52 protein-coding genes (1 of these 52 cut by a window edge) are annotated in these 57,070 nt (G+C 72.9%); 22 read left to right on the top strand and 30 right to left on the bottom strand.

Going from position 1 to position 57,070, the window contains the following annotated elements; translation table 11 throughout:
* Positions 1-171, bottom strand: partial view of an aldehyde dehydrogenase family protein gene (locus MSA03_RS04045; RefSeq protein ID WP_218028798.1) — the start only. It extends 558 nt beyond the left edge of the window; only the first 171 of its 729 coding nucleotides appear in the window; the start codon lies at positions 169-171; its stop codon lies beyond the left edge, outside the window.
* Here MSA03_RS04045 and MSA03_RS04040 point away from each other — a divergent pair.
* Genes MSA03_RS04040 through MSA03_RS04030 form a run of 3 tightly spaced genes read left to right on the top strand, consistent with a single transcriptional unit; the run spans position 131 to position 2,762 of the window.
* Positions 131-496 (top strand): SDR family oxidoreductase, encoded by a 366-nt coding sequence (locus tag MSA03_RS04040; protein WP_147049741.1) that lies wholly within the window; start codon positions 131-133, stop codon positions 494-496. The genes MSA03_RS04045 and MSA03_RS04040 overlap by 41 nt on opposite strands.
* Positions 493-1,698: an acyl-CoA dehydrogenase family protein gene (locus MSA03_RS04035; protein ID WP_147049740.1), complete on the top strand. Its 1,206-nt coding sequence runs from the start codon at positions 493-495 to the stop codon at positions 1,696-1,698. The genes MSA03_RS04040 and MSA03_RS04035 overlap by 4 nt, the downstream gene beginning before the upstream one ends.
* Positions 1,695-2,762, top strand: a complete 1,068-nt coding sequence (locus MSA03_RS04030) for a phosphotransferase family protein (RefSeq protein ID WP_147049739.1) — start codon at positions 1,695-1,697, stop codon at positions 2,760-2,762. Before MSA03_RS04035 ends, MSA03_RS04030 begins: the two co-directional genes overlap by 4 nt.
* A 10-nt stretch (positions 2,763-2,772) precedes the next feature.
* Here the strand turns inward: MSA03_RS04030 and MSA03_RS04025 are convergent, their stop codons facing one another.
* Entirely contained in the window at positions 2,773-3,285 is a 513-nt protein-coding gene (locus MSA03_RS04025; protein ID WP_244946312.1) for a MarR family winged helix-turn-helix transcriptional regulator, read from the bottom strand.
* 106 nt (positions 3,286-3,391) lie between these two features.
* Between MSA03_RS04025 and MSA03_RS04020 the strand changes: the two genes are divergently transcribed.
* From MSA03_RS04020 to MSA03_RS04010, 3 genes are read left to right on the top strand one after another with little or no spacing between them, the layout of a single operon-like run.
* Entirely contained in the window at positions 3,392-4,168 is a 777-nt protein-coding gene (locus tag MSA03_RS04020) for an electron transfer flavoprotein subunit beta/FixA family protein (RefSeq protein ID WP_147049738.1), read from the top strand.
* 11 nt (positions 4,169-4,179) lie between these two features.
* Positions 4,180-5,172, top strand: coding sequence for an electron transfer flavoprotein subunit alpha/FixB family protein (locus tag MSA03_RS04015; RefSeq protein ID WP_028496408.1), 993 nt, complete (start codon positions 4,180-4,182; stop codon positions 5,170-5,172).
* Between the two features lie 2 nt (positions 5,173-5,174).
* Positions 5,175-7,184, top strand: a complete 2,010-nt coding sequence (locus MSA03_RS04010) for a cytochrome b/b6 domain-containing protein (RefSeq protein ID WP_147049737.1) — start codon at positions 5,175-5,177, stop codon at positions 7,182-7,184.
* 52 nt (positions 7,185-7,236) lie between these two features.
* On the opposite strand, the gene MSA03_RS04005 is transcribed toward MSA03_RS04010, so the two are convergent.
* Positions 7,237-7,743, bottom strand: a complete 507-nt coding sequence (locus MSA03_RS04005; RefSeq protein WP_028496410.1) for a GNAT family N-acetyltransferase — start codon at positions 7,741-7,743, stop codon at positions 7,237-7,239.
* 154 nt (positions 7,744-7,897) lie between these two features.
* On the opposite strand from MSA03_RS04005, the gene MSA03_RS04000 reads away from it, so the two are divergent.
* Together MSA03_RS04000 and MSA03_RS03995 are read left to right on the top strand one after the other, a co-directional pair.
* Positions 7,898-8,458: an acyl-CoA thioesterase gene (locus MSA03_RS04000; RefSeq protein ID WP_147049736.1), complete on the top strand. Its 561-nt coding sequence runs from the start codon at positions 7,898-7,900 to the stop codon at positions 8,456-8,458.
* 41 nt (positions 8,459-8,499) lie between these two features.
* Positions 8,500-9,726 (top strand): hypothetical protein, encoded by a 1,227-nt coding sequence (locus MSA03_RS03995; protein ID WP_147049735.1) that lies wholly within the window; start codon positions 8,500-8,502, stop codon positions 9,724-9,726.
* Between the two features lies 1 nt (position 9,727).
* Here MSA03_RS03995 and MSA03_RS03990 read toward each other — a convergent pair whose 3' ends face one another.
* From MSA03_RS03990 to MSA03_RS03980, 3 genes are read right to left on the bottom strand one after another with little or no spacing between them, the layout of a single operon-like run.
* Positions 9,728-10,243, bottom strand: a complete 516-nt coding sequence (locus tag MSA03_RS03990) for a hypothetical protein (RefSeq protein WP_147049734.1) — start codon at positions 10,241-10,243, stop codon at positions 9,728-9,730.
* Positions 10,240-10,782 carry a hypothetical protein gene (locus MSA03_RS03985; RefSeq protein ID WP_147049733.1) on the bottom strand — a complete coding sequence of 181 codons (543 nt, stop codon included), beginning with the start codon at positions 10,780-10,782 and terminating at the stop codon, positions 10,240-10,242. Before MSA03_RS03985 ends, MSA03_RS03990 begins: the two co-directional genes overlap by 4 nt.
* On the bottom strand, positions 10,779-11,411 hold the full coding sequence (locus MSA03_RS03980; protein ID WP_244946311.1) for a hypothetical protein: 633 nt from the start codon (positions 11,409-11,411) through the stop codon (positions 10,779-10,781). Before MSA03_RS03980 ends, MSA03_RS03985 begins: the two co-directional genes overlap by 4 nt.
* Positions 11,412-11,454: 43 nt before the next feature.
* Between MSA03_RS03980 and MSA03_RS03975 the strand changes: the two genes are divergently transcribed.
* Positions 11,455-15,159: a proline dehydrogenase family protein gene (locus MSA03_RS03975; protein ID WP_147049731.1), complete on the top strand. Its 3,705-nt coding sequence runs from the start codon at positions 11,455-11,457 to the stop codon at positions 15,157-15,159.
* A gap of 199 nt (positions 15,160-15,358) precedes the next feature.
* On the top strand, positions 15,359-16,603 hold the full coding sequence (locus MSA03_RS03970) for an FAD-binding protein (protein ID WP_147049730.1): 1,245 nt from the start codon (positions 15,359-15,361) through the stop codon (positions 16,601-16,603).
* Positions 16,604-16,791: 188 nt separating this feature from the next.
* On the opposite strand, the gene MSA03_RS03965 is transcribed toward MSA03_RS03970, so the two are convergent.
* Entirely contained in the window at positions 16,792-17,517 is a 726-nt protein-coding gene (locus MSA03_RS03965) for a hypothetical protein (RefSeq protein ID WP_147049729.1), read from the bottom strand.
* A gap of 142 nt (positions 17,518-17,659) precedes the next feature.
* Here MSA03_RS03965 and ddaH point away from each other — a divergent pair, with 142 nt between their 5' ends.
* From ddaH to MSA03_RS03940, 5 genes are all read left to right on the top strand, one after another.
* Positions 17,660-18,538: a dimethylargininase gene (ddaH, locus tag MSA03_RS03960; protein WP_147049728.1), complete on the top strand. Its 879-nt coding sequence runs from the start codon at positions 17,660-17,662 to the stop codon at positions 18,536-18,538.
* A complete protein-coding gene (rocD, locus tag MSA03_RS03955) occupies positions 18,535-19,755 on the top strand; it encodes an ornithine--oxo-acid transaminase (protein WP_147049727.1) in 1,221 nt (406 codons plus the stop codon). Before ddaH ends, rocD begins: the two co-directional genes overlap by 4 nt.
* Before the next feature lie 78 nt (positions 19,756-19,833).
* Positions 19,834-21,510, top strand: coding sequence for a circularly permuted type 2 ATP-grasp protein (locus tag MSA03_RS03950; protein ID WP_147049726.1), 1,677 nt, complete (start codon positions 19,834-19,836; stop codon positions 21,508-21,510).
* Positions 21,504-22,439 carry an alpha-E domain-containing protein gene (locus MSA03_RS03945; RefSeq protein ID WP_147049725.1) on the top strand — a complete coding sequence of 312 codons (936 nt, stop codon included), beginning with the start codon at positions 21,504-21,506 and terminating at the stop codon, positions 22,437-22,439. The genes MSA03_RS03950 and MSA03_RS03945 overlap by 7 nt, the downstream gene beginning before the upstream one ends.
* Entirely contained in the window at positions 22,436-23,281 is an 846-nt protein-coding gene (locus MSA03_RS03940) for a transglutaminase family protein (RefSeq protein WP_147049724.1), read from the top strand. The genes MSA03_RS03945 and MSA03_RS03940 overlap by 4 nt, the downstream gene beginning before the upstream one ends.
* A 116-nt stretch (positions 23,282-23,397) precedes the next feature.
* Here MSA03_RS03940 and MSA03_RS03935 read toward each other — a convergent pair whose 3' ends face one another.
* The 6 genes from MSA03_RS03935 to MSA03_RS03910 form a co-directional block, all read right to left on the bottom strand.
* The gene (locus MSA03_RS03935; protein WP_147049723.1) at positions 23,398-24,432 is read right to left on the bottom strand and encodes an NAD(P)H-dependent flavin oxidoreductase; all 1,035 of its coding nucleotides are present in this window, start codon (positions 24,430-24,432) and stop codon (positions 23,398-23,400) included.
* Positions 24,433-24,455: 23 nt separating this feature from the next.
* Positions 24,456-24,650, bottom strand: a complete 195-nt coding sequence (locus tag MSA03_RS03930; protein WP_147049722.1) for a hypothetical protein — start codon at positions 24,648-24,650, stop codon at positions 24,456-24,458.
* 38 nt (positions 24,651-24,688) lie between these two features.
* Positions 24,689-26,122, bottom strand: a complete 1,434-nt coding sequence (locus MSA03_RS03925; protein ID WP_147049721.1) for a rhamnulokinase — start codon at positions 26,120-26,122, stop codon at positions 24,689-24,691.
* Positions 26,119-28,155, bottom strand: coding sequence for a bifunctional aldolase/short-chain dehydrogenase (locus tag MSA03_RS03920; RefSeq protein ID WP_147049720.1), 2,037 nt, complete (start codon positions 28,153-28,155; stop codon positions 26,119-26,121). Before MSA03_RS03920 ends, MSA03_RS03925 begins: the two co-directional genes overlap by 4 nt.
* A 62-nt stretch (positions 28,156-28,217) precedes the next feature.
* Positions 28,218-29,384, bottom strand: a complete 1,167-nt coding sequence (gene rhaI, locus MSA03_RS03915) for an L-rhamnose isomerase (protein ID WP_147049719.1) — start codon at positions 29,382-29,384, stop codon at positions 28,218-28,220.
* Positions 29,381-29,761, bottom strand: a complete 381-nt coding sequence (locus MSA03_RS03910; RefSeq protein ID WP_147049718.1) for an L-rhamnose mutarotase — start codon at positions 29,759-29,761, stop codon at positions 29,381-29,383. The genes rhaI and MSA03_RS03910 overlap by 4 nt, the downstream gene beginning before the upstream one ends.
* A gap of 155 nt (positions 29,762-29,916) precedes the next feature.
* Between MSA03_RS03910 and MSA03_RS03905 the strand changes: the two genes are divergently transcribed.
* Positions 29,917-30,924, top strand: coding sequence for a LacI family DNA-binding transcriptional regulator (locus tag MSA03_RS03905; RefSeq protein ID WP_028496433.1), 1,008 nt, complete (start codon positions 29,917-29,919; stop codon positions 30,922-30,924).
* Between the two features lie 13 nt (positions 30,925-30,937).
* Here the strand turns inward: MSA03_RS03905 and MSA03_RS03900 are convergent, their stop codons facing one another.
* Both MSA03_RS03900 and MSA03_RS03895 read right to left on the bottom strand, forming a co-directional pair.
* Positions 30,938-32,263, bottom strand: coding sequence for an MFS transporter (locus tag MSA03_RS03900; RefSeq protein ID WP_028496434.1), 1,326 nt, complete (start codon positions 32,261-32,263; stop codon positions 30,938-30,940).
* A gap of 5 nt (positions 32,264-32,268) precedes the next feature.
* Positions 32,269-32,721, bottom strand: coding sequence for a MarR family winged helix-turn-helix transcriptional regulator (locus MSA03_RS03895; protein WP_147049717.1), 453 nt, complete (start codon positions 32,719-32,721; stop codon positions 32,269-32,271).
* Between the two features lie 217 nt (positions 32,722-32,938).
* Here MSA03_RS03895 and MSA03_RS03890 point away from each other — a divergent pair, with 217 nt between their 5' ends.
* The 3 genes from MSA03_RS03890 to MSA03_RS03880 are packed head-to-tail and all read left to right on the top strand — an operon-like array spanning position 32,939 to position 35,762.
* Positions 32,939-33,790: an alpha/beta fold hydrolase gene (locus tag MSA03_RS03890; RefSeq protein ID WP_147049716.1), complete on the top strand. Its 852-nt coding sequence runs from the start codon at positions 32,939-32,941 to the stop codon at positions 33,788-33,790.
* Positions 33,791-33,828: 38 nt separating this feature from the next.
* Positions 33,829-34,878: a lipoate-protein ligase LplAB gene (lplAB, locus tag MSA03_RS03885; protein WP_147049715.1), complete on the top strand. Its 1,050-nt coding sequence runs from the start codon at positions 33,829-33,831 to the stop codon at positions 34,876-34,878.
* A complete protein-coding gene (locus MSA03_RS03880) occupies positions 34,857-35,762 on the top strand; it encodes a DNA-methyltransferase (RefSeq protein ID WP_371863065.1) in 906 nt (301 codons plus the stop codon). Before lplAB ends, MSA03_RS03880 begins: the two co-directional genes overlap by 22 nt.
* Positions 35,763-35,919: 157 nt before the next feature.
* Here the strand turns inward: MSA03_RS03880 and MSA03_RS03875 are convergent, their stop codons facing one another.
* The 4 genes from MSA03_RS03875 to galT form a co-directional block, all read right to left on the bottom strand.
* Positions 35,920-36,756 carry an alpha/beta fold hydrolase gene (locus MSA03_RS03875; protein WP_147049713.1) on the bottom strand — a complete coding sequence of 279 codons (837 nt, stop codon included), beginning with the start codon at positions 36,754-36,756 and terminating at the stop codon, positions 35,920-35,922.
* A gap of 135 nt (positions 36,757-36,891) precedes the next feature.
* Entirely contained in the window at positions 36,892-37,347 is a 456-nt protein-coding gene (locus MSA03_RS03870; protein ID WP_218028797.1) for a MarR family winged helix-turn-helix transcriptional regulator, read from the bottom strand.
* Between the two features lie 114 nt (positions 37,348-37,461).
* Entirely contained in the window at positions 37,462-38,634 is a 1,173-nt protein-coding gene (gene galK, locus MSA03_RS03865; RefSeq protein WP_147049712.1) for a galactokinase, read from the bottom strand.
* Positions 38,631-39,803, bottom strand: coding sequence for a galactose-1-phosphate uridylyltransferase (gene galT, locus MSA03_RS03860; protein WP_371863064.1), 1,173 nt, complete (start codon positions 39,801-39,803; stop codon positions 38,631-38,633). The genes galK and galT overlap by 4 nt, the downstream gene beginning before the upstream one ends.
* Positions 39,804-39,896: 93 nt before the next feature.
* On the opposite strand from galT, the gene MSA03_RS03855 reads away from it, so the two are divergent.
* A complete protein-coding gene (locus MSA03_RS03855; RefSeq protein ID WP_147049948.1) occupies positions 39,897-40,862 on the top strand; it encodes a LacI family DNA-binding transcriptional regulator in 966 nt (321 codons plus the stop codon).
* Between the two features lie 233 nt (positions 40,863-41,095).
* Here the strand turns inward: MSA03_RS03855 and galE are convergent, their stop codons facing one another.
* The 10 genes from galE to MSA03_RS03805 all read right to left on the bottom strand — a co-directional run bounded on the left by galE (position 41,096) and on the right by MSA03_RS03805 (position 53,425).
* On the bottom strand, positions 41,096-42,073 hold the full coding sequence (galE, locus tag MSA03_RS03850; protein ID WP_147049711.1) for a UDP-glucose 4-epimerase GalE: 978 nt from the start codon (positions 42,071-42,073) through the stop codon (positions 41,096-41,098).
* 90 nt (positions 42,074-42,163) lie between these two features.
* Positions 42,164-42,952 carry an alpha/beta hydrolase gene (locus MSA03_RS03845; protein WP_147049710.1) on the bottom strand — a complete coding sequence of 263 codons (789 nt, stop codon included), beginning with the start codon at positions 42,950-42,952 and terminating at the stop codon, positions 42,164-42,166.
* On the bottom strand, positions 42,949-45,180 hold the full coding sequence (locus tag MSA03_RS03840) for a beta-galactosidase (RefSeq protein ID WP_147049709.1): 2,232 nt from the start codon (positions 45,178-45,180) through the stop codon (positions 42,949-42,951). The genes MSA03_RS03845 and MSA03_RS03840 overlap by 4 nt, the downstream gene beginning before the upstream one ends.
* The gene (locus MSA03_RS03835) at positions 45,180-46,148 is read right to left on the bottom strand and encodes a serine hydrolase domain-containing protein (RefSeq protein WP_147049708.1); all 969 of its coding nucleotides are present in this window, start codon (positions 46,146-46,148) and stop codon (positions 45,180-45,182) included. Before MSA03_RS03835 ends, MSA03_RS03840 begins: the two co-directional genes overlap by 1 nt.
* Before the next feature lie 19 nt (positions 46,149-46,167).
* Entirely contained in the window at positions 46,168-47,628 is a 1,461-nt protein-coding gene (locus MSA03_RS03830; RefSeq protein WP_147049707.1) for an aldehyde dehydrogenase (NADP(+)), read from the bottom strand.
* 27 nt (positions 47,629-47,655) lie between these two features.
* A complete protein-coding gene (locus tag MSA03_RS03825; protein WP_147049706.1) occupies positions 47,656-48,717 on the bottom strand; it encodes a mandelate racemase/muconate lactonizing enzyme family protein in 1,062 nt (353 codons plus the stop codon).
* Complete coding sequence (locus MSA03_RS03820) at positions 48,714-49,613, bottom strand: 5-dehydro-4-deoxyglucarate dehydratase (RefSeq protein ID WP_147049705.1); 900 nt, start codon at positions 49,611-49,613, stop codon at positions 48,714-48,716. Before MSA03_RS03820 ends, MSA03_RS03825 begins: the two co-directional genes overlap by 4 nt.
* Complete coding sequence (locus MSA03_RS03815; RefSeq protein WP_147049704.1) at positions 49,580-50,536, bottom strand: NAD-dependent epimerase/dehydratase family protein; 957 nt, start codon at positions 50,534-50,536, stop codon at positions 49,580-49,582. The genes MSA03_RS03820 and MSA03_RS03815 overlap by 34 nt, the downstream gene beginning before the upstream one ends.
* Entirely contained in the window at positions 50,533-51,870 is a 1,338-nt protein-coding gene (locus MSA03_RS03810) for a Gfo/Idh/MocA family protein (RefSeq protein WP_147049703.1), read from the bottom strand. The genes MSA03_RS03815 and MSA03_RS03810 overlap by 4 nt, the downstream gene beginning before the upstream one ends.
* A 553-nt stretch (positions 51,871-52,423) precedes the next feature.
* Positions 52,424-53,425, bottom strand: a complete 1,002-nt coding sequence (locus tag MSA03_RS03805) for a LacI family DNA-binding transcriptional regulator (RefSeq protein WP_147049702.1) — start codon at positions 53,423-53,425, stop codon at positions 52,424-52,426.
* A 145-nt stretch (positions 53,426-53,570) separates the two neighbouring features.
* On the opposite strand from MSA03_RS03805, the gene MSA03_RS03800 reads away from it, so the two are divergent.
* Positions 53,571-54,536: a M24 family metallopeptidase gene (locus tag MSA03_RS03800; RefSeq protein WP_147049947.1), complete on the top strand. Its 966-nt coding sequence runs from the start codon at positions 53,571-53,573 to the stop codon at positions 54,534-54,536.
* Positions 54,537-54,563: 27 nt separating this feature from the next.
* Here the strand turns inward: MSA03_RS03800 and MSA03_RS03795 are convergent, their stop codons facing one another.
* On the bottom strand, positions 54,564-55,241 hold the full coding sequence (locus MSA03_RS03795; RefSeq protein WP_147049701.1) for a rhamnogalacturonan acetylesterase: 678 nt from the start codon (positions 55,239-55,241) through the stop codon (positions 54,564-54,566).
* A gap of 52 nt (positions 55,242-55,293) precedes the next feature.
* On the opposite strand from MSA03_RS03795, the gene MSA03_RS03790 reads away from it, so the two are divergent.
* A complete protein-coding gene (locus MSA03_RS03790) occupies positions 55,294-57,069 on the top strand; it encodes an ABC transporter ATP-binding protein (protein WP_147049700.1) in 1,776 nt (591 codons plus the stop codon).
* Position 57,070: the final 1 nt, after the last annotated feature.

Raw genomic sequence — 57,070 nt, 5'->3', positions numbered from 1 at the left:
CGGGCCGTACGAGGCGTCGTCGCCCCCGAGGCGCAGGCGCTGCGCGCGCTCGACGACCTTCGCCACGAGCGCGTCGCGGACGGGCTTCTCGACGTAGACGCGCTCGACGCCGACGCAGGTCTGCCCGGCGTTGCCCATCGCCCCGAACACGACGAACCTGTCCTCGGTCACGGGCGACATCCCGTCGCCCGGCATCGGCTGGTACGGCGTCAGCAAGGCCGCCGTCAGCCACCTGACCCGCACCCTGTCGGTCGAGCTGGCTCCCCGCATCCGCGTCAATGCCGTCGCGCCGGCCGTCGTCAAGACCCGCTTCGCCCGCGCGCTGTACGACGGGCGTGAAGGAGAGGTCGCGGCGGCGTACCCGATGGGTCGTCTCGGGGTCCCGGAGGACGTCGCCGAGGCCGTCGCCTACCTCTGCTCCGACCGCGCCTCGTGGGTGACCGGTCAGGTGCTGACGCTCGACGGCGGCCTGCTCAACGCGGGCGGCACGGCATGACCGCGGGCCTCGTCGCCCGCACCCGCGCGTTCATCCGCGACGTCGTCATCCCGGCCGAGCCGGCGTGGGGCGAGACCCTGGCCGCCGAGGCGCTCGCCGGCCTCCGGGCCGCCGCGCGCGAGGCCGGGGTCTACGCGCCGCACGCGCCCGCCGCGTACGGCGGGCTGGGGCTCGCCCTGCCGGACTGGTCGCCGGTGTTCCAGGAGGCCGGCTACTCGCCGATCGGGCCCGCGGTGCTCAACTGCATGGCCCCGGACGAGGGGAACATGCGCCTGCTCGAGCTCGTGGCGACCGATGAGCAGAAGGAGCGGTACCTGCGTCCGCTCGTCGCCGGCGAGATCCGCTCGTCGTTCGCCATGACCGAGCCGCACCCCGGGGCGGGGTCGGACCCGGCCGCTCTGGCGACGACCGCGCGCCGGGTCGACGGTGGGTGGGTCATCGACGGCGAGAAGCGGTTCATCTCCGGCGCCGAGGGAGCGATGTTCGCGATCGTGATGGCCCGGACGGACGCCGGGGACGGGCACCCCGCGGGCGCCACGATGCTGCTGACGCCCTTGGACGCGGACGGCGTGCGCATCGGGCCGTCGATCCGCACCATCGAGGCCGCCATCGCCGGCGGGCACCCGCACGTGCGGTTCGCGGGCGTGTTCGTGCCGGATGCGGATGTGCTCGGGGCTCCCGGGGAGGGGTTCCGGTACGCGCAGGTGCGGCTCGGGCCGGCGCGGCTGACGCACTGCATGCGCTGGCTCGGCCTCGCCCGCCGCGCGTTCGACATCAGCCTCGACCGCGCGAACGCGCGGGAGCTGTTCGGCGCCCGCCTCGCCGACCTCGGCGTCGCGCAGGCGCTCATCGCCGACAGCGCGATCGACCTCGCCACCGCCGACGCCGTCATCGACGCCGCCGCCCGCGCGCTCGAAGACGACCCGCGCCGCGGGGCCGACCTGTCGGCGATCGCGAAGGTGCACTGCTCCGAGGCGGTCTACCGCGTCATCGACCGGGCCGTGCAGCTGTGCGGCGGCGACGGGGTGAGCTCGGGGCTGCCGCTCATCCAGTACCTCAACGAGGTGCGGCCGTTCCGCATCTACGACGGCTCGAGCGAGACGCACCGCTGGGCGATCGCGCGGCGGGCCGCGAAGGACCGCGCCCGCGAGGTGGCGGCCGGCGAGCCGCGCCGGGATGTCGTCGACGGCGGCGCGCGGTGAGCGCCGTGGCGGAGGTCGTCTCGACGCAGGCCGAGGCGGAGGCACTGGAGCGACCGCCGCTGCTCGTCATCGAGCCCCTCCGTGCGTTCCTCGCGGAAGCCGGCTTCGGTGACGGTGAACTGATCTGGCGCCGGATCGGCGACGGGCACTCGAACGTCACGTACCTGCTCGAGCTCGACGGGCGCCGCCTCGTGCTGCGCCGCGGACCCCGCCCGCCGCTGCCGCCGACGACCCATGACATGCTGCGCGAGGCGCGCATCCAGCGGCTCCTCGCCGCCGCCGGGGTGCCGGTTCCGCAGATCCTTGCGGTGTGCGCGGATGAGACCGTCCTCGGCGTGCCGTTCTACGTGATGGAGCACCTGGACGGGGTCGTCGTGACCGACACGATTCCCGCCGCGCTCGCCGACCCGGCCGGCCGGCGCGGCCTCGCGTTCGCCGCCGTCGACGCGCTCGCCGCCCTGCACGCCGTCGACGTCACCGCGGGCGAGCTCGCGCAGATCGGGCGACCGGACGGCTACCTGACGCGCCAGGTCGACCGGTTCGCGACGCTCTGGCCGACCGTGTCGCGGCGCGTGCTCCCCGAGGTCGACGAGGTCGCGGCGTGGCTCGCGGCGCACCTGCCGGCATCCGCAGGGTCCAGCGTCGTGCACGGCGACTTCCGGATCGGGAACCTCATGCTCGCGCGCTCCGCCCCGGCTGCCGTCGAAGCGATCCTGGACTGGGAGATGGCGACGGTCGGCGACCCGCTCGCCGACCTCGGCTACTTCGTCGCGACCTACGCGGAGCCGGGCGCCGTCGTCACCCCGCTCGAGCTCACGCCCGTGACGCGCGGGGACGGCTTCCCGCGCCGCCGTGACCTCGTCGCACGGTACGTGGACCGCACCGGCGCGGATGTGTCGGCTCTGGCGTGGTACCAGACGCTCGCGCTGTTCAAGGCCGCGGTGTTCTGCGAGGCGATCCACACGCGCTGGCTCGCCGGCGAGCGGCCGGGCGACACGTTCGTCCCGACGCTGACCGCCGGGGTGCCGGCGCTGCTGGCGGAGGCACAGCGGGTCAGAGCGTGAGGTGGGCGGATCAGTCTGCGAGGTCGCCGGATGCCGCGCGCAGCCGCGCGATGACGTCGATGAGGGTCTCCGCGTCGTCGGCGTCGAGGCCGGGACGCTCGAAGACCGCGCTGTTGAGCGCGCCCGTCGCGCGCGCCGCGAGCCGGCGTCCGTCGTCGGTGAGCGCCACGAGCGTGCCGCGTCCGTCGGAGGGATGCGGCTCGCGCCGGACGAGACCGGCCGCCTCGAGCCGGTCGACGGTGTTCGTCACGCTCGTCGGGTGCACCTGGAGGCGGCGGGCCGCGGAGGACAGCGGCATCCGGCCCTCGCGCGCGAAACTCAGCAGGGTCAGCAGCTCGTACCGCGCGAAGGTGAGTCCGAGCGGCTTGAGCGTCTCGTCCACGCGCGCGAGCATGAGCTGGTGCGCGCGCATGATGCTCGTCACGACGGTCATGCCGGCCGCGGCGTCGGTCCAGCCGTGCGCCGTCCACTGGCGCCGCGCCTCGGCGATGGGGTCGAGCGCGACGGGTTTCACGCGAGCCACGGATCACCTCCTGCGATCGGTGACAACGGTAGCCGGTTCCGCGTCGCTCGATTCGGCTGACGGGGTCCGCGCTGAATAGACTCGGCGCAGGCGTGAGGAGTTATCGATGAAGATCGTCGTGCTGGTGAAAGAGGTCCCCGACACCTACGGGGACCGCAAGCTCAACCTGGAGACCGGGCTCGCGGATCGCGAGGCGTCGGACCGCGTGCTCGACGAGATCGGCGAGCGGTCGCTCGAGGTCGCGCTGTCCTACGCGGACAAGAATGCGGGGACCGAGGTCGTCGTCCTGTCGATGGCCCCGGAGGCCTCGACCGCGACGATCCGGAAGGGCCTGGCGATGGGCGCAGCCTCCGCCGTCCACGTCGTCGACGAGGCGCTCGCCGGGGCCGACCTGGGCATCACCGCCCGCGTGCTCGCCGCCGCCCTGCAGCGCACCGGTTTCGACCTCGTCATCACCGGCAACCTCTCGACCGACGGCTCCGGCGGCGTCATCCCCGCGATGATCGCCGAGCACCTCCGGGTGCCGCACGCCACCGCGCTCTCCGCCGTGGAGATCTCCGAGACCGCGGTGTCCGGTACGCGCGCCTCCGACGCCGGCGCGGCGCAGGTGACGACGCCCCTGCCGGCCGTGATCTCGATCACGGAGGCCCTGCCGGACGCCCGGTTCCCGAACTTCAAGGGGATCATGGCGGCCAAGAAGAAGCCGCTGGAGACCGTGTCACTCGCCGACCTCGGCGTCGACATCGACCCGGCATCGACCCCGCAGACCATCGTGACGGTCGTCACGGAGAAGCCCCCGCGCGGCGCGGGCGTCAAGATCGTCGACGAGGGCGACGCGGGCGAGAAGGTCGCCGCGTTCCTCATCGAGAACCGCCTGGCGTGAGGGAGAGCATCATGACCGACTTCGCTGCAGACGCGATCCTCGTCCTCCTGGACATCACCCCCGCGGGCGAGCTCGCCAAGTCGTCCGCCGGCCTGCTGGGCGCGGCCGCGGGTGTCGGCACCCCCGTCGCGCTCGTCGTCGCCGGAGAAGAGCGGCACGCCGACCTCGCCGCCGCGGCCGGCGCCCTCGGCGCCGCGCACGTGCTCACGGCGGGACTCGGCGGCGCCGACACGGCGCTCACCGTCCCGGTCGTCGACGCCCTCGCCGCCGCGGCCGCCCTCGTCCGCCCGGATGCCGTCCTCGTCTCGAACTCGATCGAGGGTCGCGATGTCGCGGGACGGTTCGCGGCGCGCACGTCCTCGGCGCTCTCGGTGGACGCCGTCGGCGTCGCCCGCGACGAGCAGGGCGTGCTCGCGCAGCACTCCGTCTACGGCGGCGCGTACAACGTCACGAGCGCGCCGACCTTCGGCGCCCCCGTCATCACGGTCCGCCAGGGCGCCGTCGAAGCGCGCGCCGAAGCCGTCGCCGCACCGGTCGTCACGCCCCTGCAGGTCGAGGCATCCGACGCCCCCGCTGCCGTCATCGAGTCGTTCGAGGCGGCCGTCGCGGCATCCTCGCGTCCCGAGCTGCGCGGCGCCGGCAAGGTCGTATCCGGCGGCCGCGGCCTCGGGTCGGCGGAGAAGTTCGCGCTCGTCGAGCAGCTCGCCGACGCTCTGGGTGCCGCCGTCGGCGCGTCGCGCGCGGCCGTCGACGCGGGCTACGTCCCGTACTCGTACCAGGTCGGACAGACGGGCGTCTCCGTGTCGCCGCAGCTGTACATCGCGCTGGGCATCTCCGGGGCGATCCAGCACAAGGCCGGCATGCAGACGGCGAAGACCATCGTCGCGATCAACAAGGACGGCGACGCCCCGATCTTCGACGTCGCCGACTTCGGCGTCGTCGGCGACCTGTTCACCGTCGTGCCGCAGCTGATCGCGGCGCTCGAGGCGAAGAAGGCCCAGTAGTCATGGCGACGTACGCGCGGACGCTGCGCCGCGGCCTGCCCCGCCGCCCCGGCGGTGACGCGTGGCCGCCCGCCGGTGACGCGCCCGTCGGGAATGAGGTCGAGGTCGAGGCCGAGGTCGACTCGCGTCAAAGTGCGGGTGTCGGCGCGGTCGACCCGCACATCGGCGCCGGTGAAGTGGATGCCGCGGCGACGGCTGGCGCTGAGTCGCGTCAAAGTGCGGGTGCTGAGGGCCTGGACTCGCACCTCGGCGCGTGTGAAGTGGATGCCGGGGTGGATGCCGCGCCCGCGGCGCCTGCGGCGCCCGCGGCGCCCGCACTGCGTCGAGGCCTGCCGCGTGTGCCCGGCGGGGAGCCGTGGCCCCCGGCATCCGCCCGGCCTGCGGAGAGCGCCGCGGCTACGGCGCCTTCGACCGCTGCTCCGGCGGCAGCCCCCGCATCGGCGACGACGGCCGGCGGCGACGCACCGGCGCCCGCCACGTCGACCGTCGGCGACGCACCCATTCCCGTCACCTCGGCCTCCGCTGACGCGGCCCCGACAGCCCCTGCGGCGCCGTCGACAACGGCCGCGGCCGCTGTCGCCGCCACAGCCGGCGGCGCAGAGCTGCGGCGCGGACTGCCGCGTACGCCGGGCGGTGAGCCCTGGCCTCCTGCCGGCACGATCGCTTCCGCGCGGGTCGCTTCCAGCGCCGCGCCTACGCATCCCGTCGGCGCGACGGTCCTCGACTCCGGGGCGGCCGCGACGGCCGCGACCTCTCCGGTGGGTTCCGCGGCCCCCGCGCCGACGACGGCCGCAGCCGGGACCGCCTCTCCCACCGCCGCACCCACACCCGCCGCCGCCGCGCCCGCGTCGACCACCGCCGCGCCCGCAGCCGCCGCCTCGCCCGCACCCACCGCCTCGCCCGCACCCACCACCGCGCCCGCACCCGCAGCCGCCGCCGCGCCCGCGCCGACCACCGCCGCCCCCGTACCCGCCACCCCCGCACGCGCGACCCCGTCCGGGCCGCGCCCACCGCTGACCGTCCCCCGCACCGTGTGGGCCGGACGCGGCGCAAGCCGCCGCGACACCGCGACCGCCACCGAGCCGGAGCGCATCGGCCCGTTCACGAAGGCCCAATGGGCCGGTGCCGTCGTCATCGGCGGGGCCGTGCTGCTCATCCTCGCGGGCATGGCGGTCGCGGCCGTCCGCTTCGTGCTCTCGCTCGGCGCGATGCAGGACTTCCTCACGACCTACCCCGGCGAGTACCACCTGCCCGAGGGGGCGCCCGTGGGCTTCCCGGCCTGGGTCGGCTGGCAGCACTTCTTCAACGCGTTCCTGATGGTGCTCATCATCCGGACGGGCCTGCAGATCCGCACCGAGAAGCGTCCCGCGGCCTTCTGGACGCCCCGGGGCGACCCGAAGGGCAAGACGAGCCTGACGATCTGGTTCCACCAGTCGCTCGACATCCTCTGGCTCCTCAACGGCGTGATCTTCGTCGTGCTGCTGTTCGTCTCCGGGCAGTGGATGCGGATCATCCCGACGAGCTGGGAGGTGTTCCCGAACGCGCTCTCGGCGGCCCTGCAGTACGTCTCGCTGGACTGGCCCACCGAGAACGGCTGGGTCAACTACAACGCGCTCCAGCAGCTCGCGTACTTCGCGACGGTGTTCCTCGCCGCGCCGCTGGCGGCGGTCACCGGCTACCGGATGAGCGGACTGTGGCCCAAGGACAACGCCCGCCTCAACAAGGCGTATCCGATCGAGTGGGCGCGCGCCGTGCACTTCCCGACGATGCTGTACTTCGTGGCGTTCATCTTCGTCCACGTCGCGCTCGTCTTCGCGACGGGGGCGCTGCGGAACCTCAACCACATGTACGCCGCGCAGGGCTCCGTCGACGGGGTCGCCTACGCCGACAACTGGACCGGGTTCTGGATGTTCTTCGCCTCGCTCGTCGTGATCGCCGGTGCGTGGGTGGCCGCCCGTCCGCTCGTGCTCGCGCCGATCGCGCGCCTGTTCGGCACCGTCAGCGGGCGCTGAAAGAGCGGGATGCCGTCAGGGACGGCATCCCGCTCTTCGGACCCTGCACGGGTCAGCGGACGAAGCGGACCTCGGTCAACGTCTCGCCCAGGAACGGCTCGGTGTGCGTGGCGCCGTCGAGGGCGAACCCGTTGCGCGTGTAGAACCGGTGCGCGCGGGGGTTGTCGTCGGCGACCCACAGGTACAGCGGCTCGCCGGGCTCGACCGCGGCGTCGAAGAGACGCTGGCCGATGCCCGTGCCGTGGAACTTGTCGAGAAGGTAGATGAAGTAGAGCTCGCGCGTGCGCGGAGCGTCGCGGTCGCGCGCCGGACCGGAGCCGACGAAGCCGACGATCTCGCCGCCGACGAGTGCCGCGCGCATCTTGAACTCGGGTCCCTGGACCGCCCAATGGGTCCAGAGATCGGCCAGGCGCTTGTGCGAGACGTTCTCGAGCGCGGCCTTGCTGATCAGGTGGTCGTACGTCTCATGCCAGCACGCCGCGTGCACGCGCCCCAGGGCCTCGGCATCCACGTCGCGAACCGGACGGACGACGATGTCGGTCTGCTGTTCGGCTTCCATGGGGCGACTCTACGCACGGCCCCTGCAATAGGGAAATCCGCGCCGGCCGTGACAAACCCGCTCCTCGGAGCCGGCGCCGCCGTCGGCCGCGGGCTGTCGTCATCCCACAACGGATTCGCCCCCCACGTGCCGGGAACCGCTAGCATCGCGCCTCGTGAATGTATGGTGGCGGACCCTGTTGACGATCATGCGCGCGAAGACGCTGCTGCGCCGTCGCGGGCCCATCCCTCCGACGAGCGTCGGACGCGTGCGGCTGCGCACGCTCCCCACCGACATCGACCTGCTCCGGCACATGAACAACGGGCGCTACGCCTCGCTGTTCGACCTCGGGCGGTTCGACCTGCTCATCCGCACCGGCATCTGGGATGCCATGAACACGCGCGGCTGGTATGCCGTCGTCGCGAACGAGACGATCACCTTCCGGAAGTCCCTCGAGCTGTGGCAGCCGTTCACGGTCGAGTCGCGGCTGTACGGCCACGACGACAAGGCGGTCTACCAGATCCACCGCGCCGTCGTCGACGGCGAGGTGTACGCCGAGATGATCGTCCGGGCCCGCTTCCTCCGCCGCGGGGGCGGTGTCGTGCCGATGGAGGAGCTCTTCTCCGCCCTGCACCGCCCCGACGACCTCCCCCCGCTGCCGTCCTGGGTGGAGGCGTGGGCGAAGGGGGCCGCACTGCCGTCGACGAAGGCCGACGCGCCGAGCCTCTGGGACTGACGCCGCGCGGCACGCGCGGGCCAGGGCGCTAGCGTAGGGCCGTGCTGACGATGCTGCGGACCGCGGGGCGACTGGTCCTCAGTCACGGTCCCCTTCTGGTCGCCATCTATCTCGCCGGGTCTCTCCTCCAGTACGTCGCGATCGAGGCGTTCGGCTTCGTCGGCGCCTACTCGGCGGTCGTCGGCGCGCTGCTGTTCCCGCTCGTGATCGTCGTGCGCCTCGTCGCGCTCGTGACGATGCTGCTCGTGCTCCGCAGCGGCCTGCGCACGCTCGGCGTCATCGCCCCGCTGCCGGACGAGCCCGCGGCGCGCCGACGCGCCTTCACCGACGCGCTGCTCGGCTCGATCCTCGTGTTCGTCGCGTTCTACGCGGCGTGGGGGTACCTCCGCGACGACGCCAACGCGTACTACTCTCGCGTGCTGGAGATCAACACGGGCCTGATCGCGAACGAGAGCATCCTCGGCCTCGAATCCGGTGGGGACGGAGCGGCCGGCGAACTGTCGTTCTCGCCGCTGACGGTCGGCATCATCGTCGCGGCCTTCGTGCTGCGGTGGGCGTACGGGCGGTACAAGGGGCGCCTCTCGAAGAGCGTCGTCGTGCTCGCCGTGTACCTCGAGGCGCTGTGGGTCGTGTGGTCGGCGCTGCTCCTGTCGCAGGCGTTCGACGCCGTCGGCTCATGGGTCGACTCACGTCAGGCCATGGTGTGGCTTGCTGATCTGCGGAACTGGCTGGCCGCGCAGGTCGCTCCGGTGGCATGGATCTGGGATGCCGTGGAATGGCTCCTCGGGGAGGCCGGCGGCATCCTGCTGCTCCCGCTCGCCTGGCTCACGGTCGCCGGCGTCATCTTCGGCCAGGCCGTCGCGCCGCCGCCGGCTCGGCTGAAGGGTGCGCTCGTCGACCGCGCGCGCTCCGGCTTCGGCCGCCTCCCGGCGTGGACGCGGCGACGGTCGGCCGACCTGTGGGGTCAGGTCGTCGGAAGATTCCGTCCCATCGTCCAGGCGATCGTGCTGATGTGGCGCGCCGGGCCGGCGCTCATCGGCGGCTACGTGCTCCTCTTCACGCTCGTGCTCGCACTCGACGCGCTGCTCGGCATCGCTCTCACCCGCCTCGTCGGACCCCAGTCGTTCGCGGAGTTCTGGCTGCCGTACTCGACGATCGTGTTCTCCATCCCGGCGCTGCTCATCGAGCCGCTGCGGCTGATGGTCGTGGCGGCGGCGTATGACCGGGTCGTGGGGCGGCTGAGCGCACCCGCACTCGCGGAGGTCTGACTCAGGGCGCCACGCGCAGCCGGGCGAAGGCCGGCAGGGCGTCGGCCCACGTGAGGTCCACGTCGAACGGGCCGGTCGCATCCGCCGGCACGAGGTAGCTGGTGACGAGCGTGAACCAGCGTCCACCGTCCGCGGGGCACGATGTCGGCCGCTCCGCATCGAACGAGTCGAGACCGAGCTCGAGGGCGGACTCCCGCCAGCTGCGCTGCAGCCCGTCGGCCTCGCGCAGCACGGGCGGCAGGCACGACATGTCGTCGCCGTGCGTGTCCACAGGCAGGTGGACCGTGACGACGCGGGTGCCGTCGGGGGCGCCGGCCGGGCTCTCGAACTCCGCACGGGCCGGACCCACCGTGATGCCGGCGAGCTCCACGGCGCCGGCGGCGTCCGCCGTGACGGGGTCTTTCCCGGAGCCGGTGAGGGCCGTACGTTCATGCTGGGCGACGCCGATCCCGCCGACCGGCACGAGCACCGCCAGCGCGAGGAGGGCGATGCCGTTCCGCCGCCACCACGCGTTCACGGCCGAGCCCATTCCCGCGGCCGCAGCTCCGCCTCGCCGGAGCGCTCGATCTCCGACAACGGCACCGCGACCTCGACGACCGAATCCAGCCGGACGTCGCTCAGCGTCGCGAGACGCAGCACGGCTGTCTCGGCCTCGAGGTCGGCGGGCAGCTCGAACGCGATGCTGCCGCTTCGCGGAACCCCCGCCGTGAGCCCCTGCTGGTAGAGGGAACCATCGGCCCGCTCGGTCGCGGCGAAGGTGCGATCGCCGATCTGGAGCGTCGCGTGCGCCAGGGTGCGCGGGCTCACGCGCGACGAGATCGACAGGTCGACGACGAGCCAGTTCCCCTCCGCCGACCATGCCCCGTCGGTCACGGTGTCGGCGCGGCGGAGCCCCTCGACCGTCGCGACGATGTCGCGGCCGGTGGCTTCCTCGCCGACGGATGCCGTGACGGTGAACGGGGCCTCGCGGGCATCCTCCGGCGGCGTCGCGAGCGCCACGAGCCACGCCCCGACGACGAAGACGACGCCGAGTGTCCACGACAGCCACCGCTTCATTCGTCCCCCGGGCGGTACTCCACCGGCAGCGTCACCCGCGCGCTCGGCACCGGGTCGTCCCACCACTGCCCGCTCGTGACGGCCTGCCCTGTCCGCAGGGTGGGATCGCTGACGGTCACCGTCACCTCGTCGCCGCCGGCCAGGGCATCGTCCGGGACGAGCCAGGCGACGGCGAGCTCGGCGGGGACGCCGGGCTGCAGCCGCGGGTTCGTCGTCGCGTCGTCGATCCGGGCCATCGACGTCAGCTCCGCGCCGGGCACCGCGACCGACAGCGTCTCGCGCATGCCGCTGAAGCCCTCCGGGGAGGTCCAGACGTTCTCCACCGTGATCCGCAGCGCCAGGACACGCTGCCCCTCCGCCGGGTACGCGCCGGCCTCCGCGAGCTCATCGAAGAGGAACGCGCGGTCCACGGACAGCGCGTACAGCGGCCCGATGTGGGTCTCTCCGACCTCGAGTTCGGGGACCGGCTCCGCCGCGGCGGTCGCGAGACCGCCGAACGCCGCGGTCGCGGCCAGGAAGAGTCCCGTCCCGATCGCCGCGAACCACTTCGTGGGCACGCGGTCGGCCGCGGCCCGCAGCCGCGAGAACGGCGACGCGTGCCTTCTGGCGGGGGGCTCCGGCGTCGTCACACGCACAGCCTAGGGCGGCGGGTTCCTCCGTAGAGTTGTCGCCATGCCGAACACCTCCTCCGCGGCGCCACAAGCGCCCCACGCGGACCTGGCGGCGCGAGCGATCGACCTCGCGCAGCGCTGGGTCGCAGAATCCGCCGACGCCGATGTCGACCCCTCCGCCGAACGCCTCGCCGGCGTCCTGAAGGACCCGAACGGGCTGCCGTTCACGATCGGGTTCGTCGACGGCGTCATGCGTCCCGAGAGCCTCGCGGCCGCAGCCTCCAATCTGCAGCGGGTCGCCCCGCTCGTGCCGGACTTCCTGCCCTGGTTCCTGCGCGGCGCCGTGCGCGCCGGCGGGGCCGTGGCCCCCGTGCTGCCGGCACCCACCGTGCCGATCGCGCGGCGCGTCCTGCGCGAGATGGTCGGGCACCTCGTCGTCGACGCCCGGCCGGAGAAGCTCGGACCGGCGATCGCGAAGATCCGCGAGTCCGGCGCACGCCTGAACCTCAACCTCCTCGGCGAGGCCGTGCTCGGCGAGGGGGAGGCGCTGCGGCGGCTCGCCGGCATCCACGATCTCATCCGTCGCGACGACGTCGACTACGTCTCCGTCAAGGTCTCCGCCATCGCGAGCCACATCTCGATGTGGGCGTTCGACGAGGTCGTCGACGCGGTCGTCGAGCGGCTGCTGCCCCTCTACGTCACGGCATCCGGCGACGGCACCTTCATCAACCTCGACATGGAGGAGTACCGCGACCTCGATCTGACGATCGCGGTGTTCACCCGCATCCTGGAGGACCCGCGCCTGCAGGGGCTCGAGGCGGGGATCGTGCTCCAGGCGTACCTGCCCGACGCCCTGCCGGCGCTCCGCCGCCTCACGGCGTGGGCGCAGAAGCGCCTCGCCGCCGGCGGCGCGCGCATCAAGATCCGGCTCGTGAAGGGCGCGAACCTCGCGATGGAGCGCGTGGATGCCGTCATGCACGGCTGGCCGGTCGCGACCTACGGGTCGAAGCTCGACTCGGATGCCAACTACATCCGCTGCCTCGACGAGGCGCTGCGGCCGGAGAGCACGGCGGCGGTGCGCATCGGTGTCGCCGGGCACAACCTCTTCGACATCGCGTACGCGTGGCTGCTCGCCGGCGAGCGGGGCGTGCGCGACGACATCGAGTTCGAGATGCTGCTGGGGATGGCGCAGGGCCAGGTCGAGGCCGTCGCCCGCGAGGTCGGGCACGTCCTCCTGTACGTGCCGGTCGTGCGACCCGACGAGTTCGACGTCGCGATCAGCTACCTCGTGCGGCGCCTCGAGGAGAACGCATCGAGCGACAACTTCCTCTCCGCCGCGTTCGACCTCGTCGACGACCCCGCGATGTTCACCCGGGAGGAGCGGCGCTTCCTCGCCTCGCTGGAGCGCGCCGCCGACCCGGCGCTGACGGCGGGACCGCACCGCACGCAGGACCGCGCGGCACGGTCCGCCGATCGTTCCGCGGATGCGCCCCGGCTCACCCGCGATGCGCCGGAGGAGACCGGGATGACCCAGGCGGTGCTCGGTATCGCGCGCTCCTCGGCCACCGACGCCGACGGCACCGAGCTCGGTGACACGCAGCCGCTCGAGCCCGCCGCGCACGAGATGCTCTTCGGCGGCGAGGCGTTCGTGGAGACCGCCGTCTTCGCGGCTCGCGAGACCCGCACCGCCGCCGGCGCACCGGGATTCCAGAACACGCCGGACAGCGACCCCGCCCTGCCGGCCAACCGTGACTGGGCGCGGGACATCCTCGGCCGTGTCGGCAGCTCGACGGCGGGGGAGGCCACGATCCGCGCGGCGCGCGTCGAAGACGAGGCCGCGCTCGAGGACGTCGTGGCGCGCGCCCGGACCGCCGCCGAGACGTGGGGCGCCACGCCCGCCGCAGACCGCGCCGTCATCCTCCAGGCCGCGGCGCGCGCACTCGAGGAGAGGCGCGGCGAGCTCATCGAGGTCGCCGCGTCGGAGACCGGCAAGGTCTTCGCCGAAGCCGACGTCGAGATCAGCGAGGCCGTCGACTTCGCGAACTACTACGCCGCGACGGCGCGCGAGCTCGACCGCGTGAGCGGCGCGGTGTTCGTCCCGGCGCGCCTGACGGTCGTCACACCGCCCTGGAACTTCCCGATCGCGATCCCCGCCGGCGGCGTCCTCGCGGCGCTCGCGGCGGGGTCGGCCGTCGTGTTCAAGCCGGCGCCGCAGGCGCGCCGCTGCGCCGCCGTCGTCGCCGAGGCGCTGTGGGCGGCCGGTGTCCCCCGCGACCTCCTGGCCCTCGTCGACATCGACGAGGGCGGGCTGGGGCAGCAGCTGCTCTCGCACCCGGACGTGGACCGCGTCATCCTCACCGGGTCCTGGGAGACCGCGGCGCTGTTCCGCTCCTGGCGGCCCGACCTCCCGCTTCTCGCGGAGACCAGCGGCAAGAACGCCATGATCGTCATGCCGTCGGCCGACCTCGACCTCGCGGCATCCGATCTCGTCAAGAGCGCCTTCGGCCACGCGGGCCAGAAGTGCTCGGCGGCGTCGCTGGCGATCCTCGTCGGACCGGTCGCGCGCTCGAAGCGCTTCCGCCGACAGCTCGTGGATGCCGTCCGCTCGCTGCGCGTCGGCCCGCCCAGCGACCCGCTCAGCGAGGTCGGCCCCGTCATCGAGCCGCCGCAGGGCAAGCTCGAGTGGGCGCTGACGACGCTCGAGCCGGGCGAGGAGTGGCTCGTCGCCCCGGAGCGGGTCGACGCACCGGGGCTGGAGGGGCGGCTGTGGCGTCCCGGCATCCGCGTCGGCGTGCGCCCCGGTTCGCGCACGCACCTCGAGGAGTTCTTCGGCCCCGTCCTGGGGGTCATGCACGCGACCTCGCTGGCGCACGCCATCGAGCTGCAGAACGCGGTCGCGTACGGGCTCACGGCGGGCCTGTACACGCAGAACCCCGCCGACCTCGAACGCTGGCTGGACGGCGTCGAAGCCGGGAACCTGTACGTCAACCGCGGGATCACCGGCGCGATCGTGCAGCGCCAGCCGTTCGGCGGCTGGAAGCGCTCGTCGGTCGGGCCCGGCACGAAGGCGGGCGGACCGAACTACCTGATCGGGCTCGGCGCGTGGCGCCCGTCGGCGGGCGGCGCGCCGTCGTCGACGCTGCACCTCCGCGGCCTCGACTCGCGCATCACGACGCTCATCGAGGCGGCACAGCCGTCGCTGGACTACGAGGGCTTCGAGTGGCTGCGTCGTGGGGCGCTGTCGGACGCGCTCGCGTGGGACCGGGAGTTCGGGCAGGTCAAGGACGTCTCGCAGCTGAAGGTCGAGCGGAACCTCTTCCGCTACCGCCCCGTGGATGTCGCCGTGCGCGCGACCGGCGATGCCCTGTGGCACACGGTGCTCCGGGTGATCGTGGCCGGACTCCGCGCCGGCTCCGCCCTGACCCTCAGTGCGCCCGTCGGGCTGCCCGCCGCCGTGCGGCGCACGCTGGGCGATCTCGGCATCCCCGTGTTCGTGGAGAGCGACGACCAGTGGCTCGAGCGGATGACGGCGACCGGCGAGCCGCATCCGCCGCGGACGCGGCTCGTCGGCCAGCCGGCGTCGGTCGCGCAGCTGCACCGCGCGCTCGCGGAGGCCGTGGGCGGCGACCCCGACCTCGCGGTCTACGACAACGAGGTCACGACGGCGGGACGCATCGAACTGCTGCCGTTCCTGCACGAGCAGTCCGTCACGATCACGGCGCACCGCTTCGGCAACCCCGACCGGTGGAGCGAGGACGCCATCTGACAGGGAGTCGTGTCCAGCAGCCGGCATCCGTGTCACAGAAGTCGCGGGTACTGCCGCTGCGACCTGCGGATGCTGTGACGCCCCGCTGGCGTGTGTCACACATCGCGCGGGTCGGTCGGGGCACCACCCGCGTGGAGTGGGACAGGGTGGGACCATGGAGTCCGCTCCACCGTGCCTGAGGGAGCGGACGGGAGCGGTCATGACGGATGCCGGAACCAACTGGGCGGGCAACATCTCCTACGCCGCCGAGCGCCTCGTCGCGCCGCGGACGCTCGAGGAGCTCGCGGAGATCGTCGTCTCGGAACCGAAGGTGCGGGTGCTCGGCAGCCGGCACTCGTTCAACCGGATCGCCGACACCCCCGGCGTGCTGGTCTCCCTCGCCGCCCTCGACGAAACGCCCCAGCTCGACACCGACCGCGCCACCGTGCGGGTCCCCGGCGGACTGCGGTACGGCGACCTCGCCCCCTGGCTGCACGAGCGCGGCTGGGCGCTGCGGAACCTGGCATCGCTGCCGCACATCTCCGTCGCGGGGGCCGTCGCGACGGGCACGCACGGCTCCGGCGAGCGGATCGGGTCGCTGGCGACGCAGGTGGCGGCCCTCGAACTCCTCACCGCCGACGGCGAGGTCGTCCGGATGGCGCGCGGCGACGAGGATTTCGACGGCGCGGTCGTCTCGCTCGGCGCGCTCGGGATCGTCACGGCGCTCGAGCTCGACGTCGTCCCGACCTATGACATCGCGCAGACCGTGTACGAGGGCGTGCGCTGGGATGCCGCGCTGGCGGCCTTCGACGAGCTGCAGCGCAGCGGCGACTCGGTGAGCCTGTTCACGACGTGGCGGTCGGCCGACGACATCGATCAGGTCTGGGTGAAGACGCGCGGCGCGGCGCCCGACCTCCGCGCCATCGGGGGTGCGCCGGCGGACGGCCCGCGGCATCCGCTCCCGGGCATCGATCCCGCCCCGTGCACCGTGCAGGGCGGGGTGCCGGGCCCGTGGTACGACCGGCTGCCGCACTTCCGCCTCGCCTTCACCCCCTCGGCGGGGGAGGAGCTGCAGAGCGAGTACCTCGTGCCGCGAGCCGACGCCCCGGCCGCGATCGCCGCGCTGCGGGCGCTCGCGCCACGCATCGCACCCCTCCTGCAGGTGTGCGAGGTCCGCACGATCGCGGCCGATCGACTGTGGCTGAGCCCCGCGTACGAGGCGGACTCCCTCGCGCTGCACTTCACGTGGCTGCTCGACGAGGCGGGGGTGACCGCCCTCCTGCCCGAGCTGGAAGCAGCCCTGCCGCGCACGGCGCGACCGCACTGGGGCAAGGTGTTCACGATGCCCAGCGCCGAGATCGCCGCCCGCTACCCGCGCTGGGTTGACTTCTCCGGACTCCGGGACCGGCTCGACCCGCAGCGGCGCTTCGGGAACGCGTTCCTCGACGATCTGGGACTCGGTTAGAGAAACAATTTATCTTTCTGGACCGCGGGTACATGCCCTGCGGAGTATGGACGATGGAGCGCCACTGGGGGGTGCTCCACAGAGGCCATTCCAGCTCGGCGGAAGCCGATGGCCGAACCACCGACACGCCGGGGGGAGTGTCGCTCCGGGGTCGAGATCACCGTGTCTCGGTCCCGGAGACCCCGCCGTCAGGCGTCGCCCGGCGCCGCGTCGGCTGCGACCATGAACTCGTTGACGAGTGCGCGCATCCCGAGCGCGAACAGCGTCCAACGTCCCGTCGGCGCCTCGTCCTCAGGAGTGAAGTCGAACGTCGGGTGATCGATGCCCTCGATCGCGCGCACCGCGAAGCCTTCGCCCATCGCGCCCATGGCCTCCGCGAAATCGCGGACGGACAGGCCGGTCTTCATCCGCATCCCGTAGGCCTCCATGAGCGAGCCGACGAAATCGGCGAACGCCGCCATCGACTCGCGATGCCGTTCCCGCCCGGCCTCCTTGAGCTGAGGCCACGTGTCCGCCGTCGTGCGCAGAGCGAGCGCGATCAGGAACGACTGCGCTTCGCGCGCCTCGGCCTCATCGTGCGTCTCGAACGTCGTGCTCCGCACGTGCGACAGGGCTGCCGCCCGGATGACCTCGTCACCCGGCGCGCCTTCCCGGACGAGATCCTCCACCGCCGCGCGCACGAAATCGGTCGGCCCGGCGACCCGCATCCGCACCATCGCCACCGCGAGGTCGCGCTGGTAGTCGGTCTGATCGCCCCACAGGCGGTAGGCGGCACCGGTCGTGAGGCCCGCGCGACGCAGCACGTCCTGCAGGCGGATGTGCTGGACGCCGGCGCTCACGCCCCGCTCCAGCAGCATCTGCATCCCGACGCGCAGCAGCAGAGACTTCGTCTCTTCTCCCGTGCGGCGGCTCACGAGAAGAAATCTACTCACATCGATCCGGGCCGCCGGGAGGCGCGTCTGGCACAATGGATGCCGGCGTGCCCGAGTCGTCGGCTTCCCACAGCTCCGCCGGGCCTCTGGACAGCGTCCGCCGCCCCTTCCGACGAGGAGCGAGATGTCCACGCAGAACCCCGCCGCCGCAACCACGGCCGCCCCCGCCCGCATCCAACAGCGCCGCCGGTATCTCATGTGCCGTCCCGAGCACTTCACGGTGAGCTACCGCATCAACCCGTGGATGGAGCCGGCGAAGCCCACCGACACCGCCAAGGCCGTCGCGCAGTGGCAGACGCTCCACGACGCCTACGTCGCGCTCGGGCACGACGTCGAGCTCATCGACCCCGTGCCGGGACTTCCCGACATGGTCTACACCGCCAACGGCGGGTTCATCATCGACGGCCGCGCCCTGGGCGTGAAGTTCCGCGTCGATGAGCGCCGCGGGGAGGAGCAGCCCTTCATGGACTGGTTCGCCGCGAACGGCTTCGAGGTCATCCAGCCCGTCGAGGTGCAGGAGGGCGAGGGCGACTTCCTGCTCGTCGGCGACGTGATCCTCGCCGGCACCGGATTCCGCTCGGTCGGCGACAGCCACCGGGAGATCGGAGACGTGTTCGGCAAGGAGGTCGTCTCGCTGCGGCTCATCGACCCGCGCTTCTACCACCTCGACACCGCGATCGCCGTGCTGGACCCCGTCGAGGGCTCCGGCGGCGCGGAGCGCGCGAACATCGCCTACCTCCCGTCCGCGTTCGACGAGGAGTCCCAGCGGATCCTCGCCCAGCGCTACCCCGACGCCATCCGCGTCTCGGACGAGGACGGCGCCGTCTTCGGCCTGAACTCCGCCAGCGACGGCCTGAACGTCTTCATCTCGCCGCGCGCGAAGGGCTTCGAAGCCCAGCTGCGCGAGCGAGGGTACAACCCGGTCCTCATCGACCTGTCCGAGCTCCTGCTCGGCGGCGGCGGGATCAAGTGCTGCACGCTCGAACTGCGAGGTAACCGATGACCGCTCCGCTCCTGGATGCCGCCAGCGCCGGCATCATCGCCGCCGAAGAGACGCACGTCGCCCACAACTACCACCCCCTCCCCGTCGTCATCGCACGCGGCGAGGGCTCGTGGGTCACCGATGTCGAGGGCAAGCGGTACCTCGACCTGCTCTCGGCGTACTCCGCCCTCAACTTCGGCCACCGGCATCCCGCCCTCGTCGCCGCCGCGACCGCGCAGCTCGGACGCCTCACACTCACGAGCCGCGCCTTCCACAACGACCAGCTCGGCGCCTTCGCCGCCGCGCTCGCCGACCTGTGCGGCAAAGACCTCGTGCTGCCGATGAACACCGGGGCCGAAGCCGTCGAGACCGGCATCAAGGTCGCCCGCGCGTGGGCCTACCGCGTCAAGGGCGTGAGGCCGGATGCCGCCACGATCGTCGTCGCGAACGGCAACTTCCACGGCCGCACCACGACGATCGTCGGCTTCAGCGACGACCCGAGCGCCCGCGACGACTTCGGCCCCTACGCCGCCGGCTTCGTATCGGTCGCCTTCGGCGACGCCGCCGCGGTCGAGGCCGCGATCGACGAGAACACCGCCGCTGTCCTCGTCGAGCCCATTCAGGGCGAGGCGGGCGTCGTGATCCCGCCGGAGGGGTACCTGCGGGCCGTCCGGGAGATCTGCGACCGCCACAACGTCCTGTTCGTCGCGGATGAGATCCAGTCCGGCCTCGCCCGCGTCGGCACGACCTTCGCGTGCGACCGGGAGGGAGTCGTCCCCGACGTCTACCTGCTCGGCAAGGCGCTCGGCGGCGGCATCCTGCCCCTGTCGGCGGTCGTTGCGAACGAGGACGTCCTCGGCGTCATCCGCCCCGGCGAGCACGGCTCGACCTTCGGCGGCAACCCGCTCGCCGCGGCCGTCGGCCTGCAGGTCGTGGAGATGCTGGCCTCCGGCGAGTTCCAGACCCGCGCGCAGGCGCTCGGCGACCACCTCGCCGTCAAGCTCCGCGAGCTCATCGGCCACGGCGTGACCGAGGTCCGCGTCGCGGGTCTCTGGGCGGGCGTCGACATCGACCCCGCCATGGGCACCGGCCGGGAGATCGCGGAACGGCTGCTGGCCCGCGGCGTGCTCGTCAAGGACACGCACGGGCACACCATCCGCATCGCGCCGCCACTCGTCATCCGCGGCACGGAGCTGGACTGGGCGGTCGAGCAGCTGCGGGTCGTCCTCGAAGGCTGAACCGCCCCCGCGGCGTCGTGCCCGAGCCGGAGCGCACCGAAACACTCCGGCAACACGCGCCCGGCTAGGCTCGACGGCATGGGCGACCTGTTCGACGGATACGGCTCCACACTGGCGCCGCGCAAGACCTCATCCGGCGTGCCGGCGTTCGACGAGATGTTCGGGGCACCCGCCCATCCGGGTGCCGCGGCCGAGTCGCGCGACGCGTACCGCGAGCTCTACCAGGCCCTCGCGCAGATGACGCAGGAGGAGCTCCGCGGCCGCACCGAGTCGCTCGCGAGCTCCTATCTCGCGCAGGGCGTGACGTTCGACTTCGCCGGCGAGGAGCGCCCCTTCCCGCTGGATGCCGTGCCCCGCGTCATCGAGTACGACGAGTGGTCGCGGGTGGAGAAGGGCGTGCAGCAGCGCGTCCGGGCGCTCGAGGCGTTCCTCGACGACGCGTACGGGCACCAGCACTGCGTGCGCGACGGGGTGCTGCCGGCCAAGCTCATCGCGTCGTCGCAGTACTTCTACCGGCAGGCCGCCGGCATCCGCTCCGCCAACGGCGTGCGCATCCAGGTCGCCGGGATCGACCTCATCCGCGACGAGCACGGCGAGATGCGTGTGCTCGAGGACAACGTGCGGGTGCCCTCCGGCGTCAGCTACGTCATCTCGAACCGCCGGGTGATGGCCCAGACCCTGCCGGAGCTGTTCGTCTCCATGCGGGTGCGCCCCGTGGGCGACTACCCCAACAAGCTGCTGCAGGCGCTGCGCGCGTCGGCTCCTCCGGGCGTCGAAGACCCCAACGTCGTCGTGCTGACGCCGGGGGTCTACAACTCGGCGTACTTCGAGCACACGCTGCTCGCCCGCCTCATGGGCGTGGAGCTCGTCGAGGGCCGTGACCTGCAGTGCGTGGGTGGGAAGGTCTTCATGCGCACGACCCGCGGGCCGCAGCGCGTCGACGTCATCTACCGCCGGGTGGACGACGACTTCCTGGACCCGCTGCAGTTCCGCGCCGACTCGATGCTCGGCGCGCCGGGTCTCATGCTCGCGGCGCGCCTCGGCAACGTGACCATCGCCAACGCCGTGGGCAACGGCGTCGCCGACGACAAGCTCCTCTACACCTACGTCCCCGACCTCATCCGGTACTACCTGGCCGAGGAGCCCATCCTCAAGAACGTCGACACGTGGCGGCTCGAGGACCCGGGTGCGCTCGAGGAGGTGCTCGACCGGCTCGACGAGCTCGTCGTGAAGCCCGTCGACGGGTCCGGTGGCAAGGGCCTCGTCGTCGGTCCGGACGCCTCACGGGCCGAACTCGACCAGCTCCGCACCCGGCTGCGCGCCGACCCGCGCGGCTGGATCGCTCAGCCCGTCGTCATGCTCTCCACGATCCCCACCCTCGTCGAGGACGGGATGCGCCCCCGGCACGCCGACCTCCGCCCGTTCGCCGTCAACAACGGCGACGAGGTGTGGGTGCTCCCCGGTGGCCTGACCCGCGTCGCGCTGCCCGAAGGCCAGCTCGTGGTCAACTCCAGTCAGGGCGGCGGCTCCAAGGACACGTGGATCGTGGGCGGCGCGGCGCCCCGGCACGTCGAGTACGGCCAGGGCGACGGACTTCCCGGCCTCGTGGCCGATCAGGCATCCGTCACGGGCACCATCTCGATCGTCTACGACCCGCAGCACGAGCCCGACCATTCGCCGCAGGATCACCCGCGCCCGCACACCGAGCAGCAGGAGCAGCAGCAGCAGACCGGCGAGGAGGCGACGCCATGCTGAGCCGGATCGCCGAATCGCTGTTCTGGATCGGACGCTACATCGAGCGCTCCGACGGCACGGCCCGCATCCTCGACGTCCATCTGCAGCTGCTCCTCGAGGATCCCTGGATCGACGAGGACACCGCCTGCCGCTCGCTCATGGGCGTCATGGGCTCGTTCCCCGCCGAGGACGAGCTCGCCCGCGTGACGCGCAGCGACGTGCTCAAGCGCCTCGCCGTGGACCGGACCAACCCGTCGAGCATCGCGTACGCGCTGCAGTCGGCGCGGGAGAACGCCCGCCGCGCGCGCGAGATCGTCTCGACCGAGCTGTGGGAGACGCTGAACACCACCTACTCCCGGATGCCGCGACGGCTCAACGACGAGAAGGTGCACGAGTTCTTCCAGTGGGTGCGCGAGCGCTCGGCCCTCGCGATCGGCATCACCGACTCGACCACCAGCCGCGACGAGTCGTGGCAGTTCTTCACGCTCGGGCGATCCATCGAGCGCACCGACATGACGGCGCGCCTGCTCGCCACCCGTTCGCTGACCGAGGCGTCCGGTCCGTCCTGGACCACCATCCTGCGCTCCTGCGGCGCGTACGAGGCGTACCTGCGCACCTACCGGGGGATGCCGAGCGCCAGCAACGCCGCCGAGTTCCTCCTCCTCGACCGCCTGTTCCCGCGCTCGATCATCCACTCCATCCAGCGCGCGGAGGAGTGCATGAGCGCGATCGACCCCGTGGCCGACCGCGTCGGCCACTCCAACGCCGTGCTGCGCGCGCTCGGCCGCATCCGCAACGACCTGGAGTACCGCCCGATCACCGAGATCATCTCCGAGCTGCCCGAGCACATGGAGCAGGTCCAGAAGGTCACTCGCGAGGCGTCGGAGGCGATCCGCGGCCGGTTCTTCCCCACGCACGCCGAGCCGAGCTGGATCGGAGAGACCTCATGAAGCGCCTGCGGATCGAGCACGCCACCGGGTTCGCCTACCAGGGCGACGTGGGCGCGTCCTACAACGAGGCGCGGATGCTGCCCAGCTCGACGGACAGCCAGTTCGTGCTCAGCTCGCAGCTGGACATCGAGCCGTCCACGAGCGTCAACCAGTACCTCGACTACTTCGGCACCCGCGTCGCCGCGTTCGACGTCATGGCCGGCCACGCTGCGCTGAACATCACGGCGCGGTCGCTCGTCGAGGTGCGCCCGCGTCCGCTCGCCCACGGGGACATGAGCTGGGACGGTCTCGCGCGGGAAGCCGAGCGCTCGATCTCGACCGTGGAGATGATGACCCAGACGCCGCGCACGGGGGTCCACCCCGAGGTCGCGGAGCTCGCCCGGTCGATCGCTGCCGAGCATGACACCCCGAGCCGCGCCGCCCTCGCGATCGCGTCCGCGATCGGCGAGGCCGTCGAGTACATGCACGGGATCACCGGCGTGCATTCCACGGCCAGCGAGGCGTGGGAGGAGCGCAAGGGCGTCTGCCAGGACATGGCGCACATCACCCTGTCGGCGCTCCGGTCCGTCGGCATCCCCGCCCGCTACGTCTCCGGCTACCTCCACCCGCAGGCCGACGCGGAGGTCGGCGTGCCGGTGTCCGGCGAATCGCACGCCTGGGTCGAGTGGTTCGCGGGGGACTGGCAGGGCTTCGACCCGACGAACGGCACGGAGATCTGCGACCGGCACGTCATGGTCGGCCGCGGGCGCGACTACAACGACGTCCCACCGCTGCGCGGCGTCTACGCCGGCCCGTTCAAGAGCAATCTGCACGTGAAGGTCACGATCACGCGGGAGGCCTGAGCCCCGGGGCATGCCGCCGCCGAGAAACCACACCCGACATGACAAACCACGCGCGTGGGTGTTTCTCGCGCTGGATGTGGTTTCTCGCCGCGGGCGGAGCCGCCGCGGGCTCCCCGTCAGCGGGGCAGACCTGCCGCGAGCTCGGCGAAGACCTCCGCGGCGTCGTCGAAGCGCGTGAGCGCGGCGGACTGACCCGCCCACAGGGACTGCAGGTCGCCGTCGCCGCGGCGGTTCGCCTCCGCGCGCAGGGCGCCGACGACCCAGCTCTGCGCGGGGAACGGGGCGATCGCGTCGGCCGCCTCGACGTGCGCGACGAGGCGATTGCGGATGCCGCGGGCGAGGCGCCCGGTCACCGCCCGGGTCAGCACGGTGTCGTCTGCGGCAAGCCCCCGCAGAGCCGCGCGGTGCGCCGCGCTCGCGGCCGACTGCCGCGTGCCGAGGAACGCCGTCCCGACCTGGACGCCCGCGGCGCCGAGGGCGAACGCGGCGGCGACCCCGCGCCGGTCGGCGATGCCCCCGGCAGCGATGACCGGGATGTCGACGGCATCCACGACCTGCGGGAGGAGCGCGAACGTCCCGACGAGGGACTGCTCCGCCGGCTTCATGAAGCTCACGCGGTGCCCGCCGGCCTCGAACCCGCTCGCGACGACGGCATCCGCCCCCGCCGCGGTCACGGCGATCGCCTCCGCCACGGTCGTCGCCGCGCCGACGATGCGGATGCCGCGCGAGCGGGCCGCCTCGACGACCGCGACGGGCGGCATGCCGAAGACGCAGCTCAGCACCGCCGGCCGCGCCGCGAGCACGGCATCCAGCTGTTCGGCGACGTCCGGGACGAAGCGCTCCGGCGTCCCCGCAGGCGCGGGGACGCCGAGCTCCTCGTACAGCGGCGCGACGGCGCGCTGCGCTGCGCGCGTGTCCACCGTGCCGGGCCCGGCCTCGTCGCCGACCGGCATCCAGAGGTTCAGCGCGAATGGACGATCGGTCGCCTCACGGAGGAGCCGCGCCGTCTCGGCGATCCGGGCGGGCGGGTAACCGTAGAGGCCGTAGGAGCCGAGACCGCCGGCGTCGCTCACCGCGGCCGTCAGGGCGACGGAGCTCATCCCGCCGAACGGGCCCAGGACGATCGGGACGTCGAGTCCGAGGAGTGCCATGCGCCCAGCATCCCTCCGCGCCGTCACGCCGGCGGGGCGTCCGGGTGGAGGGTCGCGATCATGTCCTCCTCGACGTCGTTGTCGGCCTCGAGCTCGTCCTCGGTGCCCTCATCCCCGCCGAGCGGCTTCTCCGAGGCGGCCAGGGCCTCGCTCTGCGAGTCGCTGTCGCCGGTCAGGGGGCCGGACGCGGAGTCGTCGTCGTGCGCGTGATCGCTCATGGCCCCACGCTACGCGCGGCGGCGCGGCAACGACAGCATCACGCACGCGGCGTGTGCCGGCGCGGCGCGTGCGTCCGGGCGACGAGGTCGCGCAGCGCCTCGAGGGAACCGGACACGAGTCCCGCGGCGCGCGCCTGGACGAGGACGTTCCCGAGCGCCGTCGCCTCGACCGGGCCGGCGAGCACGGGCAGCCCGCTGCGGTCGGCGGTGCGCTGACACAGCAGCTCGTTCAGCGCCCCGCCGCCGACGATGTGGATCGTGCGCACGTCGACTCCGCCGAGGCGTCCGGCTTCGAGTGCCGAGCGCGCGAACGCCTCCGCCAGCGACTCGACGATCGAGCGGGTGTACTCGGCCCGCGTGCGCGGTGCGGCGATCCCGTGCTCCTCGCACCACGCGTCGATCCGCGCCGGCATGTCGCCCGGGGGGAGGAAACGGGGGTCGTCGACGTCGAAGACCGGCACGGAGGTCGCGTCGACCTCGGCCGCCGCGTCGAGCAGCGTCGGCAGGTCGATGCGGTGTCCCTGCCGCTCCCATCCGCGCACGGCCTCGCTCAGCACCCACAGCCCCATGACGTTGTGCAGCAGACGCACCCGGCGGTCCACGCCGCCCTCGTTCGTGAAGTTCGCCGCCCGCGCGGCGGGGGAGAGGACGAGGTGGTCCACCTCGACCCCCACGAGCCCCCACGTCCCGCAGGAGATGTATGCCGCGGCATCCGCCTGCATCGGGACCGCGACGACGGCGGATGCCGTGTCGTGCGACCCGACGGCCGTGACACCCGCGCCAGGGCCGGCGCCGAGCGACGCGGCGACCCCGGGGCGCAGCGCACCGAGCCGCTCGCCGGGGGCGATGAGGGCGGGGAGGAGCCCGCGCGGCAGCCCGAGCGCCGCGACGAGATCGTCATCCCAGGCTCCGTCGAGGACGCGCAGCAGGCCCGTCGTCGAGGCGTTCGTCTGCTCGGCGCGGGAGGAGCCGGTGAGCCAGAAGCCGAGGAGGTCGGGGATGAGCAGGGCGGTGTCGGCGATCGCGAGCAGCTGCGGATCCTCCGCCGCGAGCTGATACAGCGTGTTGAACGGCAGGAACTGCAGCCCGTTGCGTTCGAACAGCTCGGGATGCGGCATCCGCGCGTGCACGCGCTCGACGCCGCGCGCGGTGCGCTCGTCGCGGTAGTGGAACGGGTCGCCCAGGAGGCGGCCGCCGCGGAGCAGGCCGTAGTCCACGGCCCACGAGTCGATGCCGATGCTCGTGATGCCCGGCTCCTGCCGGAATGCCTCGCGCAGACCGCCGAGGGCCGCCCCGTAGAGACCGAGGAGGTCCCAGTGCAGGCCGTCGCCGGCGTGCACCGGGTCGTTGGGGAACCGCGCGACGGCCGTCGCGTCGAGCGTGTCGGGGCCGACGTGGCCGACGATGACCCGGCCGCTCGTCGCACCCAGGTCGATCGCCGCGACGGCGCCCGCGGCGACGGCGCCCGTCATCGCAGGAAAGCGGCCGCGACGCCGGAGTCGACCGGGATGTGCAGCCCCGTCGTGCGGGACAGCTCGGGACCGGTGAGGACGTAGACCGCGTCGGCGACGTTCTCCGGGACCACCTCGCGCTTGAGGATCGTGCGGTTCGCGTAGAACTGGCCGAGGTCCTCCTCCTTGACCCCGTACGTCGCGGCGCGGTTGGCGCCCCACCCGGAGGCGAAGATGCCGGAGCCCCGGACCACCCCGTCGGGGTTGATGCCGTTGACGCGGACGCCGTGCTCGCCGAGTTCGACGGCGAGGAGGCGCACCTGGTGGGCCTGGTCGGCCTTCGTCGCCGAGTACGCGATGTTGTTGGGGCCGGCGAAGACGGAGTTCTTCGAGGAGATGTAGATGATGTCGCCGCCCATGCGCTGCGCGATGAGGGCGTGCGCCGCGGCCTTGCTGACGAGGAACGAGCCCTTCGCCATGACGTCGTGCTGCAGATCCCAGTCCTTCTCGGTGGTCTCCAGCAGCGGCTTGGACAGCGACAGGCCGGCGTTGTTGACGACGAGGTCGATGCCGCCGAAGGCGAGGAGCGTCGCGTCGATGGCGGCCTGCACGCCGTCGGCGTCAGCCACGTTCGCGGCCACGCCGATCGCGACGTCGGTGCCGCCGAGCTCGGCGGCCGCCGCCTGCGCCTTCTCGAGGTCGAGGTCGGCGACGACGACGCACGCGCCCTCCGCGGCGAGGCGGGCGGCGATGGCCTTGCCGATGCCGCTTGCGGCGCCGGTCACGAACGCGATGCGTCCCTGGTGCGACTTCGGCTTCGGCATCCGCTGCAGCTTCGCCTCTTCGAGCGCCCAGTACTCGATGCGGAACTTCTCGGCGTCCGAGATGGGGGAGTAGGTCGAGAGCGCCTCGGCCCCGCGCATGACGTTGATCGCGTTGACGTAGAACTCGCCGGCGACCCGTGCGGTCTGCTTGTTCGCACCGTAGCTGAACATGCCGACGCCCGGTACGAGGACGATGAGCGGATCGGCGCCGCGGATCGCGGGGCTCTCCTCGGTGGCGTGCGCGTCGTAGTAGGCCTGGTAGTCGGCGCGGTACTCCTGGTGCAGCTCCTGCAGGCGGGCGATCGCGCCGTCGACGGATGCGGTCGCGGGCAGGTCGAGGATGAGCGGCTTGACCTTGGTGCGCAGGAAGTGGTCGGGGCAGCTCGTGCCGAGGGCGGCGAGGGCAGGGGCCTTCTCGGATGCCAGGAAGTCGAGCACGACGTCGCTGTCGGTGAAGTGCCCCACCATCGGCTTGTCGGTGGACGCGAGGCCGCGGACCGTCGGAGCCAGCGCCGCGGCGCGGGCGCGCCGCTCCGCCTCGGGGAGCGCCTCGAACCCGGCGCGGACGGCGCCGAACGGGTCGGCCTTGCCGTGCTCGGCGATGTACGCGGCGGCGGTGTCGATGATCCACAGGCTGTTGCGCTCGGACTCCTCCGACGTGTCGCCCCACGCCGTGATCCCGTGCCCGCCGAGGATGCAGCCGACTGCCTGCGGGTTCGCCGCCTTGATGGCTGCGATGTCGAGGCCGAGCTGGAAGCCGGGGCGACGCCACGGCACCCAGACGACCTTCTCGCCGAAGATCTCGGCCGTCAGCGCCGCGCCGTCGGCGGCGGTCGCGATCGCGATGCCCGCGTCGGGGTGGAGGTGGTCGACGTGGGCGGCATCCACGAGCCCGTGCATCGCCGTGTCGATCGACGGCGCCGCGCCGCCCTTGCCGTGCAGGCAGTAGTCGAACGCGGCGACCATCTCGTCCTCACGCTCGACGCCCGGGTAGACGTCGACGAGCTTGCGCATGCGGTCCAGGCGGAGCACCGCGAGACCCTCGGGCTTCAGCGTGCCGAGGTCACCGCCGGATCCCTTGACCCAGAGCAGCTCGACCGGCTCTCCCGTGACGGGGTCGGTCTCGGTGCCCTTGGCCGACGTGTTGCCGCCCGCGTAGTTGGTGTTCTTCGGGTCGGCACCCAGGCGGTTGCTGCGGGCGATGAGCGCCTGGGCGGTCTCGTTGGTCATTGTGGGTCGGTTCGCTTTCGTCGGTGTCCGGACACTCGGGAAGGGAGTCGGGGGGAGGGTGGTCAGGCGCCCCAGCCCGCCTGGGTGCCGCCGACGCGGTCGGCGGCGATGCGCTGCTGGTACCCGGAGGCGGCGTACGCGGCCATCGGGTCGGCGGGCAGGCCCCGCGACTCGCGCCACTGCGCCAGCTGGGGGCGGACGTCGGTGTAGAACGCATCCATCAGCACGGCGTTCGCGGCCAGGACGTCGTTCGCGTTCTGTGCCGCGTCCAGCGCGTCGCGGTCGACCAGCAGGGCGCGGGCGGTCATCTCCTGCACGTTGAGCACCGAGCGGATCTGACCGGGGATCTTGTCCTCGATGTTGTGGCACTGGTCGAGCATGAACGCGACGTCGGGGTTGTTGAGGCCCCCGCCGCGGATCACCTCGAGGATGATGCGGAACAGCTGGAACGGGTCGGCCGCCCCGACGATGAGGTCGTCGTCGGCGTAGAAGCGCGAGTTGAAGTCGAACGAGCCGAGCTTCCTGAGGCGCAGCAGCTGCATGACGATGAACTCGATGTTGGTGCCGGGCGCGTGGTGCCCGGTGTCGAGGCACACGAGGGCACAGTCGCCGAGCGCCGCCACCTGCGCGTAGGAGGTCCCCCAGTCCGGGACGTCGGTGTGGTAGAACGACGGCTCGAAGAACTTGTACTCCAGCACGAGGCGCTGCTCGCCGGACAGGCGGGCGTAGATCTGCTGCAGGGAGTCCTGCAGGCGGTCCTGGCGCGCGCGCATGTCGTTCTGGCCGGGGTAGTTCGACCCCTCGGCGAGCCAGATCTTCAGGTCGCGGGAGCCGGTGGCATCCATGATGTCGATGCACTCGAGGTGGTGGTCGATCGCCTTCCGGCGGATGCGCTCGTCGTGGTGCGTGAGGGCGCCGAACTTGTAGTCCTCGTCCTGGAAGGTGTTCGAGTTGATCGTGCCGAGGGCGACGCCGAGGCCTTCCGCGTGGCGGCGGAGCGCCGCGTAGTCGTCGACCTTGTCCCACGGGATGTGCAGGGCGACCGACGGGGCGAGCGCCGTGTGCCGGTTGACCTCGGCGGCGTCGGCGATCTTCTCGAACGGGTCGCGGGGTGTGCCGGCGGTCGGGAAGACGCGGAACCGGGTGCCGGAGTTGCCGAACGCCCAGCTGGGCAGCTCGATGCCCTGCTGCGCGAGGGTGGCGAGGTGGTCGGAGGTGAGGGTGCTCACGATGCGTCGCTTTCGTGGTCGGTGACGGATGCCGTCAGCTGGTCGTGCAGGTGGAAGATCTCGGTCAGGGTGGTCGCGGCCTGGTCGGGGCGCCCGTCGAGGTCGACGAAGAAGGGGGCCATCTCGGCTTCCCACCGGGTCGCGACCTCGGATGCGGCGAGGTAGGCCTGTGCCGCGGCGTCGTCGTCGGTCTCGTAGTAGCCGATGAGGCGGCCGCCCTCGCCGAGGAAGAGGGAGTAGTTGCGGCGACCGGATGCCGCGATCTCCGCGAGCATCTCGGCCCGCACCGGGGTGTGCCGGGCGAGGTACTCGCCGAGCATCTCGGGCTTCACCCGCAGCTCGAAACAGACCCGCTGCGGGGCGGAGGGGCTCGTCATCGAGGACTCCTGGAGAGGTATGAATCGTTTCAGTGAGCCTACGCCAGATCGGGTCCGGACGCAAAGGGGCGCGATGACGCGGGCGCGCGCGTGGACGACCGCCGGCGGGCGGCATGGCTAGGATCGGGCGAGCGAGCTGATCGAGAGGAGACCCCGTGGCCGCCAGCATCCGTGACGTCGCCGCCGCGGCCTCCGTCTCCGTCGGCACGGTCTCCAACGTCCTGAACCGGCCGGCCAAGGTGGCCCCGGAGACGGTCGCGCGCGTCCTCGCCGCGATCGCCGACCTGGGGTTCGTCCGCAACGATGCCGCCCGCCAGCTGCGCGTGGGCCGCAGCCGCAGCATCGGTCTCGTCGTCCTCGATGCCGGGAACCCGTTCTTCGCCGACGTCGCGCGCGGTGCGGAGAACCGTGCCGACGAGGCCGATATGGCCGTCCTCCTGGGCAACGCCGACGAAGACCCGTCCCGCGAGGCCCGCTACCTCGACTTGTTCCTCGAGCAGCGCGTCAACGGCGTGCTCATCACCCCCACGACCGACGACGTCCCGCGGCTGAAGCGGGTGCAGGATGCCGGGTCACCGGTGATCCTCGTCGACCGGGAGATCGAGGGCTCGGGCTTCTGCTCCGTCGCCGTCGACGACGTGGAGGGAGGTCATCTCGCGGCATCCCATCTGCTGGCCGCCGGCCGCCGACGGCTGATGTTCCTCGGCGGGCCGCAATCGATCCGCCAGGTCGCCGACCGCCTCGAGGGGGCGCGCCGGGCCGTGGACGCCGTCGCGGGCGCGACGCTGGAGACCGTCGAGATGCCCGCGCTCAGCGTCCTCCACGGCCGTGCGGCCGCGCTCGCGATGCTGGAGAAGCCCGCCGGTCGTCGCCCCGACGCGATCTTCGCCGCCAACGACCTGCTCGCCGTCGGGGCCATCCAGGCTCTCGCGATCATGTCGGGCGTCCGGATCCCCGACGACATCGCACTCATCGGCTACGACGACATCGACTTCGCGGCGGCCACCGTCGTGCCCCTGTCCTCGATCCGGCAGCCGGCATCCCTCATCGGGTACACGGCCGTCGACCTGCTGCTGAAGGAGCTCGCCGAGCCCGGCGGAGCGCACGAGCGGAATGTGCGCTTCCGGCCGGAGCTGGTGGTGCGCGAGTCGACGACGGGCTGAGCCGGGACGCGCCTCAGCCCCGGCGAGCGTCCGCGGGGAGCTTGATCGGAGTCGTCCCGGCGACCTCGTCACTGAACTCCGCAGGCGCCACGACGGGGAGCGGGCGCGTCTCGTCGAGCTGCAGCGCGAACCGGCGTGACTCGTGGCGATGCAGTCGACCGGAGATCAGCAGCCAGGCGAGGCCGATGGCGAACGCGACGAACGCCGCGCTCGCGCCGACGAGGATCGCGGCGCGGGGACCCCACTCGGCGGCGACCCACCCGACGATGGGCGCGCCGATGGGCGTGCCACCCATGAGGATCGCCATGTACAGGGCGAGCACGCGCCCGCGGAGCGCCGGATCCGTCGTCGTCTGCACGTAGCCGTTCGCGGTCGTCAGCGTGGTGACGACGGCGAAGCCCGTGAGCATGAGCGTTGCGGCATATGTCCAGTACGTCGGCATCGCGGCAGACAGGAACGCGGCGGCGGCGAACATCCCGGCGCCCACGATGACGAGGCGGATGCGGGCGCGGTCGCGGCGGGCGGCCAGCAGCGCACCGGCGAGGGACCCCACGGCGAGGATCGAGCTCAGCAGTCCGTACCCGTCGGCCTGCTGGCCGAACTCGAGCGCCATCGTCGAGGCGAAGATCGGGAAGTTCATGCCGAACGCGCCGAGCAGGAACACCATGACGAACGTGACGACGAGGTCGGGGCGGCCCTTCACGTAGCGGAACCCGTCGGCCAGCCGGGAGGCGCCGGCGTGCCGGACGCGCGGGATGAGGTCATCCGTGCGGATGAGCATCAGGGCGACGAGCATCGCGAGGAACGTGACGCCGTTGATGAAGAAGACCCAGCCCGTGCCCACCGCGACGATCACGATGCCCGCGACGGCGGGACCGATCATGCGGGCGCCGTTGAACGACGCGGCGTTCAGCGCGACGGCATTCGAGGCGTTCTCGCGCGACACGAGGTCGGAGACGAAGGCCTGGCGGCTCGGGTTGTCGAAGGCCGAGACGACACCGAGCGCGAGGGCGAAGGTGTACATGAGCGGCAGGGTCATGACACCGGCGAGCAGGAGCGCCCCGATCGCGAGCCCGAGCAGGAGCAGCAGGCTCTGCGTGACGAACAGGAGCTTGCGCCGGTCGAAGCGGTCGGCCACCCATCCGGTCACGCTCACCAGGAGCAGCGGGGGAGCGAACTGCAGCGCCATCGTGACGCCCATGGCGCCGGCGTCGTTGTTGGTCAGCTCGGTCAGGACGACCCAGCTGAGGGCCGTGGCCTGCATCCACGCGCCGACGTTGGAGACGAGGGCGCCGATGAACCAGACGCGGTAGTTGAAGACGGAGAAGGAGCGGAACATGGCGCTCATCGGCTCGCCACCTCCCGCATGATCTCGGCGGCCCGCGCCAGCGTCGCGCGCTGCTCGTTGTCGAGGGTGCTGAACGCGGACTCGAGCCACAGATCGCGTCGGCGCACCGTCTCCTCGACGACGGCCCGGCCGGCGTCGGTGAGATCGATGTTCACCTTGCGGCGGTCGCTCTCGTCGGGCGTGCGCGTGATGTACCCGGACTCCTCCAGGCAGTTCACGGTGCGGTTCATCGACGGCGACGAGACGCGCTCGCGGTCCGCGAGTTCGCCGAGGGTGTGGCCGCCATGCATGGACAGGGCGGCGAGCACGGCGAACTGACCGTCGCTCATCGAGTCGACGGCGCGGTGCGCGCGCAGGCGACGGGCGAGCCGGAACGTCGCCATGCGGAAGTCAGCGGCTTCGTGGGCGAGGTCGCCGGAGGTTTCTGAGGAGAGAGCTGGAGAGGTCATGTAATGCTTAGCATAACTCATTAGTCGTGCTAAGTAAAGTGCGAGCCGGATCGCCGGATCCCCATCGACGCGTTCGGGACTGACTTCCGCGGTGAGCGGCGCCGGCTCGTCGGCCGCGTCGGATCCGTCGGCCACCGTGGTCGTCACGAAGTCCCGCGGATGACGTGAGCGGGGGCGGGGAGAGCGGATGCCGCCTCCCCGCCCCTATGCTCTGTCCATGCCCGAGTTCATCGATGCGCACGGTGTCGTCATCGTCTACGACGTCCATCCCGCCGAGACGACGCCGCGGGCGGTCGTCCAGCTTCTGCACGGCGTCGGCGAGCACGCGGGACGCTACGCGGCACTGATCACGGCGCTCACCGCGGCCGGGTACACGGTCTACGCGGACGATCACCGCGGCCACGGCCGCACCGGGATGACGCAGCACGGCGGCGACGCCGCGCGGCTCGGCCGGCTCGGCGTCGGAGGGCTGCGTGCGGCGATCGCGGCGTGCCGGCAGTTCACCCACCTCATCCGCGACGAGAACCCCGGACTGCCGCTCATCCTCCTGGGACACTCGTGGGGGTCGCTTCTCGCGCAGAAGATGTTCAACGACGAGCCCGACGCGTACGACGCTGTCGTCCTTTCCGGATCGGCGCTGCGCCGGTTCGGGTCGATGAGCAGCGGTCCGTACAACCGGAAGTGGCACGCCAAGGGCGCTCTCGGCACCGAATGGCTCTCCAGCGATCCTGCGGTCGGGCAAGCCTTCCTGGATGACCCTCTGACGACGACGGTGCCGCTCATCAAGCTCTTCGGGATCATCGACTCCCTGCGGCTGCTGGGACTCCCGCGCCGCGATCTCGGCGTCGACGTCCCGGTGCTGCTCATGGTGGGTCGCGACGACCCGGTCGGCGGACCGCGAAGCGTGCACCGGCTCGCCGACGCGTACCGCACGCGGTCGGGTCTCTCGGATGTCACGACGCTCGTCTATCCCGATGCCCGCCACGAGATCTTCAACGAGGTGAGTCAGGCCGAGGTGCGCGCTGACCTGCTGGCCTGGCTCGACCGCCGCGTCCCGGCTCGCACCTGACGGCGCCGCGGGCGGTGGCCCCGCCGTAGGCTGGGAGGATGCACGGCGAGTACAAGGTCCCAGGCGGCAAGCTCGTCGTGGTCGACCTCGAGGTCAGGGACGGCCGGATCGCGGACTTCCACCTGGCCGGGGACTTCTTCCTCGAGCCGGACGACGCGCTCGCCGACATCGACGCGGCAGTCACCGGCCTTCCCGTCGAAGCGGATGTCGCGACGATCGCGGCCGCCGTGCGCGGCGCGCTGCCGGAGGGCGCGCAGCTTCTCGGCTTCACCCCCGAGGCGGTGGGCACCGCGGTGCGCCGCGCGCTCGTCACGGCCCCCGGCTGGCGCGACTTCGAGTGGGAGATCGTCCACGAGAAGGCCGTGTCGCCGCGGATGAACCTCGCGCTCGACGAGGTCCTCACGGCGCGGGTGGGCGATGACCGCCGCCGCCCGACCCTCCGCATCTGGGAGTGGGACGAGTCCGCCGTCGTCATCGGCTCGTTCCAGTCGTACCGCAACGAGGTCGATCCCGACGGAGCCGCTGCGCACGGGTTCGACGTCGTCCGGCGGATCTCCGGCGGAGGGGCCATGCTCATGGCCGCCGACGCCATCGTCACGTATTCGCTGTACGTCCCGGCATCCCTGGTCGCCGGCATGACCTTCGCGGACTCGTACGCCTTCCTCGACGACTGGGTGCTGCAGGCCCTGCGCTCGCTCGGGATCGAGGCGACCTACCAGCCGCTCAACGACATCGCGTCGCCGCAGGGCAAGATCGGCGGTGCGGCGCAGAAGCGGCTCGCCAACGGCGGCGTGCTGCATCACGCGACCCTCAGCTACGACATGGACGGCCAGGTGCTCACCGATGTCCTGCGCATCGGGCGGGAGAAGCTCAGCGACAAGGGCACCGTCTCGGCGGCCAAGCGCGTCGACCCGCTCCGCAGCCAGACCGGACTGCCGCGCGAGGCGATCATCGAGCGGCTCATCGAGACCTTCACGACGCTCTACGGGGCGCAGCCCGGGCATATCACCGACGAGGAATACGCCGAGGCGGAGGCGCTCGTAACGTCGAAGTTCGCGACCGACGCGTGGCTGCACCGGGTCCCGTGACGGCGCCCCGCGCCGATGCGACTCCGGGGGCCGTCGAGATCCGCCAGGGCGACAACCTGGAGATCGCGCGCTCTCTGGAGAGCGGCTCCTTCGCGCTCGTCTACCTCGACCCGCCGTTCAACACGGGCCGCTCGCAAGGGCGCACCGTCGAACAGGCGGTCGTGAGCGGGGCCGACGACCCGGTCGGGACGACGCTGTCCCCGGTCAAGCGGGGATTCCGCGGCACCAGCTATGCGCGCCTGCGCGGCGACCTGCGTGCCTACGACGACCGGTTCGACGACTACTGGGACTTCCTCGAGCCCCGCCTCGCGGAGGCGTGGCGTCTCCTCAGCCCCGAGGGCACGCTCTACCTGCACCTGGACTACCGGGAGGCGCACTACGCGAAGGTGCTGCTCGACGCGCTGTTCGGTCGCGCCTGTTTCCTCAACGAGCTCATCTGGGCCTACGACTACGGCGCGAAGTCGCGGCGGCGCTGGCCCACCAAGCACGACACGATCCTCGTCTACGTGAAGGACCCGGAGCGCTACCACTTCGACTCGGAGTCCGTCGACCGGGAGCCGTACATGGCGCCGGGCCTCGTCACACCGGAGAAGGCGGCCCGCGGAAAGCTGCCGACCGACGTCTGGTGGCACACGATCGTGCCGACGTCCGGCCGTGAGAAGACGGGCTACCCGACGCAGAAGCCCGAGGGCATCCTCCGCCGGATCGTCCAGGCATCCAGCCGCCCCGGCGATCGCGTGCTCGACCTGTTCGCCGGGAGCGGCACGACCGGCGCCGTCGCATCCGCCCTCGGCCGCGACGCCGTGCTCGTCGACGACAACCCGGCGGCCATCGCCGTCATGCGGGCGCGCATGCCGCACGCCGTCCTCGCCGCCGCGGACTGACTCCCGGCTGCGAGGCGATGCCCGAGGCGATCCGCAGGATCAGCCGTGACGGATGTGGCCTGTGGGGCTCAGCCGTCACTCTGGTCACACCCGGTCCTGCAGTTTGCGCCGCAACGGCGGCGGCAGCGGCGGTTGCGGCGGCGGCGGCGGACCGGCGTCAGGATGCCAGGAAGGCCAGTAGCGCCTCGTTGACCTCGTCCCCGTGGGTCCAGAGCATCCCGTGCGGGGCGCCGGCGATCTCGACGTAGGTCGCCTGCGGCAGCAGGTCCTTGAAGAGCCGGCCGGTGTGGTCGATCGGCAGGATGTTGTCGGCCGTGCCGTGCACGATGAGCGCCGGCACCGTCACCGAGGGGATGTCGGCGCGGAAGTCGGTCGGCCAGGTCAGCGGCGCCGCGGCGATCGCGGTGTTGCCGGCCTGGTTCGCGACGGCGATGCTCGCATCGAGCGCCTCCTGCGAGATCCGGCTCCCGAGGTTCTCGTCGAGGTTGTAGAAGTCGCGGAAGAACCCGGCGAGGAAGGCGTACCGGTCGTCGCGGACCGCGGCGGCGATGCCGTCGAAGAACGCCTGGTCGCCGGCGCCGCCCGGGTTGTCGTCGGTGATGAGGAGGAAAGGCTCGAGCGATCCGAGGAACGCCGCCTTCGCCACGCGGCCGCTGCCGTAGCGGGCGAGGTAACGGGCGACCTCACCGGTGCCCATCGAGAATCCCACGAGCACGGCCTCGTCGAGGTCGAGGTCCTCCATGAGGGCGTGCAGGTCGGCTGCGAAGGTGTCGTAGTCGTACCCGCTCCCCGTTTTCGACGAGGCGCCGAATCCGCGGCGGTCGTAGGCGATCACGCGGTAGCCGGCATCCAGCAGCGCGGCCTGCTGCTTGCCCCACGATTCGCCGTTCAGGGGGAAGCCGTGGATCAGCACGACAGGCTGACCGGATCCCTGATCGGTGTAGTAGATGTCGACGTCGGCCGAGTTCTCGGTCGCCACGGTGATGTACGCCACGATGTCTCCTCCCGGGCCGCGACGGCCGTCGCCGCGGCACGGGCGCCATGCTATTGCGGCGCCGCGGCCGGAGGCCAGGGGGTCACCGAGTCGTCATCGGCCGGTCATCCGACGGTCGCGACGATCGGATGCCGATCAGTCGGCGGCGCGCAGGCGACGCAGCACGGCGTCGAGGGCGCCGGCTGCCGCGGCGAGAGCGTCGACCTCCGCCGCGTCGAGGTCGGCCATGGCCGCGTGCACGGGCGTCGCCCACGCGGTGGAGATCTCCTGGTGCTCGGCGACGCCCGCATCCGTCACGAAGATCGACGCGATCCGCCGGTCGGAGGGCGACTGGTGCCGCTCGACGAGCCCACGCCCGAGCAGGGCCCGCAGCGCGGCGCTGACGTTGGGCTGACGGAGTCCGAGCCCCTGCGCGAGTTCGCCGACGGTGGCGCCCGGGTGGTCGATGATCTGCTTGAGCAGCGCGATCTCGGTGGTGGGGATCGGCCCGACGCCGGCGCGGTCCGGCGCCTTCCGGTGGATCGTCCAGGCGAGCTCGCGCAGGGTGACCGCCAGGTCCTGGCGCACCGCGTCCCGCTCGTCGTCAGCCATCGGATCGCAGTCTATCCGCGGGCGGACGTGCGCCCTGGCGGCCACGCGAGGATGCGCTGCCGGCCCCGCGAGGAGGAGGCGCTGCGCGGCGCCGCCCCTCGCGGGACTCGGCGCTCAGCCGTCGCGGCGTGCGCCGTCCGAGGGATGCACCGTGAAGATGTGCGGCGCCGCGAACCCGGCATCCGCGAATGCCGTCTCGACGGCGGCGGTGACGGATGCCACGTGACCGTGGTCGACGAGCGCGATCGCCGCGCCGCCGAATCCGCCGCCGGTCATCCGCGCGCCGATCGCTCCCGCCGCGCGGGCGGTGTCCACGGCGAGGTCGAGCTCGGGCACCGAGATCTCGAAGTCGTCCCGCATCGAGACGTGCGAGGCATCCAGGAGCGCGCCGATCGCGCGCGGCCCCTCCGCGCGCAGCGTCTGCACGGCGTCGAGCACGCGCTGGTCCTCGGTCACGACGTGCCGGACCCGCCGGAAGGTCACGTCGTCCATGAGCTCCTCCGCGCGTGGGAGGTCGGCGACGGCGAGGTCGCGGAGGGCGGGGACGCCCATGATCTCGGCGCCCCGCTCGCAGGCGGCGCGGCGCTCGCCGTACCCGCCGGTGGAGTGCGCGTGCTTCACGCCGGTGTCCATGACCAGGAGCTCGAGACCCGCTGCGGCGAAGCCGAGGTCGACGACGTCGGCCTCCAGCGAACGGCAGTCCAGGAAGATGCCCGCATCCGCCCGTCCCAGCATGGATGCCATCTGGTCCATGATCCCGGTGGGGGCGCCGACGGCCTCGTTCTCCGCCGTCCGCCCTGCCTGCGCGAGTGCGACGCGGTCGAGGCCGAGACCCCACACGTCGTCGAGCGCGGCGGCGGTCGCGCCCTCGATCGCCGCGGAGGAGGACAGGCCTGCGCCGACCGGCACGTCCGAGGCGATCGCGAGGTCGACGCCGGTGACGCCGGTGGCGCCCGTTGCGCGTAGCAGCGCCCAGGCGACGCCCAGCGGGTACCGCGCCCATTCCGCGATCTCGTCGCGCCGTTCGGGGAACACGTCGTCGAGCTCGTCGATGCCGATCTCGACGGCATCCGGGTCGAAGGTGGAGGTCACGCGGATGCGACCGTCGCTGCGTCGGCCGAGGGCGACGTACGTGCGGTGGTCGATCGCGAACGGGAAGACGAAGCCGTCGTTGTAGTCGGTGTGCTCCCCGATGAGGTTGACGCGGCCGGGGGCGGACCAGAGGCCGGTCGGCTCGACGCCGGTGAGCTGCATGAAGAGGCCGTGGGCCTCGCCCGCGGCGGTCACAGGGACACCCCCTCGATCGCGGCACGCAGCCGGTCTGCGGCGGCCTCCGGCGGGACGTCGCCGATCCACGCGCCCATCGCGGCCTCGGAGCCGGCGAGGAACTTGAGCTTGTCGGCGGCGCGGCGGGGGCTTGTCAGCTGCAGGTTGAGTCGCACGGTGTTGCGGCCGACGTTGACGGGCGCCTGATGCCACGCTGCGATGTAAGGCGTCGGGCTGTCGTAGAGCGCGTCGACGCCGCGGAGGAGTCGCAGATAGAGGGGGGCGAGCTCGTCGCGCTCCTCCGCCGACAGGGCGGCGAAGTCGGGCACGTGGCGGTGCGGCAGCAGGTGGATCTCGAGGGGCCAGCGCGCGGCGAACGGCACGAACGCGGTCCAGTGCTCGCCGCGCAGCAGCACGCGCGGGCCGGCCTGTTCGAACTCCAGGATGCGCTGGAACAGGTCGGGTGCCGTCCGGTCGATCGAGTCGAGGAGGCGGGTCGTCCGCGGCGTGACGTACGGGTAGGCGTAGATCTGACCGTGCGGGTGGTGCAGTGTGACACCGATGGCCTCGCCGCGGTTCTCGAACGGGAAGACCTGCTCGATGCCCGGGAGGGCGGAGAGGGCGGCCGTGCGGTCGGCCCACGCCTCGATGACCGTGCGGGCGCGGGTGACGGTCTGGGTGCCGAACGAGCCGGTGCGTTCGGGGGAGAAGCAGACGACCTCGCAACGGCCGACGCTCGTGCGGGTGCGGCCGAGACCGAGGTGCTCGAGGTCGGCGATGCCGCGGGGCGGGTCGGCGGCCTCCGGGGCGTCGCCGACGGCGGCGGCGAGGGCCGGGCCGAACGAGGGCGACTTGTTCTCGAAGACGGCCACGTCGTAGAGCGAGGGGATCTCGGACGGGTTCGTCGCCGACTGCGGCGCGAGCGGGTCGAGCTCGGCCGGGGGCAGGAAGGCCCGGTTCTGCCGGGCGGCGGCGACGGAGACCCAGTCGCCGGTGAGGATGTCCTGGCGCATCGTCGCGGTGGCGGGACGCGGGTCGAGGTCGCGCGCGTCGACGGCGCGGTCGGGGCCGAGGGTCGTGGCGGGGTCGTCGTAGTAGATGAGCTCGCGGCCGTCGGCGAGACGCGTGGGTCGCTTCAGGACGCCGGCGCCCAACTCCGTTGCGGCGGGAGTGTCAGTCGGGATGTTCACGTCAACACGGTACTCCACTGCTATGTTATCGTCAACATCGGCCGATCCGGATGGCCGGGCGGGCAAGGAGGAGTCGTGGAGCGACGCGTGTCGATGGCGGATGTCGCCGCGATCGCCGGCGTCTCCGGACAGACCGTCTCGCGCGTCGTGAACGGCAGCCCGCGCGTCGACCCCGCGACGAGGCGGCGCGTGGAACGCGCCATGGTCGAGCTCGACTACCGTCCGCACCGCGCGGCGCGCGCGCTGCGCACGGGCCGCACCGACACGATCGGGCTCGTCGTCTCGACCCTCGCCACGGTCGGCAACTCGCGGATGCTGCAGGCCATCGCCGCTGCCGCCGCCGAACGCGGCTTTGCGCTCACCGTCGTGACGGCATCGGGTCGGGATGCCGTCGCCCAGGGCTTCGCCCGTCTCCACGAGCAGGGCGTCGACGGGGCGATCGTGCTCAATGAGGCGACAGCGCTGGCCCGCGGCGTCGAGGTGCCGCGCTCCCTGGCCCTCGTCGTCGTCGATTCCCCGCCGGACGACCGATACGTCGTCGTGCAGACCGACCACGCCGCCGGCGCGCGCGCCGCGACCGCGCACCTGCTGGCACTCGGGCACGCCGCGGTGCACCACCTCGCCGGCCCCGCCGGCTCGTTCGCCGCCGCCGAGCGCGAGCGCGGCTGGCGCGACGCGCTGGCCGCGGCCGGGATCGCGGCCCCGGAGCCGCTGCGCGGCGACTGGTCGTCGGCATCCGGTCACGCTGTCACCGCCGCGCTGCCCGCCGACGCGACGGCGCTCTTCGCGGCCAACGATCAGATGGCACTCGGGGCGCTGCGCGCGCTCGCCGACACCGGCCGGCACGTACCCGGCGAGGTCAGCGTCGTCGGCTTCGACGACGTCGCCGACGCGGCCCAGTATCTGCCGCCCCTGACGACGGTGCGTCAGGACTTCGACGCCCTCGGCGCCGCCGCCGTCGCCGCGCTCGTGGGCGCGATCGGCGGGGGCCGCGGCGAGCCTCTCGCGCTCACGCCCGTACTCGTCGAGCGCGCGAGCACGGCGCCGCCGCCGGTCTGAGCCGAGCGCCGCGTCGATCCGGGTGCCCGGCGGCGGATTCCGTGCGCCGATCGGACCCAACGGCGGATTCCGTGCATCGTCCGGATACCCAACGGCGGATTCCGTGCCGGGACGGCTCACCCTTGCAGGCGCTCGGTGCGCCGAGGCGACGATCTCCGCCGTTCGGTCGCGTAGCTGGCCCGACCCCGTCACCGGGGGCCGCGCGCGAGCACGGCGCCGCCGCGCGGCTGGCCTCAGCCGGCGTTGCGGCGCGCGTCCCAGCCCGAGCGGACCATCTCGTCGACGGTGTACCGGTTCTGCCAGTCCAGGTCGCGGGCCGCGAGCTCGCCCGTTGCGACGATGCGGTCCGGGTCGCCGGGGCGACGGGCCGCGATCACCGGAGTGAAGTCGATCCCGGTGACGCGGGCCATGGCATCCATGATCTCGCGCACGGACAGGCCGTTGCGGGAGCCGAGGTTGTACGCGGCCTCGACGGGTTCGCCCGCCATCAGGCGCTGCGCCGCGACGACGTGAGCCGCGGCGATGTCGGCGACGTGGACGTAGTCGCGGACGTTCGTGCCGTCCGGGGTGTCGTAGTCGGCGCCGTTGATCTGCGGGGTCTCGCCGGCCAGCAGCTTCTCGAACACGATGGGGAAGAGGTTGTGCGGGCTCGTGTCGTAGACGCTCGGGTCCCCCGAGCCGACGACGTTGAAGTAGCGCAGCGATGTGTGCCGCAGGGGGCGGTCGTCCGCGGCCGTGGCGACGGCCTGGTCGCGCAGGAGCCATTCCCCGATGAGCTTGGATTCGCCGTAGGGGGATGCGGGGCGCTTGGGCAGGTCCTCGGTCACGAGCGGCACGTCCGGCGTGCCGTAGACGGCGGCGCTGGAGGAGAAGACGATGTTCGGCACGCCGGCATCCGCCATCGCGGCGAGCACGGCGCGCGTGCCCTCGACGTTCTGCGCGTACGTGTGCAGCGGGCGCGTGACGGAGACGCCCGCGTACTTGAAGCCGGCGACGTGGATGACGCCCTCGACGGCGTGCTCGCGGAGCGTCCGGGTGACGAAGGCCTCGTCGAGGATCGTCCCCTGCGCGAAGGGCACACCCTCGGGCACGAAGGCGGCGTGGCCGCTGGAGAGATCGTCGATGACGACGGGCTCGATGCCCGCCGCGGCGAGGGCACGGACGACGTGCGCCCCGATGTATCCGGCACCACCGGTGACCAGCCAGCTCATTGCGCTCCCGTCGAACGATCTGTGTTTACGTCAACATGCTAGCGCACCGGGCCACGCCGGGCCACGCCCCCGCTCGGGTGCGGGCGGCGGCTACGCGCCGGCGAGTCGCCGCGCGAAGCGCGCGAGGGTGACGGATGCCGCCGGCTCGTGCGGCCGGTTCAGGTGGCCGTGCTGCGTCCCGGTCTCCGTGACGACCTCGATGTCGCAGCCCGCGGCGCGGAGCGCCGCGGCGTACACCTCGCCGGAGACCCGGAGTTCGTCGACCTCGCCGTTGACCATGAGCGTCGGCGGATGACCGGCGAGCTGCGCCGGGCGCGCCGTCCCGGGCACCGCCGGCACCGGAGCACCGTCGACGGGGCCGCCGAGTAACCGCTCGTACATGCCGCGGACGGCGTCCGGTCCGAAGCGATCGGCGTCCGGGGCGGCGTCGAGCGCGGCCCGCAGTTCCCGCCCGGGGGCCGGCTGCACCGCGAGCAGCGTCGGATACGCGAGCAGCACGAGGTCGGGGAGTTCCCCGGCGCCGTCCGCCAGCATCCGCAGCACCGCGCCCGCGGCGAGGTTGCCGCCGGCGCTCGCCCCGCCGATCGCCGTCCGCGTGATCCCCAGGGCGGACCGCCGCGCGAGCATCCAGTCCCACGCGGCGAGGACGTCGTCGGACGGCGCCGGGTACCGGCATCCCTCGCCCACCAGCCGGTAGTCGACGCTCACGACCGTCGTGCCGCCGGCGGCGAGGGTCCGTGCGACATGATCGGCCTCCGGCATGTCGAGGTCGCCGGCCGCGAAGCCGCCGCCGTGCATCCAGAGCAGTCCGCTGCCGTCGCCTGGGGATGCCGGGTACACCCGCACGAGCCCGTCGGCCGCGGTGTACGGCGCGCTCACGCGGGCACCTCGGTCCAGTCGCCGCGCGAGCGCACCGTGACGGCGTCCACCGACGCGAGCGGAGCGCTCGCGGTCGAGAGGCGGGCGGCGGCGCCGGCGGGGAGCGCGATCGTCGTCTCCGGGGCCAGGGGCAGCACGTGCAGCGTGAGCTCCGCATCCGGTTCGATGCCGGCGTCGCTCAGCGCAACGCTCCACCGCGTGCCGTCCCAGAACCGGTCGTCGACGGGGATGCCGTCGCACCGCAGCTGACCGACGTCGCCCGCCCAGTCGATGTCCAGGACCGCGTCGCCGTCGAACGCCTCGGGCGGCACGGTCAGCGCGAACACGGCGGCGTGCGCGTCGAACGTCTCGGCGTCGGGGGCGCTGTGCCGCCGCTCCGCGAACCCGTAGTCGGCCGGTCCCGGCACCGCATCCTGCACCGGCTCGACCGTCACGGTCCGTCCGAGGATGCCGCCCGCACCGGCGTCGATCCGCCGCCATGCGCGTGACGGCGGGTCGTACTCTCGCACGCCGGCGCCGCCCGGCCGCGCGTGCACCGTCCCGTCGCCGCCCCACGCGAGTTCCGCCTCGCTGAGGAGCAGGCGCCGCCGGCCGGACGGCAGGTCCGGCACCCACGGGTGCTCGCCGGCCGGCAGGACGAGAAGATCGAATCCGCCCACCCGCACCGGTTCGACCCCGGGGATGACGTCCATCACGGCCCCGTCCACCGCCACCTCGACGGGGATGCCGGCGTCCGCGACGAGGACGAGGGTCGGCACGCCGCCGGGCAGCAGCGTCACGGCGGAGGCCGTCGCCCAGTCCAGGCGCGAGCCGCCGAGCGTGAGGCCCACGGGCCATCGCGCCAGGGTGCCGGCCGGGATGTCGACGGGACGCGAGGGCAGCACCGTCGTCCCGGCATCCGTCACGATCCGCAGCTGCACGCCGAGCGCGTCCGCGACGGGCTCGTGCGGCTGATGGTGCGAGATGACGACGAACCCGGCGTCGCCGTCGCAGCGCAGCGCCCACCGCAGGGTCGTCCGGTCATCGAGGCCCGTCGGCGGATCGTCGGGCAGGGACGAGGTCATCCCGCCGAGCAGATGTCCGAACGCGGCGAGGAACGAGTGCTGGTCCCGCAGCAGCGGGTACGCGTCGGCCGGGTCTCCGGACTGCCCGATCGGCGCGTGGAAGTCATAGCCGAGCTCGGGCATGTCGTTGGGGTAGCCGGTGGCCTGCGTCTCCTGCATCCCCGGGCCCGGGTTGCGGCCACCGCCGTACATGAAGTACCCCTGCCACGCGGAGCCGTTGCCGATCTTCACGTGCGCGAGCGCCGCGATGTCGCGCCCGGTCAGCACGGGGCGGCGGTGGTAGGCGGTGGCCATGCCGCTGCCGAGCTCGCAGGTCGCCGGCGGGAAGCCGTGCAGATCGGCGGTCGCGCTCGCCGCCGCGAACCCCTGCGCGTCGCGGACATCGGCTCCCACGCCCGGGTCGTCCCAGTCGTGGGACGGGAAGAAGTGGGCGCGGAACGTCGGATGCCACGGCTCGCCGGGGTCGACCCAGAACCCGTCGGCGTACCCGCCGAACAGCGGCAGCACCTCGCCGGCCGGCAGCTGCGCGCCGCCCCACGCGGTCGCCGTCCACAGCGGCGCGGCGATCCCGGCCTCGCGGGCGAGGCGCTTGAGCGTGCGGAGGTGCTCCGGCCGGTCGTACAGCTCGTTCTCCAGCTGCACCGCGATGACGGGCCCGCCCGGCTGCGCGCGGCCGCCCAGCGCGTCGGCGAGCTGCCCGAACCACTCGCGGACGAGGTCGAGGTACCGCGGATCGTCGGAGCGATGACGCACATCGAGGTTCTGGACCCAGTCCGGGAAGCCCCCGTTGCGCGCCTCGCCGTGCACCCACGGTCCGATCCGCAGGGCGACCTCGAGGCCGGCATCCGCACACTCGTCCAGGAAAGCGCCGACGTCGAGGTTCCCGTCGAGCCGTGCGACGCCCGGGGCGGGGGAATGGTGCAGCCAGAAGACGTAGGTCGAGGCGACGCTCACGCCGCCGGCGCGCAGCTGACGCAACCGCTCGCGCCATCGGGCGCGGGGAAGCCGGCTGTAATGGATCTCGCCGGAGACCGGCACCCACGGCACCCCGTCGCGGAGGACGGCGCGATCGGTGACCGCGAGTCCCCGCGCCGCCTCGGCCGGTGCGGGTAGCGGTGTCGGAGCGGGCGGCCCAGCCCATCCGCGGTGGTGCACGGTCCGCATCACAGCGCTCCGATGATCGCGTTGTCGATGGCGTCCGCGTCGACGGAGGCGTGGTCGGCCCGGTTGGTCAGCAGCACCCAGGCCACCCCGGCGGTCGGGTGCACCCAGAACTGCGTGCCCGCCCACCCGCCGTGGCCGTACACGTCGCGGTCGATGAGTCCGGGGGCACGGGAGCGCAGGTTCCAGGTGAACCCCCAGTCCTGGCCGCGTTCGGCCGGGTACGGCTCCAGGCGCGGGATGGCGCCGGTGAGAGGACGCAGCATCATCGCGAGGGTGGCGGGCGAGAGGATGCCGCCGCGCTCGCCGCCGCCGATCCGCAGCAGCGCCGAGCCGAGCCGGAGCAGGTCGTCGGCCCGCCCGGCGAGGCCGGCGCCGGGGTTGCGCAGCGCCGCGAACCGCGCCATGTCGAGTCCGGCCGCTGCCGCGTCGGCGATGAGGTGCGCGTCGCTGTGGTCGAGACTCAGGCCGTCTGCGCCGATCTCGGCGGCCCAGGCGGACACCTCGGCATCCCATGCCCGCCCCGTGGCGTGCTCGACGAGCGCCGCGATGCCCTCGAATGCGAGCGTCGAGTAGCGCGAGGCGGTGCCCGCGACGAAGTCGCGCCCGCGGCTGAGCAGCTCCGTCCGCAGCGGAACCGCCGTGTCGAGGGGCGGTTCCGCGATGCCCGAGGTGTGGCTCGCGAGGTGCCGGAGCCGCACGACGTCGTCGCGTCGCGCGCCGAACTCCGGCAGCGCGGTGGTGAGCGGGGTCTCCGGCGTCAGCTGGCCACGGGCGATCGCGCGGGCGGCGGCGATGCCGAGGAGCGGCTTGGTGATGGAGAAGAGCGGATACCGGTCCTCGGCGGACGCCGGGCCGAAGGCCTCCAGCGCGACCGTGCCGTCGGCGCTGGCGACGCCGAGGACGGCGGTCGGCAGCCGGTCGTCCGCGACGTGCCGGCGGACGAGGTCGAAGGCGGTGGAGAAGGTCATCGGATCAGGATGCCAGTGCTCAGGATGCCACAGGTCCGGGCGGCAGGGTCAGCACGCCGTTCCGCCGGTGCGGCAGGCGCGCGAGCACCCCGTCGCGGAGCACATCGGGCAGCAGGCGCTCCGGGGCGTCCTGGTAGGCGACGGGCCGCAGGAATCGCCGGATCGCGGTCGCCCCGACCGACGTGTGCAGCGACGTCGTGGCCGGCCACGGGCCGCCGTGCTGCTGCGACCAGGTCACCGCGACGCCGGTCGGCCAGCCCGCGAACAGCACGCGGCCGGCGCGGGCCTGCAGCAGTTCGAGCGTCTCGGTGACCTGGTCGCCGTCCTCGGCGTGCAGCGTCGCGGTGAGGCTGCCGGGCACGGCGCGGAGCGCGTCGTGCAGCTCGTCGTCGGTGTCGTACTGGACGAGGAGCGTCACGGGGCCGAACACCTCCTCCAGCAGGAGCTCGGCGCGCGCGACGACGGCGGTCGTATCGGTCGCGAGCACGAGGGGGCGAGCTCCGTCGGCGGTCTCCGCGCCGCGGGCGACGATCTCCACGGCGGGGTCGGCGGCGAGGCGGTCGACCCCCTCGGGGAAGGCGGCCGTGATGCGGTCGGTGAGCAGCCGACCGCCCGTGGTCCCCGCCGTCGCCGCCGCGACGGCGTCCTCGAAGCCCGCGCCGCGCGGCACGAACACGACACCGGGCTTCGTGCAGAACTGCCCGACGCCGAGCGTGAACGACCCGGCGAGCCCCGTGGCGAGCGCGGCGCCGCGCGCCGCGACGGCGGCGCGGGTCAGCACGACCGGGTTGACGCTGCCCAGCTCGCCGTAGAACGGGATGGGATCGGCGCGCCCCGACGCGAGGTCGAACAGCGCCCGCCCGCCGCTGAGCGACCCGGTGAACCCGGCCGCCTGGATCACCGGATGCTGAACGAGGGCGTTGCCGGCCTCGCGGCCCTCGATGAGCGCGAGGGAACCGGCCGGGGCGCCCGCGGCCTCGAGGGCTCCGGCTGCGATCTGCGCAGTGCGGCGGGACAGCTCGGGATGCCCGGAGTGGGCCTTCACGATGACGGGATTGCCGGCCGCGAGCGCGGACGCGGTGTCGCCGCCGCACACCGAGAAGGCGAACGGGAAGTTCGAGGCCGAGAAGACGGCGACCGGACCGACCCCGACGAGGAGGCGCCGCAGTTCGGGCCGCGGCGGTGTGGCGGCGGAGTCGGCGTCGTCGACCGTGAGCTCGAGGTATGAGCCTTCCTCGACGACGGTCGCGAAGAGGCGCAGCTGTCCCGTCGTGCGGCCGACCTCGCCGCGCAGTCGTGCCTCGCCGAGCCGGGTCTCCCGGTCGGCGAGGGGGACGAGTTCGTCGGCGTGGGCGTCGAGGGCGTCGGCGAGGGCGCGCAGCCAGCCGGCCCGAACGGCCTGGGTGGACGTCCGCCACACGGGCGCGGCGGCCCTCGCGGCGGCGACGATCTGCTCGAGGTCTGCGGTGCTGGTGCTCATCGCGGGTCCTTTCCGGGGGATCTCGTGTCAGGCGAAGCGGAGGCCGAGCCCGACGTGCGTCGTCTCGGTGAGACGGCCGGCGGCGATGCGGACCGGTGACGGGCCGTCGAGCGCACCGAGGTCGCCGAAGCCGGCATCCTCGACGTCCTCGACGAGCACCTCCTGCGGGAGGGTCAGTGCGAGCTGGCCGGACAGTTCCGGCAGCAGGTGCGGGTGCACGGCGGCTCCGGCGTCGGCGGCGATCGCCGCGATGCGCAGGAACGGGGTGATGCCGCCGACCCGCACGATGTTGGGCTGGACGATGTGCGCGGCTCCGGCGCGGAGGAACTCCGCGAACCGGTACTCCGTGTGCAGGTTCTCGCCGAGGGCGATCGGGATGCCGGTGCGCCGGGCGAGCTCGGCGTGCCCGGCGAGGTCGTCGGCGCGCAGCGGCTCCTCGATCCATGCGGGGGCGAACCGGGACAGCTCCTCGAGGCTCGCGGTCGCGCGCGCGAGGTCCCACCGCTGGTTGGCGTCGATCATGAGGTCGCGGTCGGGGCCGAGCACCTCGCGCACGGCCGCGAGCCGGTCGACGTCCTCGGCGAGATCGGGCTTGCCGACCTTGACCTTGACGGCGTCGAAACCGGCCTCGACCCACCGGCGCACCTGGGCGACGAGCTCCTCGAGCGGGTAATGCAGGTTGACGCCGCTGCCGTACGCACGCACGCTGTCGCGGCGTCGGCCGAGCAGGTGCGAGACCGGCAGGTCCGCGGCGCGGGCCGCGGCATCCCACAGCGCCAGGTCGAGCCCGGCCAGCGCGATCGTCGTGATCCCCCCGCCGCCGGCTTCGTGCAGGTGCTCCCACGCCGCGCGCCACACGGCCGACGGATCGGCCGACTGCCCGGCCGCGAACGACGCGATGTCGTGCTGCAGGAGCGCGAGGACGGCTTCCGCGCCGATCTGCGGCGTCCAGGAGAACCCCCAGCCCTCCGCTCCGTCGGTGCGCACGACGTGCGTCGCGATCACCCCGACGCTCTGCACGTCGGCGCCCCACGGCCGCCGGAGCGGCACGCGGATCAGGCGCGCGTCGAGGGCGGCGATCTCGCTCACACGAGGGCCCGTCCGGCGTCCAGGATCTCGGCGAGGCGACGCTCCTGGTCGGGCGTCGGGTCCACGAGCGGGGCGCGGACGCCGCCGACCGGCAGCCCGCCGAGGCGCAGGCCGGTCTTGATGAGGGAGACGCCGAAGCCCGCCGTCTCGTCGCGGAGGGCGACGAGCGGCGCGTAGAACCCGTCGAGGAGGGCGAGGCGCCGGTCCTCGTCGCCGGCGGTGTAAGCGCGGTAGTAGGCGTTCGCCACCTCGGGGATCATCGCGAAGGCGGCTGACGAGTACAGGGGGATGCCGATGCCGCGGTACGCCGCCTGGGTCAGCTCCGCGGTCAGCAGGCCGTTGAAGAAGAGGAAGTCGTCACGTCCGGCATCCGCCACCGCCCGCACGATGAGCTGCGCGGCGCCCACGTCGCCGACCCCCTCCTTGAAGCCGATGACCTTCGGGTTCTGCGCGAGCCGGCGCATCGAGGCGGGCGTGAACTGCGCGTTGCCGCGGTGGTAGACGACGACGGGCAGGTCGGATGCCGCGGCCACGGCCTCGACGTACGCGACGAGGCCGGCTTGCGGGCCGCCCACGAGGTACGGCGGCAGCACGAGCAGCGCGTCCGCGCCGGCATCCGCTGCCGACCGCGCGACGTCGATCGCGTGGCCGAGCGGTCCGCCGGTGCCCGCCACGACGGGCACGGCGCCCGCGACGGTCTCCGTGGCCGTGCGCACCACGAGGGCCGCCTCGGCGGTGGAGAGGGCGTGGAACTCGCCCGTGCCGCACGCCGGGAAGATGCCGCCGGGCGCGTGGGCGAGTCCCGTCGCGACGTGCGTGCGCAGCAGGTCGACGTCGACGCGGCCGTCGGCGTCGAAGGGCGTCACCGGGAAGAAGAGGATGCCGTCGAAGTCCATGTCGGCGCGTCCTTTCGGTCGAGGTCGGTCGCGGGCAGTTCGCTCCGCCAGGAGTGGGTGGGTGCCCAGCCGAGGAGCCGCCGCGCCTTCGCGTTCGAGAACGCCGACGTCGTGCCGGTCAGCACGGCGGCGACCTCGTCGGTGCCGGGGAAGAAGCGCGGCACGAGGTCGGCGAGGGGCTCGCGGGCCAGCGCATCGTCGGCGGCGACGAAGAACGTCTCGGCATTGGGGATGCCGGGGAGGGCCTCGAGCAGGCGGTCGCAGAAGGTGGCGACGTCGCGCGCATCGACGTAGTTGAACACGGCCGGCGCGGACAGCGCGGGGTCGTCGAGGCGCTCGCGCACCGTGTGGCCCTGCTGCGTCGGGGCGCCGGCCCACTCCTCGGGCGCGATGACGTAGCAGGGGCGGAACGCGGCGAACCGGATCGTGTCGCCGGTCTGCCGCGCGTACATGCGAAGCGTCTGCTCGATGAGGTGCTTCGACAGGGCGTACGCGTTCCACGGCGCGGGGGCGGTGTCCTCGTCGAGCGGGAAACGGCCCGGCACCCACCCCGTGGGGGCGCCGTAGCCGAGCACCGTGGGACTCGACGCGGCGACGATCTTCGGGATGCCGGCGGCCACGGCGCCGCCGAGCACCGAGATCGCGAGCATCGCGTTGGTCCGCATGATGACGTGCTCGGGCGCGCTGAAGGGCACCGCGATCGCGGCGAGGTGGATGAGCGCGTCGGCGTGCGCCTCCTGCAGAGCGTGTGCCGTGGCATCCGCGTCGGCGAGGTCGATCGCGACCTGCGCGACGCCGGCGAGGGCGGGGTCGTCGGACCGCGTACGGTCGAACGAGACCACCTCGTGCCCGGCGGTCGCGAGGCCGGAGACGAGGCTGCGGCCGAGCCGCCCCGCACCCCCGGTCACGACGATGCGGCTCACGCGTGCTCCCGGGACAGCAGGCCGATGCCGAGGTCGGCGACATCGACCGGGAGGCCGGTCGCGAGCGACCTGTTGCCGGCGATGCCGACCGAGATCGAGCGGACGCCGTCGGTCCAGTCGGCCGGCCGGGCCAGCGGGTCATCGCCCGGGCCGACGAAGACGTCGCGGAGCAGCAGAGCGTCGCCGCCGCCGTGACCGCCCTCGCCGCCGTCGAGCGGGACCTCGACGGCCTCCTCCCAGTGCCGCTGGACCAGCAGGCGCTCCGTCACCGGGCGCAGTGAGGTGCCCGCGCCGGCGCCCGTCGCGCTGGGGTCGAGCACGGGGTGCAGACCCTCGTCGGCGAGGACGGCGCCCCGCTCGACGACATCCAGTTCGGCGCGGCCGAGCGTGCCGTTGACGGCGACCCGGTAGCCCTCCCAGGGCGCGTGGGCGTTGAGCGAGTACGACAGGGTCGCGCCGGAGGCGTAGTCGACGACGAGCGCGAGGTTGTCCTCGATCGTGATGCCCGCGCCGAACACGTCGCGGTCACGGAGGTAGCCGTCGTGCTGCTCCGCGTCGAGGTAGAGGGCCTTCAGGCGCGGGTCGTCGCGCAGGTCGAGCTCGAACGGGTCGTGGTCGCCCTCGTGCGTGCCGCGCTCGGGGCGCGCGCCGGTGCCGCGCACGGCGGCGTTCGCGGCGCCGTAGAAGCGCAGCCCGCCCGAGGCGTAGACGCGGCGCGGTGCGGAGTGGATCCACCAGTTCACGAGGTCGAAGTGGTGGCTCGACTTGTGCACGAGGAGGCCGCCGGAGTGGGCCTTCTCCCGGTGCCAGCGGCGGAAGTAGTCGGCGCCGTGTTTCGTGTCCAGCATCCAGGAGAAGTCGATCGAGGTGACCTCGCCGATCGTGCCGTCCTGGATGACCTGACGCAGGGCGCTGTTGCGCGGCGCGTAGCGGTAGTTGAAGGTCAGGACGACGCGGCGGCCGGTGCGCGCGACCGCGTCCTCGATCGCGGCGGCGCTCGGCGCGTCGATCGTGAGGGGCTTCTCGACGACGACATCCGCGCCGGCGTCGAGGGAGCGGACGATGATCGGCGCATGCTGGTCGTCGCGCGCGCAGACGATGACCCGGTCGACGCGCCCGGCCGCGATCATCGCCTCGAGATCGTCCGGATGCCACGTGCTCGGCGCCGCGTGCCCGGCGGCGGTGACGCGGTCGACGTACAGCCCGGCGCGCACCGGGTTCGGCTCGCAGATCGCGACGAGCTCCGCGCGGTCGGCGTACTCGCCGGTGATCGCATCGACGTACATCTGGGCGCGGTGGCCGGCGCCGACGAGGGCGTACCGGGTGCGGGTCATGGCTGCTCCGAGTCTCAGGAAACGTTTTCTCAGGCTAGCACGCGCGGCGTGGCGGTTGGTGGGGGCGTCGAGTCGAGCCGACGGTGGTTCGACGATCGATGCCGCGCGCGAGCAGGGCCCCGCGCGATTCGGTGGCGCCGAATGGTGGGTTGCGCAGCCTCACACCCGCACTTCGGCGCGGCTCAGCGCGCGCCCGGATGCTCACCCGCGCCGAATGGCGGGGCGCCTCGCCTCGCACCCGCAGTTCGGCGCGGATGAAACTGGCGGCCGTGAGGACGGCGGCGCGGGCGAGCGCGAGCTTTCACCCGCCCCGAATGGTGGGTCGCCTCGCTCTGCACCCGCACTTCGGCGCGGATGAGCGGCGGCCCGGATGCTCGCGCGCGCCGAATGGCGGGTCGTCCGGCCTCGCACCCGCAGTTCGGCGCGGCTCAGCACGCGCCCGGATGTTCACCGGCGCCGAATGGCGGGTCGTCCGGCCCCGCACCCGCAGTTCGGCGCGGCTGAAACATAGCGACCGCGAACCGCGCGAGCGCCCCGGGTCGGCAGCCGAGACTCAGGATGCGGGAGGCGCGGCGGTACTCGCCCGCACGACGACCTCGGGGGTCAGCACCGACGACGCGGGCGCCGGGTCGCCCGCCAGCAGTGCGCTCATGGCATCCCACGCCCGGCGCCCGAGCTCGGCGGCCGGGACGGCGGCCGTCGTGAGCGGCGGGGCGGTGTACCGCGCGAACGGGATGTCGTCGAAGCCGACGACCGACAGGTCCTCGGGCACGCGGACCCCGCGTGCGGCGACGGCGGAGAGAAGCCCCATCGCGACGAGGTCGTTGAACGCGAGCACTGCGGTCGCGCCGGTCGCGCGCACGGCGTCTGCCGCCGCGGCGCCGCTGTCGAAGTCGACCCCGGAGGGGAGTTCGAGGATCTCCAGATCGGGATGCGCCGTGCGCGCCTCGGCGAGCGCTGCCCGCCGGGCCGCGCCGGACGCGCTGCCGACAACGCCGGAGAGGAACACGAGGCGGCGGTGCCCGAGCCCGTACAGGTGGGCGACCAGCTCGGCCATCGCGGTGCGGTAGTCCGCAGCGACCGTGGGCGCGCTCTCCTGTGGCGGCCGGTTCACGACCACGACCGGCGCGAGCGTCGGCAGCAGTTCGGCGAGCTCACCGGCGGGGAGGCGCGGGGCGCACAGGATGACGCCGTCGGTGCGCCGCCGGGTCGTCTCGGCGAGCGCGCGCTCGGTCTCGACCTGCTCGGCCGAATCGGCGATGAGCACGTGGTAGCCGTCGTCGGCCGCCGCACGGCTGAGCCCGCGGAGGATCGCCTGAAAGGTGGGGTTGGCAAGATCCGGGATGACGACGGCGATCGTCTGCGTCCGGCCGAGCACGAGGCTGCGGGCCAGCGGGTTCGCGCTGTAGCCGAGCTCGGCGGCGACGAGGCGCACGCGTTCGGCCATCGCGGCATCGACGGAGGCGTTGCCGTTCATGACGCGCGACACCGTCGACAGCGAGACGCCGGCGGCACGCGCGACGTCGGTGATCGTGGCGCGCGAGGACTTCGTCATCGATGCCTTCCCGTCGTCGTCTCCGGCCATACTAACGAGAAAGCGTTTTACGACAGGAGTCCGGATGCCGCCGTCCGCCGCCGACCGTCTGGTCAAGCAGTCGCGCCTCGCGGCGATCCGCGCGTCGATCGGCGCCGATGCGCTCCTGCTCACCTCGCACGAGGCGATCGGCTGGTACCTCGACGGCATCCGCACGCACGTCTCACTTGCCGGTCCTCCCGCTCTCGCGGTGATCGCGGCGGATGACGGAGACACCCTCTTCGTCGCGGCCAACGAGGCCGACCGGCTCGCCGCGGAGGAGCTTCTCCCCGCCGACGCCGACCGGATGATTCGCGTGCCATGGCAGACGCCGCCCGCCGTCGCCGCCGCGGCCGCCCGCGCGTCCGTCCCCGAGGCCGGGGTCGCGGCGGCGCTGCGCGCGGCCCGGGCGAGCCTGCTCCCCGGTGAGGCCGCCCGCTACCGCGCTCTCGGCCGCGAGACCGCCGAAGCGCTGACCGACGCCGCCCCGCTCCTCGGGCCCGACACCACCGAACGGGGCGCCGCGGCGGCGCTCGCCGACCTCCTCGTCCGGCGCGGGATCGATCCGCTCGTCCTGCTGGTCGCCGGCGCGCCGCGGCTGGCGCACCGGCATCCGCTCCCTACCGACGGACCGTTGGGGGAGCGCGCCATGCTCGTCGTCTGCGGACGCCGGCACGGGCTCATCGCCAACGCCACTCGCTGGGTGGGCGCGGCGGGTGCCGATGACGACCGGATCCTCGAGGTGGAAGCCGGCTTCCTCGCCGCGACACGGCCGGGGATGCGGTTGGATGCCGCCTTCGCCGCCGGATGCCGCGCCTACGGCGCCGCAGGCTTCGAACCCGACGAATGGCAGCGCCACCATCAGGGCGGACCGACCGGCTACGCGGGCCGCGACCCCCGCGCGACAGCCGACACCGCCGACCTCATCGTCGAGCAGCAGGCGTTCGCGTGGAACCCCAGCGCCCCCGGCGCGAAAGTCGAGGACACCGTCCTCATCGGCACGGGCGGAGCAGAGGTGCTCACGGTCGATCCGCGCTGGCCGACGGTGACGCAGGCGGGACTCGACCGCCCGACGGCGCGACCGTTCGACTGAGCGCGCCGGCGCCGGCCCGACCCCGCCTCAGCTGACGGGCAGCGTTCCCTTCGCGGGCTGGTCGCCGTCGCGGCGTTCGATCGCGCGCAGCGCCCGCGCCACGAATGCGGCGATCGCGCGGGCGCCCTCGACGCGGAAGTGCGTGTCGTCGGCGAGTCCGTCCGGCCATGCCGCGGTCTCGCCGGGCGCGTAGTGCGAGAGCAGGCGTGCGGATGCGGCATCCCCGAGGTGCTCGTAGAGCCACGTCGTGAAGACGGTGAGGTCGATGAGCGGCGCGTCGATCTCGGCGGCGAGGTCGCGCACGGCGTTCGGGTAGTCGCCGTGGGTGGGGGTGATCCGGCCGGCGTCGTCGAACCAGCGACGCTCGCACGACGTGCACAGCACGGCCCGCGCACCCCGGGCGCGGACCTCCTCGACCATCGCGCGGAGGCGGTCGGTGTAGCCGCCGCGCGAGGCGAGCATCTCCGGCTCCTTCTGGTCGTTGTGCCCGAACTGGATCAGCACGGTGTCGCCGGTCGCCACCTCGGCCATCAGCGTCGCCCACGATCCGGATGCCAGAAACGTCTCGGTCGTGGCGCCGCCGAACGCGAGGTTCCGCACCGGAGCGCCCAGCGACTCCGCGAGGAAGTGGCCCCAGCCCGACATCGGCTCCTCGCCGGCCTTCATCGGCGCGACGGTCGAATCGCCGGCGAGGTGGTAGGTCATTCGTTCTCCCGAGCTCTGGTGCCGCGATGGCGGCGGCGCATACCATGGCAGTGTGCCACGGATAGCGCTTTCCCATAGTGTCGACCTCATCGACGGCGCGCACCCCGCGCGCACCGTCCTGCGCCTGCTCGCGCGCCGCCCCGGCCGCATGACGCTCGCGATCCTCGCCTTCGCGATGAAGGAGATCCCGCTCTGGTTCCTCCCGGTCATCACGGCGTCGATCATCGACATCGTCGCGACCGACGGGCCGGTGTCCTCCGTACTGTGGTGGTTCGCGCTCGCGGCCGTCCTGCTGCTGCAGAACTACCCGAACCACCTCCTCTACACGCGGAGCTTCATGACGGTCGTGCGCGACACCGGCGCGGACCTCCGCAACGCGCTCGCGGCGCGGCTGCAGAGCCTGTCCATCGGCTATCACACGCGGGTCAGCTCCTCCATCGTGCAGACCAAGGTCGTCCGCGACGTCGAGAACGTCGAGCTCATGCTCCAGCAGGTCACGCATCCGCTGCTGTCCGCCGTCATGGTCATGGCCGGTGCCGTCTCGATGACGGCGCTCGCGGTGCCCCAGTTCCTGCCCGTGTACGCGCTCGCGGTGCCGATCGCCATCGGCATCCGCTACGGCATGCGCAACCGGTCGAAGGTCCGCAACGAGGTCTTCCGCCGCGAGGTCGAGACCCTGTCGGCGCGCGTCGGCGAGATGGCCTCCCTCATCCCCGTCACCCGCGCGCACGGCCTGGAGGGCACCGCCGTCACGCGCGTCACGCACGGGGCGGAGGGCGTCCGCCGCGCGGGGCTGCACCTCGACATGCTCAACGGTCACGTCGCGTCGATCTCGTGGGTCGCGATGCAGCTGCTCGGCGTGGGGTGCCTCGTGCTCGCCGCCGTGTTCGCGCTCACCGGCATCCTGCCCATCACCCCCGGTGAAGTGGTGCTGCTGTCGACGTACTTCACCCTCCTCACCGGCGGCCTCACGCAGCTGCTGATGCTCATCCCGGTCGGCGCGCGCGGCCTCGAGTCGGTGCGGTCGATCGCCGAGGTCATCCAGGAGCCCGACCTCGAGCAGAACGAGGGCAAGCGCACGGTGGATGCCGTCGACGGCGCGGTCCGCCTCGAGCGCGCGACGCACCGCTATCCCGGTGCCGAGGACGACGCCCTGCACGAGATCGACCTCGACGTCCCGGCCGGGACGACGGTCGCGTTCGTGGGTTCGTCGGGATCGGGCAAATCGACGCTGCTGAACCTCGTGCTGGGGTTCGTCCGCCCCGCGAGCGGGCGGATCCTGCTCGACGGCCGGGACATGCAGGAGCTCGACCTCCGCACAGTGCGCCGGTTCGTCTCCGTCGTGCCGCAGGAGTCCGTCCTGTTCGAGGGGTCGATCCGCGACAACATCGCGTACGGGATGCCGGAGGTCGCGGACGAGCGGATCGCCCAGGCCCTCCGCGACGCGAACGCGTGGGACTTCGTGCAGGCTCAGCCCCAGGGCTGGGACACCGTCGTCGGGGAGCGCGGCGCGCGCCTCTCCGGCGGGCAGCGGCAGCGTCTCGCGATCGCCCGCGCGCTGGTCCGCGACCCCCGCGTCCTGCTGCTCGACGAAGCCACGAGCGCCCTCGATCCGGAGTCGGAGGAGCTCGTCAAGGAGGCGCTGGACCGCCTCATGACCGGCCGCACGACGCTCGTCGTGGCGCACCGCCTCTCCACCGTGCGGCGCGCCGACCGCATCGTCGTGCTCGAGCACGGCCGCATCGTCGAGCAGGGCCCGCACGACGAACTCGTCGCGGCCGGGGGCCGATACGCGCGGCTGCACCTCACGCAGGCCGGCCTGGTCTAGC

The organism is Microbacterium saccharophilum, from assembly GCF_007992455.1.
GTDB lineage: Bacteria > Actinomycetota > Actinomycetes > Actinomycetales > Microbacteriaceae > Microbacterium > Microbacterium saccharophilum.
Note: the sequence above shows the minus strand (reverse complement) of the source record. Positions and strands in the feature narration are given on the sequence as shown.

Coding starts and splice junctions, on each gene's coding strand:
- MSA03_RS04035 (WP_147049740.1), top strand. CDS start 493: ATGACCGCGGGCCTCGTCGCCCGCACCCGCGCGTTCATCCGCGACGTC.
- MSA03_RS04020 (WP_147049738.1), top strand. CDS start 3,392: ATGAAGATCGTCGTGCTGGTGAAAGAGGTCCCCGACACCTACGGGGAC.
- MSA03_RS04015 (WP_028496408.1), top strand. CDS start 4,180: ATGACCGACTTCGCTGCAGACGCGATCCTCGTCCTCCTGGACATCACC.
- MSA03_RS04010 (WP_147049737.1), top strand. CDS start 5,175: ATGGCGACGTACGCGCGGACGCTGCGCCGCGGCCTGCCCCGCCGCCCC.
- MSA03_RS04005 (WP_028496410.1), bottom strand. CDS start 7,743: ATGGAAGCCGAACAGCAGACCGACATCGTCGTCCGTCCGGTTCGCGAC.
- MSA03_RS03985 (WP_147049733.1), bottom strand. CDS start 10,782: ATGAAGCGGTGGCTGTCGTGGACACTCGGCGTCGTCTTCGTCGTCGGG.
- MSA03_RS03975 (WP_147049731.1), top strand. CDS start 11,455: ATGCCGAACACCTCCTCCGCGGCGCCACAAGCGCCCCACGCGGACCTG.
- MSA03_RS03970 (WP_147049730.1), top strand. CDS start 15,359: ATGACGGATGCCGGAACCAACTGGGCGGGCAACATCTCCTACGCCGCC.
- ddaH (WP_147049728.1), top strand. CDS start 17,660: ATGTCCACGCAGAACCCCGCCGCCGCAACCACGGCCGCCCCCGCCCGC.
- rocD (WP_147049727.1), top strand. CDS start 18,535: ATGACCGCTCCGCTCCTGGATGCCGCCAGCGCCGGCATCATCGCCGCC.
- MSA03_RS03950 (WP_147049726.1), top strand. CDS start 19,834: ATGGGCGACCTGTTCGACGGATACGGCTCCACACTGGCGCCGCGCAAG.
- MSA03_RS03945 (WP_147049725.1), top strand. CDS start 21,504: ATGCTGAGCCGGATCGCCGAATCGCTGTTCTGGATCGGACGCTACATC.
- MSA03_RS03940 (WP_147049724.1), top strand. CDS start 22,436: ATGAAGCGCCTGCGGATCGAGCACGCCACCGGGTTCGCCTACCAGGGC.
- MSA03_RS03935 (WP_147049723.1), bottom strand. CDS start 24,432: ATGGCACTCCTCGGACTCGACGTCCCGATCGTCCTGGGCCCGTTCGGC.
- MSA03_RS03930 (WP_147049722.1), bottom strand. CDS start 24,650: ATGAGCGATCACGCGCACGACGACGACTCCGCGTCCGGCCCCCTGACC.
- MSA03_RS03925 (WP_147049721.1), bottom strand. CDS start 26,122: ATGACGGGCGCCGTCGCCGCGGGCGCCGTCGCGGCGATCGACCTGGGT.
- MSA03_RS03920 (WP_147049720.1), bottom strand. CDS start 28,155: ATGACCAACGAGACCGCCCAGGCGCTCATCGCCCGCAGCAACCGCCTG.
- MSA03_RS03910 (WP_147049718.1), bottom strand. CDS start 29,761: ATGACGAGCCCCTCCGCCCCGCAGCGGGTCTGTTTCGAGCTGCGGGTG.
- MSA03_RS03900 (WP_028496434.1), bottom strand. CDS start 32,263: ATGTTCCGCTCCTTCTCCGTCTTCAACTACCGCGTCTGGTTCATCGGC.
- MSA03_RS03895 (WP_147049717.1), bottom strand. CDS start 32,721: ATGACCTCTCCAGCTCTCTCCTCAGAAACCTCCGGCGACCTCGCCCAC.
- MSA03_RS03890 (WP_147049716.1), top strand. CDS start 32,939: ATGCCCGAGTTCATCGATGCGCACGGTGTCGTCATCGTCTACGACGTC.
- lplAB (WP_147049715.1), top strand. CDS start 33,829: ATGCACGGCGAGTACAAGGTCCCAGGCGGCAAGCTCGTCGTGGTCGAC.
- MSA03_RS03870 (WP_218028797.1), bottom strand. CDS start 37,347: ATGGCTGACGACGAGCGGGACGCGGTGCGCCAGGACCTGGCGGTCACC.
- MSA03_RS03855 (WP_147049948.1), top strand. CDS start 39,897: ATGGCGGATGTCGCCGCGATCGCCGGCGTCTCCGGACAGACCGTCTCG.
- galE (WP_147049711.1), bottom strand. CDS start 42,073: ATGAGCTGGCTGGTCACCGGTGGTGCCGGATACATCGGGGCGCACGTC.
- MSA03_RS03840 (WP_147049709.1), bottom strand. CDS start 45,180: ATGCGGACCGTGCACCACCGCGGATGGGCTGGGCCGCCCGCTCCGACA.
- MSA03_RS03835 (WP_147049708.1), bottom strand. CDS start 46,148: ATGACCTTCTCCACCGCCTTCGACCTCGTCCGCCGGCACGTCGCGGAC.
- MSA03_RS03830 (WP_147049707.1), bottom strand. CDS start 47,628: ATGAGCACCAGCACCGCAGACCTCGAGCAGATCGTCGCCGCCGCGAGG.
- MSA03_RS03820 (WP_147049705.1), bottom strand. CDS start 49,613: ATGGACTTCGACGGCATCCTCTTCTTCCCGGTGACGCCCTTCGACGCC.
- MSA03_RS03810 (WP_147049703.1), bottom strand. CDS start 51,870: ATGACCCGCACCCGGTACGCCCTCGTCGGCGCCGGCCACCGCGCCCAG.
- MSA03_RS03805 (WP_147049702.1), bottom strand. CDS start 53,425: ATGACGAAGTCCTCGCGCGCCACGATCACCGACGTCGCGCGTGCCGCC.
- MSA03_RS03795 (WP_147049701.1), bottom strand. CDS start 55,241: ATGACCTACCACCTCGCCGGCGATTCGACCGTCGCGCCGATGAAGGCC.